Origin of the sequence: Asticcacaulis sp. (assembly GCF_047605585.1) — a bacterium.
Classification (GTDB): Bacteria; Pseudomonadota; Alphaproteobacteria; order Caulobacterales; family Caulobacteraceae; genus Asticcacaulis.
This window is the reverse complement of record NZ_JASGFK010000013.1, coordinates 1-57,671: the sequence shown is the minus strand read 5'-3', so window position 1 is coordinate 57,671 and position 57,671 is coordinate 1. Positions and strand designations below refer to the sequence as shown.

The 57,671-nt window shown below is 59.5% G+C and carries 49 protein-coding genes and 1 pseudogene (1 of these 50 running past the window's edge); 29 read left to right on the top strand and 21 right to left on the bottom strand.

What is annotated here, in order from left to right:
* Positions 1-159 carry the final stretch of an AAA family ATPase gene (locus QM647_RS18775; protein WP_414997091.1) on the top strand. 834 nt of this gene lie to the left of the window's left edge, so the window shows 159 of its 993 coding nt (coding positions 835-993); the start codon falls outside the window, past its left edge; the stop codon is at positions 157-159.
* A 144-nt stretch (positions 160-303) separates the two neighbouring features.
* Positions 304-2,088, top strand: a complete 1,785-nt coding sequence (locus QM647_RS18770; protein WP_414997090.1) for a S8 family serine peptidase — start codon at positions 304-306, stop codon at positions 2,086-2,088.
* Positions 2,089-2,210: 122 nt separating this feature from the next.
* On the opposite strand, the gene QM647_RS18765 is transcribed toward QM647_RS18770, so the two are convergent.
* A complete protein-coding gene (locus tag QM647_RS18765) occupies positions 2,211-5,441 on the bottom strand; it encodes an error-prone DNA polymerase (RefSeq protein WP_414997089.1) in 3,231 nt (1,076 codons plus the stop codon).
* On the opposite strand from QM647_RS18765, the gene QM647_RS18760 reads away from it, so the two are divergent.
* Complete coding sequence (locus QM647_RS18760) at positions 5,429-5,908, top strand: hypothetical protein (protein ID WP_414997088.1); 480 nt, start codon at positions 5,429-5,431, stop codon at positions 5,906-5,908. The genes QM647_RS18765 and QM647_RS18760 overlap by 13 nt on opposite strands.
* Here QM647_RS18760 and QM647_RS18755 read toward each other — a convergent pair.
* The 3 genes from QM647_RS18755 to QM647_RS18745 form a co-directional block, all read right to left on the bottom strand.
* Positions 5,888-6,700 carry a DUF6504 family protein gene (locus QM647_RS18755; protein WP_414997087.1) on the bottom strand — a complete coding sequence of 271 codons (813 nt, stop codon included), beginning with the start codon at positions 6,698-6,700 and terminating at the stop codon, positions 5,888-5,890. The genes QM647_RS18760 and QM647_RS18755 overlap by 21 nt on opposite strands.
* 74 nt (positions 6,701-6,774) lie before the next feature.
* Complete coding sequence (locus QM647_RS18750) at positions 6,775-7,350, bottom strand: Y-family DNA polymerase (RefSeq protein WP_414997086.1); 576 nt, start codon at positions 7,348-7,350, stop codon at positions 6,775-6,777.
* The gene (locus QM647_RS18745) at positions 7,325-7,942 is read right to left on the bottom strand and encodes an ImuA family protein (protein ID WP_414997085.1); all 618 of its coding nucleotides are present in this window, start codon (positions 7,940-7,942) and stop codon (positions 7,325-7,327) included. Before QM647_RS18745 ends, QM647_RS18750 begins: the two co-directional genes overlap by 26 nt.
* Positions 7,943-8,572: 630 nt before the next feature.
* Here QM647_RS18745 and QM647_RS18740 point away from each other — a divergent pair.
* Positions 8,573-8,848 carry a hypothetical protein gene (locus QM647_RS18740; protein WP_414997084.1) on the top strand — a complete coding sequence of 92 codons (276 nt, stop codon included), beginning with the start codon at positions 8,573-8,575 and terminating at the stop codon, positions 8,846-8,848.
* A 4-nt stretch (positions 8,849-8,852) separates the two neighbouring features.
* Here QM647_RS18740 and QM647_RS18735 read toward each other — a convergent pair whose 3' ends face one another.
* The 4 genes from QM647_RS18735 to QM647_RS18720 all read right to left on the bottom strand — a co-directional run bounded on the left by QM647_RS18735 (position 8,853) and on the right by QM647_RS18720 (position 10,755).
* Positions 8,853-9,296 carry a DUF1810 domain-containing protein gene (locus QM647_RS18735; RefSeq protein WP_414997083.1) on the bottom strand — a complete coding sequence of 148 codons (444 nt, stop codon included), beginning with the start codon at positions 9,294-9,296 and terminating at the stop codon, positions 8,853-8,855.
* A 96-nt stretch (positions 9,297-9,392) separates the two neighbouring features.
* Complete coding sequence (locus tag QM647_RS18730) at positions 9,393-9,686, bottom strand: DUF6496 domain-containing protein (RefSeq protein ID WP_414997082.1); 294 nt, start codon at positions 9,684-9,686, stop codon at positions 9,393-9,395.
* A gap of 188 nt (positions 9,687-9,874) precedes the next feature.
* Complete coding sequence (locus QM647_RS18725; protein WP_414997081.1) at positions 9,875-10,360, bottom strand: O-methyltransferase; 486 nt, start codon at positions 10,358-10,360, stop codon at positions 9,875-9,877.
* Positions 10,361-10,557: 197 nt separating this feature from the next.
* Positions 10,558-10,755 carry a hemerythrin domain-containing protein gene (locus QM647_RS18720; RefSeq protein ID WP_414997080.1) on the bottom strand — a complete coding sequence of 66 codons (198 nt, stop codon included), beginning with the start codon at positions 10,753-10,755 and terminating at the stop codon, positions 10,558-10,560.
* Between the two features lie 754 nt (positions 10,756-11,509).
* Here QM647_RS18720 and QM647_RS18715 point away from each other — a divergent pair.
* On the top strand, positions 11,510-13,774 hold the full coding sequence (locus QM647_RS18715; protein WP_414997079.1) for a TonB-dependent receptor: 2,265 nt from the start codon (positions 11,510-11,512) through the stop codon (positions 13,772-13,774).
* A gap of 112 nt (positions 13,775-13,886) precedes the next feature.
* On the opposite strand, the gene QM647_RS18710 is transcribed toward QM647_RS18715, so the two are convergent.
* The gene (locus QM647_RS18710) at positions 13,887-15,590 is read right to left on the bottom strand and encodes a hypothetical protein (protein ID WP_414997078.1); all 1,704 of its coding nucleotides are present in this window, start codon (positions 15,588-15,590) and stop codon (positions 13,887-13,889) included.
* A gap of 199 nt (positions 15,591-15,789) precedes the next feature.
* Here QM647_RS18710 and QM647_RS18705 point away from each other — a divergent pair, with 199 nt between their 5' ends.
* Positions 15,790-16,284, top strand: coding sequence for a MarR family winged helix-turn-helix transcriptional regulator (locus QM647_RS18705; RefSeq protein ID WP_414997077.1), 495 nt, complete (start codon positions 15,790-15,792; stop codon positions 16,282-16,284).
* 5 nt (positions 16,285-16,289) lie between these two features.
* Here the strand turns inward: QM647_RS18705 and QM647_RS18700 are convergent, their stop codons facing one another.
* From QM647_RS18700 to QM647_RS18690, 3 genes are all read right to left on the bottom strand, one after another.
* The gene (locus QM647_RS18700) at positions 16,290-18,011 is read right to left on the bottom strand and encodes a hypothetical protein (protein ID WP_414997076.1); all 1,722 of its coding nucleotides are present in this window, start codon (positions 18,009-18,011) and stop codon (positions 16,290-16,292) included.
* A gap of 10 nt (positions 18,012-18,021) precedes the next feature.
* Positions 18,022-19,548: a hypothetical protein gene (locus tag QM647_RS18695; RefSeq protein WP_414997075.1), complete on the bottom strand. Its 1,527-nt coding sequence runs from the start codon at positions 19,546-19,548 to the stop codon at positions 18,022-18,024.
* Positions 19,549-19,726: 178 nt separating this feature from the next.
* Complete coding sequence (locus tag QM647_RS18690) at positions 19,727-21,007, bottom strand: aminotransferase class V-fold PLP-dependent enzyme (protein WP_414997074.1); 1,281 nt, start codon at positions 21,005-21,007, stop codon at positions 19,727-19,729.
* A gap of 288 nt (positions 21,008-21,295) precedes the next feature.
* Between QM647_RS18690 and QM647_RS18685 the strand changes: the two genes are divergently transcribed.
* The 9 genes from QM647_RS18685 to QM647_RS18645 all read left to right on the top strand — a co-directional run bounded on the left by QM647_RS18685 (position 21,296) and on the right by QM647_RS18645 (position 32,440).
* Positions 21,296-22,759, top strand: a complete 1,464-nt coding sequence (locus tag QM647_RS18685) for a S10 family peptidase (protein WP_414997073.1) — start codon at positions 21,296-21,298, stop codon at positions 22,757-22,759.
* 14 nt (positions 22,760-22,773) lie between these two features.
* Positions 22,774-23,265 (top strand): Lrp/AsnC family transcriptional regulator, encoded by a 492-nt coding sequence (locus tag QM647_RS18680; protein ID WP_414997072.1) that lies wholly within the window; start codon positions 22,774-22,776, stop codon positions 23,263-23,265.
* A 141-nt stretch (positions 23,266-23,406) separates the two neighbouring features.
* Positions 23,407-24,906, top strand: a complete 1,500-nt coding sequence (locus QM647_RS18675; protein ID WP_414997071.1) for a S10 family peptidase — start codon at positions 23,407-23,409, stop codon at positions 24,904-24,906.
* On the top strand, positions 24,906-25,874 hold the full coding sequence (locus tag QM647_RS18670; protein WP_414997070.1) for an ornithine cyclodeaminase family protein: 969 nt from the start codon (positions 24,906-24,908) through the stop codon (positions 25,872-25,874). Before QM647_RS18675 ends, QM647_RS18670 begins: the two co-directional genes overlap by 1 nt.
* 50 nt (positions 25,875-25,924) lie before the next feature.
* Positions 25,925-27,952 (top strand): amidohydrolase family protein, encoded by a 2,028-nt coding sequence (locus tag QM647_RS18665; RefSeq protein WP_414997069.1) that lies wholly within the window; start codon positions 25,925-25,927, stop codon positions 27,950-27,952.
* Entirely contained in the window at positions 27,936-28,319 is a 384-nt protein-coding gene (locus tag QM647_RS18660; RefSeq protein ID WP_414997068.1) for a RidA family protein, read from the top strand. Before QM647_RS18665 ends, QM647_RS18660 begins: the two co-directional genes overlap by 17 nt.
* On the top strand, positions 28,316-29,803 hold the full coding sequence (locus QM647_RS18655; RefSeq protein ID WP_414997067.1) for a S10 family peptidase: 1,488 nt from the start codon (positions 28,316-28,318) through the stop codon (positions 29,801-29,803). The genes QM647_RS18660 and QM647_RS18655 overlap by 4 nt, the downstream gene beginning before the upstream one ends.
* Positions 29,804-29,806: 3 nt before the next feature.
* Positions 29,807-31,138 carry an APC family permease gene (locus QM647_RS18650; protein ID WP_414997066.1) on the top strand — a complete coding sequence of 444 codons (1,332 nt, stop codon included), beginning with the start codon at positions 29,807-29,809 and terminating at the stop codon, positions 31,136-31,138.
* Between the two features lie 111 nt (positions 31,139-31,249).
* A complete protein-coding gene (locus QM647_RS18645; protein WP_414997065.1) occupies positions 31,250-32,440 on the top strand; it encodes a pyridoxal phosphate-dependent aminotransferase in 1,191 nt (396 codons plus the stop codon).
* Positions 32,441-32,475: 35 nt separating this feature from the next.
* Here the strand turns inward: QM647_RS18645 and QM647_RS18640 are convergent.
* Positions 32,476-33,140, bottom strand: a pseudogene (locus QM647_RS18640) (IS5 family transposase); the annotation flags it as partial.
* A 13-nt stretch (positions 33,141-33,153) separates the two neighbouring features.
* On the opposite strand from QM647_RS18640, the gene QM647_RS18635 reads away from it, so the two are divergent.
* The 4 genes from QM647_RS18635 (at position 33,154) to QM647_RS18620 (ending at position 39,302) form a co-directional block, all read left to right on the top strand.
* Positions 33,154-33,453: a TetR/AcrR family transcriptional regulator C-terminal domain-containing protein gene (locus QM647_RS18635; RefSeq protein ID WP_414997064.1), complete on the top strand. Its 300-nt coding sequence runs from the start codon at positions 33,154-33,156 to the stop codon at positions 33,451-33,453.
* A 400-nt stretch (positions 33,454-33,853) separates the two neighbouring features.
* Positions 33,854-36,139 carry a TonB-dependent receptor gene (locus QM647_RS18630; protein ID WP_414997063.1) on the top strand — a complete coding sequence of 762 codons (2,286 nt, stop codon included), beginning with the start codon at positions 33,854-33,856 and terminating at the stop codon, positions 36,137-36,139.
* Positions 36,140-36,225: 86 nt separating this feature from the next.
* A complete protein-coding gene (locus tag QM647_RS18625; RefSeq protein WP_414997062.1) occupies positions 36,226-37,767 on the top strand; it encodes a S10 family peptidase in 1,542 nt (513 codons plus the stop codon).
* A 14-nt stretch (positions 37,768-37,781) separates the two neighbouring features.
* Positions 37,782-39,302, top strand: a complete 1,521-nt coding sequence (locus QM647_RS18620; RefSeq protein ID WP_414997061.1) for a S10 family peptidase — start codon at positions 37,782-37,784, stop codon at positions 39,300-39,302.
* 29 nt (positions 39,303-39,331) lie between these two features.
* On the opposite strand, the gene argE is transcribed toward QM647_RS18620, so the two are convergent.
* The 7 genes from argE to QM647_RS18585 form a co-directional block, all read right to left on the bottom strand.
* Positions 39,332-40,468, bottom strand: coding sequence for an acetylornithine deacetylase (gene argE / locus QM647_RS18615; RefSeq protein WP_414997060.1), 1,137 nt, complete (start codon positions 40,466-40,468; stop codon positions 39,332-39,334).
* A 12-nt stretch (positions 40,469-40,480) separates the two neighbouring features.
* Entirely contained in the window at positions 40,481-41,863 is a 1,383-nt protein-coding gene (locus QM647_RS18610; RefSeq protein WP_414997059.1) for an MFS transporter, read from the bottom strand.
* A gap of 35 nt (positions 41,864-41,898) precedes the next feature.
* Positions 41,899-43,566, bottom strand: a complete 1,668-nt coding sequence (locus QM647_RS18605; protein ID WP_414997058.1) for a thiamine pyrophosphate-binding protein — start codon at positions 43,564-43,566, stop codon at positions 41,899-41,901.
* Positions 43,567-43,635: 69 nt separating this feature from the next.
* Positions 43,636-44,769, bottom strand: a complete 1,134-nt coding sequence (hisC, locus tag QM647_RS18600) for a histidinol-phosphate transaminase (protein ID WP_414997057.1) — start codon at positions 44,767-44,769, stop codon at positions 43,636-43,638.
* Positions 44,770-44,791: 22 nt separating this feature from the next.
* Positions 44,792-46,216, bottom strand: a complete 1,425-nt coding sequence (locus QM647_RS18595; RefSeq protein ID WP_414997056.1) for an aldehyde dehydrogenase family protein — start codon at positions 46,214-46,216, stop codon at positions 44,792-44,794.
* Positions 46,213-47,397 carry a Rieske 2Fe-2S domain-containing protein gene (locus QM647_RS18590; RefSeq protein ID WP_414997055.1) on the bottom strand — a complete coding sequence of 395 codons (1,185 nt, stop codon included), beginning with the start codon at positions 47,395-47,397 and terminating at the stop codon, positions 46,213-46,215. Before QM647_RS18590 ends, QM647_RS18595 begins: the two co-directional genes overlap by 4 nt.
* Before the next feature lie 11 nt (positions 47,398-47,408).
* Positions 47,409-48,353, bottom strand: a complete 945-nt coding sequence (locus QM647_RS18585; RefSeq protein WP_414997054.1) for a PDR/VanB family oxidoreductase — start codon at positions 48,351-48,353, stop codon at positions 47,409-47,411.
* A gap of 417 nt (positions 48,354-48,770) precedes the next feature.
* Here QM647_RS18585 and hpaE point away from each other — a divergent pair, with 417 nt between their 5' ends.
* Together hpaE and QM647_RS18575 are read left to right on the top strand one after the other, a co-directional pair.
* Positions 48,771-50,270, top strand: a complete 1,500-nt coding sequence (hpaE, locus tag QM647_RS18580) for a 5-carboxymethyl-2-hydroxymuconate semialdehyde dehydrogenase (RefSeq protein ID WP_414997053.1) — start codon at positions 48,771-48,773, stop codon at positions 50,268-50,270.
* 2 nt (positions 50,271-50,272) lie between these two features.
* Positions 50,273-51,703 (top strand): NAD-dependent succinate-semialdehyde dehydrogenase, encoded by a 1,431-nt coding sequence (locus QM647_RS18575; protein WP_414997052.1) that lies wholly within the window; start codon positions 50,273-50,275, stop codon positions 51,701-51,703.
* A 13-nt stretch (positions 51,704-51,716) separates the two neighbouring features.
* Here QM647_RS18575 and hpaR read toward each other — a convergent pair whose 3' ends face one another.
* Positions 51,717-52,169, bottom strand: coding sequence for a homoprotocatechuate degradation operon regulator HpaR (hpaR, locus tag QM647_RS18570; RefSeq protein ID WP_414997051.1), 453 nt, complete (start codon positions 52,167-52,169; stop codon positions 51,717-51,719).
* 92 nt (positions 52,170-52,261) lie between these two features.
* Between hpaR and QM647_RS18565 the strand changes: the two genes are divergently transcribed.
* The 8 genes from QM647_RS18565 (at position 52,262) to QM647_RS18530 (ending at position 57,292) form a co-directional block, all read left to right on the top strand.
* On the top strand, positions 52,262-52,894 hold the full coding sequence (locus QM647_RS18565) for a fumarylacetoacetate hydrolase family protein (protein WP_414997050.1): 633 nt from the start codon (positions 52,262-52,264) through the stop codon (positions 52,892-52,894).
* Positions 52,891-53,649 carry a fumarylacetoacetate hydrolase family protein gene (locus tag QM647_RS18560; RefSeq protein WP_414997049.1) on the top strand — a complete coding sequence of 253 codons (759 nt, stop codon included), beginning with the start codon at positions 52,891-52,893 and terminating at the stop codon, positions 53,647-53,649. The genes QM647_RS18565 and QM647_RS18560 overlap by 4 nt, the downstream gene beginning before the upstream one ends.
* Positions 53,646-53,972: an aromatic ring-opening dioxygenase subunit LigA gene (locus QM647_RS18555; RefSeq protein WP_414997048.1), complete on the top strand. Its 327-nt coding sequence runs from the start codon at positions 53,646-53,648 to the stop codon at positions 53,970-53,972. Before QM647_RS18560 ends, QM647_RS18555 begins: the two co-directional genes overlap by 4 nt.
* A gap of 4 nt (positions 53,973-53,976) precedes the next feature.
* The gene (locus QM647_RS18550; protein WP_414997047.1) at positions 53,977-54,795 is read left to right on the top strand and encodes an extradiol ring-cleavage dioxygenase; all 819 of its coding nucleotides are present in this window, start codon (positions 53,977-53,979) and stop codon (positions 54,793-54,795) included.
* Entirely contained in the window at positions 54,795-55,187 is a 393-nt protein-coding gene (locus QM647_RS18545; RefSeq protein ID WP_414997046.1) for a 5-carboxymethyl-2-hydroxymuconate Delta-isomerase, read from the top strand. Before QM647_RS18550 ends, QM647_RS18545 begins: the two co-directional genes overlap by 1 nt.
* A complete protein-coding gene (gene hpaH, locus QM647_RS18540) occupies positions 55,187-55,993 on the top strand; it encodes a 2-oxo-hept-4-ene-1,7-dioate hydratase (RefSeq protein ID WP_414997045.1) in 807 nt (268 codons plus the stop codon). The genes QM647_RS18545 and hpaH overlap by 1 nt, the downstream gene beginning before the upstream one ends.
* Positions 55,990-56,751 (top strand): HpcH/HpaI aldolase family protein, encoded by a 762-nt coding sequence (locus tag QM647_RS18535; protein ID WP_414997044.1) that lies wholly within the window; start codon positions 55,990-55,992, stop codon positions 56,749-56,751. The genes hpaH and QM647_RS18535 overlap by 4 nt, the downstream gene beginning before the upstream one ends.
* Positions 56,752-56,839: 88 nt before the next feature.
* Positions 56,840-57,292, top strand: a complete 453-nt coding sequence (locus tag QM647_RS18530; protein WP_414997043.1) for a MarR family winged helix-turn-helix transcriptional regulator — start codon at positions 56,840-56,842, stop codon at positions 57,290-57,292.
* Positions 57,293-57,671: the final 379 nt, after the last annotated feature.

Below are 57,671 nucleotides of genomic sequence, written 5' to 3'. Positions count from 1 at the left end.
GCGGCCGCCCGACTCAGTCAATCTGAAATTGCAAAAGCGACTGAGGACGCGGTAAAAATTGCAATTCTTGATGAGCTTGACAGCGTAAGCGGCCACAGCGTGGTTCTACGCCTACACGAACGTCGTGACATGCAGGAGGCCTTCTCAGTCACGACCTAAGCCGTCCAGGACTCAGATGCCAGCTGCTTACAATTTACCTCACATCAATCTCGGGGACCTGAAGGTATCGCGGAGTTATAAGGCCCCAAACAAGCCATGGGGAGTGGAAGTGCGCCACGTATCCGCGAGGAACATGGAACGGCTTTGATCAGCCAATTCCAGAGTGCGTTTGCGGAAGCGCGAAGTGAGGTTCATGACGGCGTTCAGCGCACGGACGGGTCATATTTTGAAATCGAATTGCGACGAGGGAGTGATCCGGCCAATCTTGATCGGAAACGTGACGGCGTGGTTTCCGGTGCGACCAATGTCGACCGGGACGCGGACGGTAACGGTGGGGCAGTGCGAACGGTGGTCTTTATCCCGGACGATGCCGCCGACGCCTTCGAGCATATTCTTACAGATTACCGTGATGGCCCTCTCAGCGACAAGGGCAACCCGCCCAATAAGTCTTACGTAGAACCCATCGAAGCCATTCGCAGGGCAGCCTTGTTGAGCTTCTGGACCGATGACGCGAGCTATCTGCCTGCAGGTCCTCAAATAGCGATTTGGTGGGAAGTTTGGTGCCACTCAGGCCATGAGGCTACCGTTGCCCAGTCGCTCAGGCAATTTGGGTGTCGCGTGGCTGAGGAAGACTTGTGGCTGAAATTCCCCGAAGCGACTGTGGTGCTCGCGTACGCGCGCCGGGCGGATATAGAACTTCTGATCTTTAGTTCTCCAGGCGTGTCGGAGTTAAGGCGCGGCTCCGATTCACCGACCTTCTTCATATTCGAAGAGCGCGAAAATCAACATGCCTGGGCTGAGGATTTAGCGGAACGTACGGTTTGGCCAGGGCGGGATGTGCCTCGGGTTTGCATCTTAGACACCGGGGTTAACCGTGCGCACATGCTCATCGAACCTGCCCTTGCTGAGCGCGATATTATGACGGCCAACCCCAAATGGGTTGCCACGGATAATGACGCACATCCTCACGGCACCCTTATGGCAGGCCTGGCCCTTCATGGCGATTTGCTGCCGGCGCTCACCGATATGGCAGGACGGCGGCTGGGGCACAGGTTGGAATCGGTGCGGATCATGCCGGCAGATGGGTTCCCACCGAACGATCCCGCTCGGCTCGGCAGTATCACTCAAACGGCGGTCTCGCTGGCGGAAATCGAAAACCCGGACCAAGACCGCGTCTTCTGCATGGCGATTACAAACCGGGATCATTCTGGTCAACGGCCGACATCGTGGAGTGCCTGTGTCGATCGGACCAGCTCTGGTGTCCTTGATCCCGAGGGCCGGCACAGGTGCCTATTTATGATCTCAGCCGGGAATATTCCCGGCGTAATGAATACGGCCGAAAGGATGGTGGATGTACATTACCCCATTGAAGACCCAGCGCAGGCTTGGAATGCGCTCACCATCGGCGGATATACCGATAAGGCCACCATCACCGAGCCCGCGTTGACAGGCTACCGGCCTTTTTCAGCGGTCGGTGACACCAGTCCTTATTCACGCAATTCCATCGCCTGGCGGCAAAATAAATCGCCTATGAAGCCCGAGGTGGTGTTCGAGGCGGGTAACCGAGAAGCGCGGTTTAAACGGCGCATAAATGCCGAAGAGGCGGAGCCAGGTGGTGTGAGCAATGTGGCGGATGACGGATGGAAACTTGGGCCCAGAAGCATATCGGCAGGATCGCTTCACTGCGACGTCTGGACAGGTTCGGGCGCTGAACTTGCCGCTCGAAACATGATATGCGTGAAGCCCGTTTCCGGGTGGTGGAAGGAGCGCCGAACTGTGGCGGTCCACGGGCAGGAAGCACGCTACGCCCTAATTGTTACACTGAATTGTGGAGAAGAAGAGTTAGATCTTTACACCCCAATACGGACGACGATTGAACAAATGATCGACCAAAAGGTCGATATCGACATTGATCTGGAGGTTCGATAACTCCCCTCTATCAATGTGACTGCTCAGTCCTAGTACTTGGCTCGGCTGTCGATACTTAATCAGTGACGGCTTGGGCGGAATCCGTCTCGTAAGAGCTTATACTTCGGACCAAAATGGTCTAATCACTTGAAATCCCGGCTCTTGTGCTCGATCCGCGCCTGCCTGGCGACGCGCGGATCCTCCCCCGGCCCACCATTCCGGAATTCATCCCCAGGCTGATGGGGCGGCTTTAGCGGATCGTCACGCCCCCCGACGCTGGCCAGCATGTGCGACAGATCGACGGCTGATCGCGCGATTAGGTGGACCACCTCCCCTTCCCGCTGGATATAGCCAGTGATCAGCACCAGGCTGGCGCCGAAGACCCCCTGCTTGTACTGCTCGCCGACCTTTTCCCAGACGACCACATTGGCATCGCCGGTTTCGTCCTCGATAGTCATGAAGATCACGCCCTTGGCCGAACCAGGCCGTTGACGGACATTGACCATGCCGGCGACCGACACATAGCGTTTGTCTTTTGAGTTCATGGCCTCCTTGCAGGTAATCCAACCGCGGTCCTTCAGATCGCCTCGAAGGAAATGAACCGGATGAACGGTCCGGCTGAAGCCTACGCTGTTATAATCGGCCACGACCTGGGCGCCGTTCGTCATCCGCCTGAATTCGATCGGCGTCTCGCTGGCTTCTGAGACACTGCGACCTTCATCACCGATAAGGAGATCGAGCAAAGGCAGGACATCGTCGCCCAGGGACCGGATGGCATGCAGGGCGTCCGGCCGTGTCAGATTGAAGGCCTCATTGAAAACGTCGGCCCGGGCCAGCTTACGCAGGGTCGGCACGGGTGTCTTCGCTCGACGCCACAGATCGGGAATGGATTTGTAGGGCGTCTCGCCGCGCATGAGGATCAGCTCGGCGACGTCATTGCTGCGTATGCCGCTGACCAGCCGAAAGCCCAGCCGCACCGCAAACCGGCCCGGCCGATCGGTCGGCTCCAGGGTACAGTCCCATCGACTGTGGTTGACGCAGAACCAGCGCACCTCGACGCCGTGCCTCTTGGCGTCGGTGATCAACTGGGCCGGCGCGTAAAAGCCCATGGGCTGACTGTTGAGGATTGAGGCCAGGAAAACATCCGGATGATGGCATTTCATCCAGGAACTGGCTTCGGCGATGATGGCGAAGCTGAAGGCATGTGACTCCGGGAAACCGTAGGAGCCGAAGCCCTCAAGCTGTTTTACCAACCCCGCGGCAAACTCTTCGGTGTAGCCGTTCTTCAACATGCCATCGATGATGGCCTGGCTGACTTCTCCCAGGCCGCCCGTCTTCTTGAAGGTCGCCTGGGCCCGACGCACCTGATCGGCCTGGCCGGGCGAGAAGCCGGCGCAAACCGAGACCACCTTCATCGCCTGCTCCTGAAACAGCGGCACCCCCTGTGTCTTCCCCAAAATATTGGCCAGTTCTGGCGTTGGGAAGGTCACTGGCTCCAGTCCCTTCAAACGGCGCAGATAGGGATGAACCATATCGCCCTGGATCGGCCCGGGGCGCACAATAGCCACCTGGATGACGAGGTCGTAAAATGTCCGGGGCTGGGTCTGCGGTAACATCGACATCTGCGCCCGGCTCTCGATCTGGAAGGTGCCGGTGGTGTCGGCCCTGCGGATCATGGCATAGGTCTTGGGGTCTTCGGGCGGAATGCAGGACAGATCCATGGAGATGCCCTTGGTCTCCGCCAGCATATCGAAGGCCCGCTTCATGCAGGACATCATCCCCAGGGCCAGACAGTCCACTTTCATAAATTTCAGGACGTCGATGTCATCCTTATCCCACTCGATGACCTGACGGTCTTTCATGCGCGCCGGCTCGATCGGCACCATCTCGTCAAGGCGGTCATGGGTGAGGACGAATCCGCCCGGATGCTGGGAGAGTTGGCGGGGCACATCGAGCAGCAGAAGATGGATCTCGAACGCCAGCTTGATATTGCGATCATGAATATTCAGGCCCAGCTCGGTGGCCAATTCCGGTGGACAGCCTTCTGAGTGCCAGTAGCGGATATTCTTGGCCAAGACTTTGATGGTGTCTTCCGGGAAACCCAGGACTTTCAGGGCATCGCGCATGGCGCCACGGGTGCGGAAGCGGGAGACGACAGACGTCAGGGCCGAATGGTTGCGGCCATAGGTATTGAACACCCACTGCATGACGATTTCCCGGCGCTGGTGCTCGAAGTCGACGTCAATATCAGGAGGCTCTCTTCGTTCCAGACTGATAAAACGCTCGAACAGCAGGTCATTGCGGTCCGGATCGACACTGGTGATCCCCAGACAGAAACAGACGCAGGAATTGGCGGCGGAGCCCCGCCCCTGGCAGAGGATGTCCTGAGAGCGGGCAAATTGGACGATCGCATGCACCGTCAGGAAGTAAGGTGCGTATTCCAGCTGTTCGATCAGATCGAGTTCATGCTTCAGCAGGTCGATAACCTTTTGCGGCACGCCTTCCGGATACCGCCATTTGGCGCCGGCCCAACTGTAGCGCTTCAGGGCCTCGATGGCGGACATACCCGGCAAGCGCTTCTCTTCCGGATACTGATATTCCAGCTCGGACAGCGAGAATCGGCACTTGTCAGCAATCTCCTGCGTCCGGCGCATGGCTTCGCGATAGTCTGGGAACAGCCGGTGCATTTCCTCCGGCGATTTGAGGAAGCGATCGGCATAGAGCGTCCGCAAGTCGCCCATGGTGTGAATGGTGCAACGATGGCGAATGCAGGTGATGACGTCGTGCAGGAAAGCCCGCTCGTGGGTGGCATAGAGCACATCGTTGGTCACGACCGTCGGCACACGATACTTGACGGCCATATTGGACAAAGCATGCAGGCGCATATGGTCGTTCTGCCGGTGGCGCAGGGACAGGGCGACATAGGCATGCTCACCGAACAGCGCCTTGACCTTGCGCAGGCGGACTGCGCACAAAGCATCGGCTTCATTGGGAATGAAGATGGCCAGCAGACCTTCATGGAAATCCTCAACATCGCTCCAGTCGATATCGCACTTGCCCTTCCCGGCCCGTGTCTTGCCCAGTGACAATAACCGACAGAGGTTGGCGTATCCGCCGCGGTGCTGGGGGTAGACCAAGAGCGACATGCCATCGCGCAGATCGAGGCGGCAGCCGATGATCAGACGAACGCCGGTCTCTTGTGCCGCAACATGGGCGCGCACCACGCCCGCCAAGGTATTGCGATCAGCAATCGCCAGGGCCTCCATGCCCAGATCTTTCGCGCGGCGGAACAAATCATCCGGCGACGAGACGGCCTGGAGAAAGGAGAAGTAGGAGGCGCATTGCAACTCGACATAATCAAATGGCCGGGACACAACCGCCCCCGCTTAAACGCTTCAAGTTGTTCTGGCAGCTTATGTGCGCTCTGGTCGTCAAAACCCTTAAAAACAAGGACCTTAACCATGGCTTCCTCATCGCCAATTTACCGCAGGGCCGTTTTATTCGCATCCGCGAAAGGAGCCCCCAGATGGTCGCGAACGATGTGATTGATTTCCTCATGGAGGAGCTGGTACGACCAGCCACCTGTCCCCTAAAGATCCGCAAGGCGGTCAAACAATTGGTAGGTATCCATGCCAGAACGAGTATCGGCAGGCGCATGCTGACCGAGCGGCTGATTGACGCCCTCTTTGATTTGTATGAGCGGGGAATGTCGGACGCCATCGAACTCGGCATGGCGCTCAAGGCCAAACTCAACCGGTATATCCATTCCCGTTTCATGCCGCTTCGCCATCCCGGCATTGTTCTGCCGTTGCGCGGACGCTCATTCAAATTTTCCGTGTAAGTACCATTTCAAAGACCCGGTATCGGCGTGCTGGCCGTCACCGGTGCGGAAAACCCAAAAGCGTTCGCCGCTATCGGCTTCCAGGATGAAGTAATCCCGGACCTTGCCCTTCTCCCGCTCGGTCACCCACCACTCCCCATGGATGCGCTCCGGCCCATCGGCACAGGCGATGCCATAACGCTGGCCGCGCCAGGTAAAGGCCTTGGGCGGATAATCCGGCATAACCGTCATGGCCATGATCTCTTCTGGCTTTCGGTACAGACGTGGCGGCCGCCTATGGTTGACATTGCGACGCGAGCCTATGGCGGTTGAGGTCGGCGGCACTCGTCTGACCGCCCGTTCCGGGATATCGGTGGCGACCGAAATCGCCCGATAAAGGGTCTCCTCGCCATAGCGATTGCCCATGATGTCCCATAGCTCCTCGACATCGGGCCGCGCCGGCGTCTCGAATGACGCCAGGGACTGCTTCATCGCCAGGGGCTCGGTCAGCGCGGCGACGATCGTCATCTTGTCGATGCCGAAGCCCGGATCGACGGTCTCGATCTTGTCGACTAGCAACCGTGATAGCCTTCGGGTCTCTCGCACTGGCTTGGCCATGGCTACGAAGATGGTCTCGACGCGGTTGTCGTTGCGGGTAAAATGCAGATCGAGCCGCCGCGCGCCCAGACCAGCTTCCTCTAGCCGCAGGCACATGCGGTCGGTTAGACGCCGGGTATATTTCTCGATCGTCTCCGGCGCTCCAATCGGTTCCGCGAACACGCGTTCGATCCGGATCAGTTCAGGTGCGTTCACAGGTTCGATCGGCTCCGCCACCCGGCCGAAGGCCTGATCGATACGCCGGAACAGCCCGGTGCCAAAACTGCGGGTCAGCGGCGGCCGCGGCTTGGGGCCAGTTCGCCTATGGTGTCCGGTCCCAGGAGATGGAGATCGGGCAGCATCTCCGGCGGTAATCGCAGAGCCTCAATCGGCAACCGGCGCAAGGCCTCGCCGGTCTTGCCGGGCTCAATGTGAACCGTCTCTCGACCACTAAAGCGCGACAAGGCATGGGCCGCCCCCCAGGTATCGGCCAAAGCCGCAACACTCGTAATCCCCAGATCCGCCAGCCGCCGGCGGACATCCGCGATCAGGGCCGCCTCTCCTCCAAAGAGATGGGCGGCGCCCTGGATATCGAGTATGAGCCCGTCAGGGGGATCGACCGCAACGATGGGGGAATAGAGCCGTAAGGCCCAGATCGCCAGCTTTTCCAGGGCCAGGGCGTCAGCCTCGGGATCGGCATCGAGTATGACCAATTCGGAGAATAGCGCCTCTGCCTTGGCCACCGGCATACCGATATGAACGCCCATTTTGAGGGCCAGGTCATCGGCTGCCGTCACCACGCGCCTACGGCCATCAGACCCTTTCAGAACCAGAGGAACGTCACGAGACGGCGCGGCCGAACCCATGGCCCGCCGCCTCCGGTCCGTCGGCCAAAAGGGCAGGTATATCGATAAGACCCTTGGCATTACTCGCCTCTACTTCAAAATCCGCTGTCCGTCCGCCCCGGCAGCGCATCAATTCCAGTTGCCATCTCGCCCGTCCCACGCCGCGCACCGGTAGTCGCTCCGAAGGCAGTTCGGTCACCCGCCAGCGCGTGAATGCCGCTGTCTGCATTCCGAAATCACGGGCATCGACCGGCTTTCGCCATCGGCGCAAGGCAATAGCCATGGTCCCGGTCGCCTCGGCGGCCAGTTGCAGCCGCTGGGACGCCACCTGCTTGAAGCTGGACAGCTCGCCGACCACGGCCGTCGGGCCGCCGTGCTTCAGGGCATCCTCAAAGCCTTTGAGGAGATCGGCCTCGTCCCTTGCCTGGAAATAGACCACCTGATCTTCGCCAAGGCCCGCTCGCGCCAGGGCCGGCTCGAACAAATCACGCTGGCAGAAACACCACAGCACCTTGCCCCCCGTACGTGCGGCGATGCTCGCGGCAAACGCAACCGCCGCCGCCCCATCTACTGCGCCAGCGGCCCCGCCAGCGACTTCATGGAGAGCGCCCAAGGCGAGCCCTCCCCCTGGTAACAGGCCATCGATTGCGGGGACATGGAATGGCAGAACCGTTCGGCTTCGGGCCTGAACGCGTTCAATGCCTTCGATTTGCTGGCGGAGGTCTGCAAGGCTGGCCGTTCTGGCGGAAGACATGATATTCCAGGTCCTTTCTGCGTTTTTTAGAAAATATGTTCCCTTTTTGTTCTTCTGAACTTTAAGAGTCAATATGCGGATCGAGGCTGATGGCCAGGATTCGTCACTGGTTACCGAAGGCCGCTCGCGATTCCGCAATGACGACAGTCACTTAAACGGTGAACCGGAGACCTCAAAAAATTTGCAACGGGATCTCACTGCTTAGGAAAGTGGGCAGCAACATTGACATAGCCCACTCACATATTTCGTTGCGATTGCCATCGGCTCCAACCTGCCTCGCGCCTTCCCACCCATTCTGAACCACTAGGCGCGCGCACCTATGCCCCGATTGGCGGCTGACATATCAGGATAGCGCCTCCATACTATTGTCCAAAAATCAAAATCAAACCCCATAACGTTCAATATCCGCAATCAATATTGCCTTGCTGCTCATATTGATTGTATTCCCGCTTAAAAGCGCAGACAGTTTCGCCTGATCGGAGAGGCGAGATGGCGCAATTCATTTCCCATACACTTGAACTACTGGCGAGCGGAGACCTCTCAACGCATGATGCCTGTTATAGCCTGTCGGTATATCTCGTTTCGGTGCACCCGGCTGAGGGTTTTGCCGCTCCACCTGAGGCCGATATTCAGCACGTCGTAAATAGTCTCGTACACGCCGTGGCGGACGGCACCCTTGATGCAGACGCCGCCGGCAGGCGACTGATCAATCTGAAGGGCCGGCTGACCGCTGGCATCCCCAGCGGCGAACCCCTTTTCGGCTGATGATTTAAGACGGGGATGCTTTCAGCATGTCGAGTGTTCGTGAATCCGGTCCTTCCGCCAATTCATCCAGCGCTTGATGGAAAATACGGAACGGTTTCAAACTGGCGACCGCAAACAGCGTCATTGAAGAGCGGAATTTCAGGTCATCGGGGGTGCCGAACAGATTGGCTAGGGACGCCGACCGCGACGTCAATACGAGTTTCGTGCATTCGCTCAGCCGGAATGACAACACCGGATGTTCCAGGTACGCGGACGCTTCCGGGAAACCGGATATACCATAAAAAATAGCCGTCTCGCTTCGTCCTAGGCCGCGAAGTTGGGGAAAAACGAACCACATCCAGTGCGTTCGCTTTTTGCCGGATCGAAGCTCATCGAGTGTCGCCGCATAGGTTGGCGCCTGAGCCGTTACAAATCGTTCCAGATCGTAGGGATCGTCGGTCCGTCTCATCGTCTCTGCACCGCCAACGACGCGCCGCCTTCGCAGCCTCTTAAATGAGGAAAGCCGGCACGCGAATGGCGCCGGCATTTCTCCACCTATAGCCAATCAATGGTGTGTATGACTGGAGGACTTATGTGACCGCGTTCCCTTTTTCGGGATATGCGCCTCGTGCATGGCAATGGCAACGGCCTGCTTGTGGCTGGTCACCTTCTTGCCGCTTCCGCTCTTCAGATCGCCAGTCTTGGCTTCGTGCATCACCTTATGCACCTTCTCTTTTTGCGCTTTCGTTTCCTTGGGCATTTCTATCTCCATGACACCCCAGCCGACCGAATAGACCATCTTCAGTATAAGTCCGCGATTTCGAACGCCTGCGTGGATGTGATCAATCCGTAAGGACATATCTTTTTCAGTGCTCCCAAGATCCTGACGATTTGTGATTGGAACGTGTAGTGAAGCTCATTCTGTAGCCTGCTAAGCCTTAGGTGCCGTCAGGCTGCAACAGGGGTCAGACGAGAAAGCCCTGACAGGACGCGTCACTCACGCATCGGGTCAGGGCTTTTCCATGCGGCATAATTCGATGTCGGCGTTTAAGCGAGCCGCATTGACAACTCGATGTCGTCTGCGAACGGAACGGACACATAAGCCCCGGTCGAGCGGACACGCTCAACATAGTCGAGGCAATAGTCGGTATTGTCGGCGACAATCAGCGCCCTCGGTTTCAACCGGCTTTCCAGTAGGTCCAGGACATCGACATAGAGCGATTTGGCGCCATCCAGCAGAACGAGGCCGATCGTCTCAGGCAGATCGCGGCTCAGGGTTTGGAGCGCGTCGCCTTCTCGAATCTCAATCAGGTCCGTCAGGCCGCCGGCAACAATGTGCTCTCGGGCGCGCTTCACCTTTGAAGGTTCGAACTCACTGGTAATCAGACGGCCACCGCCATTATCCCTCAGCGCCGCCGCCAAGTGGAGCGTCGAAATGCCGAAGGAGGTGCCAACTCTACGATCGACGTCGCCCGGCTCGAACGTGCCAGCATGTAGAGCAACGTTCCTGCCTCCCGAGAGACGGGCAACCATAGGTCCTTCAGGCTTCCATACAGACCGAGATATTCGGTGTTGCTGCGCATGAGACGTTCCCGCTCCTCCCAGGAGATTTCTTTCAGGGCCGGACTCGTCGCGGCCGCGGCTAGCTCGTCGGTGAGCGGCGTTTCGGTCAATTTGCCAAGATATTCGCGGATTTCGTCGTGCTCCTCGTTGGCGTGCTCGACCTTTTCTTAGACCGCTTTGCTTCGGGTCGCATCATCGATGGCCTTGTAGAAGGTCTTCTCCTCAGTGTCGGCATGAAGAGAGAGTTCCATCTTGATCGTCTCGAACAGGGTCTGACGCTCGCTCAGGTCTTTGGTGACGATGACCTGTTCCATGAGGTCGGCAACCTTGTCGTGATCTTTTTTCAAATACTTGTAGATGTCCATAATAGGGGCCTCGTGCTTTCAGCAGTTGATACTTTCAGCAGCTTATCCAAGACCGCGTAAAATTGATATTTTCGCTATCCCGCACAACCACACTGACTCGATAAGTCACAGTATGTTATTGCTTTTTATTCGCAACACCGACTATGATTAACGACTGTTCCGCCCCAGGTCGCGGGACAGTTGCTGCTCATCGTGGCGGGAAGGTCCTTTGACCTGATCCCGGCTGTTTGGATACCGCGCCTGCGCCGGGTATTCCACCTCCCGTTGCCGCGATGTTTTTCATGATCAACCTGCCATTTATGGTTTTGCGGTCGCCCGAAATGGTTGGAGCTTCATGTCAGAAGTGTGACATCTAACCCCGAAGAAATATCTATTCGGGACGACGCGATGATAATCCGATTTGTCGAGCCACCGCATCAAGCGTCGGGTGCGTCAAAGAGTTACCTGCTTTTGACGCCTGCCCTCTCGATACAAGGTCAGATAACACTTTCGCACTTCGCAAAGCTAAGTTGTTAAAGCCATCGGACCAGTTTGCAACGCAACACGCCCGCGAATAAATTTCACACCAAAGTCGTAAATCTAACATAATTCATTCTGAGGACCCGCCCATTGCCCTAGCATTCGCAAAGACATTTCCACACGGTGCCGTACCTTAATCAAGTGTGAACATATCACGACAGTGACGGATCGGTCGAAGCACTATTCCGTCGAGGCACATGCAAGAGGTCGACAAACCGGCCAAGGGGATAATGCGATGAAGCGAGATATCAAAATTCGCCGGGGTGTATCCGCCCTGGCCTTCGTATCGGTAATAGGCGCCGCCGGCCTTGCAGGTGCCGTTCATGCCCAATCCGAAACACCCGCCGATTCCACCGAGGTTATTGTTACGGCGCAAAAGAAGAGCGAAAAGCTCCTGTCCGTACCGGTCCCCGTCACAGCGGTAAAATCAGATACTTTGGTTCAACAGAACCTGCTGAGCGTCAAGGACTACTTCAGCAAGATTCCCGGAATGCAATATGGGGCAAACGACCTGTCCTCTATCTCGCTGCGCGGCATCACGACCGGTGGCGGCACGAACCCGACGATCGCCGTGCTGATCGACGACGTCCCTTTCGGCTCCTCTAGCTATCTCGGCCAGGCGCCTTTGCCAGACCTCGACCCCAGCTCGCTCGATCGCTTGGAAGTGCTTCGCGGTCCGCAAGGCACGCTCTATGGCGCCTCTAGTCTCGGCGGCATTCTAAAGTTCGTTACCAAGGACCCGACAACCAACTTCTTCTCCGGACGTCTTGAGGCCGGCTATGTGACCGTCAAGGACGGCCGCTCGGGCTCCCAGTTGCGAGGGGCGCTCAATGTGCCTCTCATCGAAGGCAAACTGGCTCTCAGCGTAAACGGCTTCCTTCGTGATGACCCTGCCTGGATCGACAACATCAATACCGCGGCCGCTGGCGAAGACGTCAACAAGTCGCACAAGTCTGGCGGCCGTATTGCCCTGACCTATAAGCCGATCGACCGCTTCTCCATGACCCTGGCCGCCTTGGATCAAGATACGAGCACGCTCAACAGCTCGTCAATCCGCGTTTGTGAAACCTGCCAGTCTGATCCGAGCGCCCCAACGACCTTCGATTCCGTCTATGGCGACACCACCATCAATCTGTCGGCGCAAAGCGCTACGACCCGCTTCCAGCTCTATTCCGCTCGCGAGACACTCGATCTCGGCTGGGGCGAACTCACCTCCATCAGCGCCTGGGGGCACAGCCAAGGCAAGGCGTATCAAGACGTCAGCAGCGTTTTCTACTTCCTGCCTCTGATCTATGGCACGTCGGGCGGTTCTGTTATCATTGACAATGAAAATGCCACCAAGAAGTTCTCGCAGGAACTGCGTCTGTCCGGCAGCGCTGGCAAGTTTGACTGGCTGGTCGGTGGCTTCTACACCAAGGAGGACACCGTCCTTCACCAAGTTCTGAACGTCTATGACGGCGACGGTGCTTTCTTTATTGAAGCCTATAACGGTGCCACGCCCTCGGAGTTCCAGGAAAGCGCCATTTTCGGGAACCTGACCTATCATGCGACCGACAAGTTCACCATTCAGGCCGGCGTCCGGACCAGTCGCAACAAGCAGAACTATTATGGCGACACCTATGTCGAAGACACCGCATCGATGGTTTTTGGTCCAAGCTCGGTGTCCGATAAACTGTACTCAGATGAAAGCGCCACGACCTGGCAGATCACCCCAAGTTACAAGTTCTCGAATAATCTGATGGGTTATGCCCGTTTCGCGACCGGCTATCGTCCGGGCGGCCCAAACACCGTCCTGCCCGGTATCCCGGCGACCTTCGAGTCCGATACCGTCATGAATTCGGAAATCGGCCTGAAAGGCTATGTCCTTGACCGCAAGATGACCATTGACCTGTCGCTCTTCCAGATCGATTGGGACAATATTCAGTTGCCCGATACCGATACGGTCACGCAGTTCCAGTTCTTCACCAACGGTGGCTCCGCACGTAGCCGTGGTTTTGAGGGCGCCGTCCACTGGGTGCCTATCGAAAATCTCAGCCTCGACGCCAACCTGACTCTGACGGACGCCGTGCTTACCGAGGACCTGACCGCGACCTCCGGTGTCACGGCCCTGGAAGGTAAGGACGGCGATCGCCTCCCCTTCACTTCGAAGGTTACCAGCAACCTGTCCGCTCAGAAGGTCTTCGTATTTGCCAACGGCATTAAGGCCTTCGTTGGTGGTACCGTGACCTATGTCGGCGACCGTATGTCGGAATTCCACTCCTACGATCCTGACGATGCCTCAACCTCACCGCGTCCGCGCTTCAAGCTACCAGGCTATACGACGGTCGACCTACGAGGTGGCGTCAGCCTCGACAAGGGCATTCAGATCAACGCCTATGTTAAGAACCTCACCAATGACCACGGCGTAATCTATGCCACCAATCGTAACGGGACATCGTCCCCGACGGCGAACTTCCTGCAGCCAACCACGATCGGAGTTTCAGTGGCGAAATCGTTCTAACATCTAATGCGATCAACCTTTCGGGGCATCTACATTTGTGTAGATGCCCCTTCTCTACCTCGGCCCTGAAATGAAAAAGGCCCGCATGAGCGGGCCTTTTTCATTTCGTATATCATAGTTTGCAATCGGCTGGCGCAACGCTGGCTTTTCGAATCCATTTGAATGTCTCCACCGCCTGCGCCTGCCGTGGAATATAATCTATCGCGACCGTCGCTTCCCCCCGCTTCACCTTGACTGTCAGATGATGATCTTCGGCATGTTGAGCGTAATAAGTGTCACTTGTCTCGACAATCGTGTCACCTTCCCTTAACCCTGCAATCTCCGCGGCCGATCCCGGCGTCAGGTGGCTGATGACCTTGGTGGTCAGCGAGGTTGTATCAAAACCCAGATCATAGGGGTGGACGTAGGCCAGCGCCTGATCGAAGCAGGTGCCCAAGGCACCTGGTAGCGCCCGATCCAGCTTGCCAGTCGTCATCTCCTGGAAATCGGCCCTCGCCGTTTCGTCACCGATAATCGCCCCGACGTGCGCCAGCCATTCCGGCACACCAATAGTTTTCTCAGCCCGTTGGGAATTCAAGATCCAGAGGACCGTGTCGTCCAGACTCTGCTTTCCATTGGTTGCCGTGCGTATGCGCACGTCGGTGTTGATCAGGTACAAAAGACCGCGGCCATACGGAATGGTCTGCGCCCGCGTATCATTCCAGAAAGCTTCCGCCGCATCAGCATTGTTGAGGGTATGGAGCGGATTGCCGAAATAGTCTGCCATGCGTTTGCTCATTTGCTCGGCAAACTGATCCGCAGTCAATTGCCCCGCACGCCAAGATAGCAGCAGAGAATAGAACTCGGCCGTGCCTTCCGAATACCAGGCGGTATCGCCATGGTCACCGTCCATGGCCGGCCAGTTATGCGTCATCTCATGGGCGATCAGGAGTTGCTGCTGCAGCGGCTCCAGGGCGTCCAGACTGCTGTATCCGAACATGAAGGATTTCGGCAAAGCCGTTCCGCCCGTGCCATGGAAAGGGTTCTCGCGCACAAAAATGCGATAATCCAAACCAGGATCCTGGAAGAAGGCCGTCTCGTAGTCGTAGAGTGTTCCGATCTTCTGAGCCAGCACGTTTAAATCGAATGGCGGGTTCGTGGTCCAGTACATGGTGAACTTGCCCGAAGGCGGCGAGTAACTCTTCACCTTCCCCGCATAATAGAAGGTAAAGTTGACGGGCTCGACTGGCGCGACCAACTTGACCTCTCCCTCGCCAAAACTGTGCACGCCTTTCGATCCGGGCGGCATCTGACTCAGATCCCACTTAATATCGATCGCATAGGGCGTCTTCGTATCGGGCAAGGCCAAGAAGGTCATACCAGCGCCGTTTACCCCGTCCGGCTGCCCCCTCAGATCGAAGAGCGGACCATTGCGCGAACCGGAGTTCACTTCGTGCACCTTGGCCCGATAGCTTAAGGTCACGTCTCCCTTCGTGTCTCGGGTTGGGCGAAAATCGCGATAAGTGCCGATCGAGGTCGGTGCCTGGTCGAATTGGGTTACAGCCAGAGCGCCGCTGTCGTCCACCGCATGCAGGCTCTGGCTGTCCAGCGGCACACCCGGGCGGGAAACGATCGTGAGTGGAATGTGGACGAGCGTTTCGCCGGCCTTAACATTCGGAGTGCCGATATGGATCTTGACCTCGACATAGTCGACCGACCCCTCGATGCCGTGCGGCCTGAGCGTAATATCGAGGGGCGGCGGCGCTGATTGCGCGACTGCGCTGCCCGCCGCCATCATCAAGACGGCGCCTGCCAACGCCATTGCCCGCTTCTTCATATCCGCCACTCCTTGTGTCTCAAAACAGACTATTCAGTCTTTGTGGAAAATTCTTTCCGAAATGGTGCGCATGCCACAGATTTTATGCTTTGAAGCGCTTCGATCTAAACCCAAGCGGCAAATCTATGCCTTCAAAATGAGATACAGTTGTTACGTCTCTGACGCATGCATCTGATAGTGTCTGACCACAGGACCACTCATGACCCGCAATACTCCCGAGTTCGCTCAATCCCTGACCATCCAATTGAACCGCGCCGCCCATGTCGTCACTGCGCGGATCGCAACCGTTTTGAAGGAGCGCTACCGCTTGCGGTTAACGGAATGGGGGATCTTGAGCCAACTGAGTGAACATGGTGCCCTGTCCCAAACCGACCTCGTGCGTCTTACCGGCTACGACAAGGTCAGTATCTCTCGCGCCGCTATCGGTATTGTCAAACGCCGACTGGCGAAACGCTGGATCTGTGGTGAAGATGGTCGCGTCCATTTCCTCGTCCTTACCTCTGAAGGTGAAGCCATGGCTGTTGAAACCGGACAGACCGTTGCCGACATCGAAGCAGGCCTCCTCTCCACCATCGCATTGGACAGGGCAGCAGACTTCCGGGCGATCCTGACCGAAGTGAAAGACCTCGCCAAACCCTCCACCGAGGAGCACATGCTGCAGCCTCGCACTATTCTCCTGCGCGTAGTCGCCTGACCGCATTACGGCCGCATTGCCAATATTGCCTGACAGTCGGCGTTTGCTGGGGCCAGGCGCCATAGGTATCCCTTCGTCAACGGGCCTTCCGGTTTGAAGTGAATGTCCAGGATCTGACCGCCCCGATCGATATGCAGATTGATCGGTTGCTCCGGATGCGATTGGGCCGGGTCGAGGATCACCGGGGCAATCACCTTGTCACCCTCTCGCACCCCGGCCTTGGCCGCAGGCGACTGTGGATTCAGATCGGTAATAACACGCGGCGACTGCGTAAGGCTTTTTTGCGCGAACCCCAGCTCGAACACCGGCATCTGTTCTTCATAGCGCTCAAAACAAGGGCCAAACGCGTCCGATGCCGGCAATTGCCACGCACCGTCTAACATGGCCTGATATTCAGTGAGGGCCTCGGGTCCCAACTCGTTTGTGATCAGATCAAGCCAATCCTTCAGTTCCACTGATTGGCCATCCAGCTTGCGCTTCAAGAACGCTTTCACCAGATCGTCCAACGACCGCTTGCCGCCCGACTTGGCGCGTATCTCTCCGTTGAGGACCGCGAAATAGAGCGCGCCGCGATCATAGGGTTGCACGCGTCCACGCGCGTCCGTCCAGAAATCGGCGATGGCGGTCTTCATCGGCACGGTACTGCTCAGGTTCGAGTAATAGCGCCTTGTCGTGTCATTGAGGTCGAGAATGAACTCTTCCGGCGTAAACAACCCCGTGTCGAACGGCGCCTGGCGCTGATAGTAGACCGCTATGCCTTCGCTGAACCAGGCCGTGTCGTCACTCTTCAAACCATCGTCGGCATTCATCAGGCCATTGAGATAGACGTGGACACTCTCGTGAGCGATCAGACTGTCGACCTCCCACATCGGCGTATCCGGAGACATGGTGGCGATAAGGCCCTCGGGCCCGGCAGTCCCGCTCATATTGTGATAATTGTTCGATCGTAGCAGCAAGGTAAAAGGCGGCTCAGATGGAAAACCAAAAAAGGCTGCCATGCGGCCATAGGCTTTTTCTGACCATTCCAGCAACGGCTTTTGCGGGATGTTGTTGATCGCAAGCGAGGCTGAGCGGAACGCGCCGGCCGTGGACAGGTCGGCGGGCACCGTCACCAGAGACCCGGCCATGAAATAGGTCTGACGCAAGCGGAATAAAGGGGCCGTTTGTTTTGACGGATCGCGATCGTACGAATCGATGGCCCGTGCGCCAGGCGCCATTTGGCTGAGGTCCCAGAGCAGATGAACGACATAGGGCTTCTCAGTGTCCGGCAGTAGGAGAAAGGTGGCGCCGTTGCCACTGACGCTCTGTCCTTCGGCGCGCAGTTCCCAGTTGGGCCCGGACGCCTTTTCATCCGACACCGCCACATCATAGACGACAGTCAGATCGCCCGATATAGGCCGGTCCGTTGTATAGAGGGTAGAAGTCCCGAGCTGCCCCTCCCCTTCGGTAGCTTTGAGAACAATCGGTCCATTTGCGTCCCTGCCTTCAACGCGGGTTATCCGGTCGGAGATGCGCAGGAGGGTAGCGATCTTGTGCGGGATTGATACGGTCAGGGTGGCGCCGTCCGTGCCGCCGAAGTGTTCGGAAACCTTGAGCCCTGTGACCGCGCCTCCCGACACTTGGGGCGTGAGTATGATGTCAAGGCCGATCGGTTCACCAGCATGGACGGCACTGGCCGTCGTGACAAGGGCGGTGAAGGTGGCCAGGAAGTAAGGTAAGCTGCGCACGATACGATCCTTAATTGTGACAGGCAGTGTCTGGGATCGCCTTGCGACGAATCCATTGATAGCCGGTGACCGATCCGATGTCGGTCTTGAAGCTGGTCGCCTTACGTTCGAAACACGGCCCCCACGCTCCAGAGGCCGGATCGATCGTCTGACTGCCGTCGACATTGATCGCCCTGAACTCGGAGACAGCCTGTGGCCCCAACTCATCCCGCAACCTGTCTTCCCACCAGGCCTGGTCGACCTTGCGCCCCTTCTCGCGTTCGACAAACATAGGCGCCAGGAAACTGTCGAGTGTATGCTTGCCGTGGGGGTGCTTGCGTATCTTTACATCCAGATCGGCGAAATAGAGTTGACCACGCATATAGGGCGTATGACGGATTTGCTCGCTGCCAAAGCCAACCTCGGCGATCTTGTCGGCCGACCAGTTCCTGGCCGGGCTGGTGTAATAGTCCTTGGCCTGCTGGTTGAGGAGGTTGCCGTAGTCCGTGACACTCATCAGGCCGCCGCGCATCGGCAGGACCGTCGTGTAGTACACGTTAAGCCCTTCATTGAACCAGTTGCTGTTAATGCCCCCTTCCATCTGGCCGACCCACTGGTGGCCCATCTCGTGAAAAAGCGTGACCCGCGTGTCGAGGACATCGCGCGGTTTGCCGGCGGCCATCGAAAACATGAAGGAGTTACCAAGCGCCGTACCGCCGCCATAAGGCGGCGTATCAAGAGCGCGCAAAAAAACGCGGTAGTCCGGCGCCGGGTCTAGATATTTGTAGGATTGGCTCAATAAAGCATACCCCCGCGCCGCCCAATCCATCTCCGCCTTTGCATCAAAAGGGGGCGTGCCTAGCCAGTAGGCCTTGAAGTGACTGTTGTCCTTCAGTTCGAGATGCTGGGCCGGACCAGCCATCAGCCAGCCTTCCGTCACCGCGTCCGGTGCGCCTGCCACATTGAAGGCGCCTTCGCCAAAGGTCGTCACACCAATCGATCCGGCAGGCAAGGCGCTCAGGTCCCATTCCACTCGGGTTTTGGTGGTGCCGGCATTTTCGGGCAGGAGCAGAAAGCCACCGCCAGAACCACTAACCCCACCGCCGGAGGGACGAATGCCAAAGGCCGGCCCGTTGGGGCTGCCTACCGGCTGCACTAGTGCCTTGTAGGTAACTGTCACCGGCCACTTTACGGCGCGACGTGCGCGCCAATGACGATAATAGGGCATGCCACCTGGTGCTGCCTTATCCTCATCAATGATCAGGTCGACCCCGCCGTCGACGTCAGAAACCTTTAGGTCCGTTATGCGATCCGCAACGCCAGTGACGGCGGCGTAGACGACCGGCGCGCTGAAGCTGAGCCGCTCACCCGCTTCCAACTTCGCCCCGTCGATTGTTTCAGACACGGCAATTGCGGCCACCTCACCGTTTTCGGCCAACGGCTTCCATGTCATGGACAGGCGGGGCTCGGTCAAGGTCTGAGCAATTAATGCCCCCGCGCCAAAATTGATAATACTGAAGGCCGCGACTCCAAAGGTCCAGACGCGTTTCCTGTTCATCAATGGTTCTTTGCCTCTACTGATCTATCAAACACGAGCGCAGACGCCGCCCGGAGTGACAACGGCCTCTGCGCTCGCCTATGCGCGGGTCGAAAGATTCAGCGCCCGTCGACAATACTGCCCTTCACGTGCAGATTCTTTTCGAAAGGCAGCGGCAAACGCCCGTCCAGTGCATAATTTATGCGGATTTGCCGAGCACGGCCAAGGCATGCTCTATGTCGGCGTAGTCGTTGAATACCGATACCGAAAAGCGGAAACGATTGGCCGACAGGCTGATCTTGACCTTGCCGGCCGTCAGCTTGTCATCCAGCCCCCGGGCATTGGGATAAATGCAGGCCACCATGGGCGAGCGACTATCAGCGGGCGTCATGACCTTGTATCCCAGTTTCGGCAATTCGGTCTTGAGCTGGGTCGTCAAGGTCTGCGCATGTGCCTGGATGCGCGACGGTCCGTTGGCGAGTAGATAACCCAGCGAATAGTCCAGTTGCGCCAGTAAAGATTCCGAGCTCGTGCCCACGGCAAACAAACCTTTGGCCGAGTTCTCGAAGCCGTACTCCGCCGGTTGGTTGCCCGGTGCATCCAGAGGATAGAGATGGGGCGTGAACGCATTTAGCGCGTAATAGCCAACAAACGGGCGCTTGATCAGATGCTGGACACCCTTGCGAGCATAAACGAAACCAAGACCGAAATCACCCATCAACCACTTGTAGCTGGCGCAGGCGGCGAAATCGACCCCACTTGCCTTTACGTCAACTGGAATACAACCCGCAGCATGCACAATATCGGCATAGACCAGAGCGCCCTGAGCATGGGCCAGGTCGCACACAGCCTTGAGATCATGTTCGAAGCCATTGATGGTCGATACCAGCGAAAGCGCCACCAATTTGGTGCCAGGCGTAATGACCTTTTTCATATCGTCCAGGTCGATCCGGCCATCGCGGTCCTTGACCCAGATCACCTCGCAGCCCTGTTTCTGCAATTCCTCGTATAGCGGGATTGATCCGAAGAAATGCAGACTGTCGGTCACGATCCGTGCTTTTGACTCGCCCAAGCCCAACCCTTTGACGATCATGTTCTCGCCCATGGTGGTCGACTGAACGAAAGTCACCTCATCGATATCGGCATTGATCAGCTTCGCAAACTTCTGCAAGACACGGGCATCATCCACCTGTACCTCTTCATAACCTGGGATTAAGCCGCGATGCGAGGAATAGGCGTCCAAAGCATTCTGCGCGCCCGTGCTGAAGGGATGATAGGTACCGCTATTTAGATAGGTAACGGCCATGGGGGCAAACCCCGCCTTGTCGGGAAAGGAAACCGCCGCCGACGGACCTGCATAGGGATCACCAGTCAACTTGGGCGCGTCTGCGGACGCGTTCTGTGCCGCCAGTGCACTACTGCCGCCGCTCACCGACAAGGCGCCCGCCGTTTGCAGCCAGGATCTGCGTGTGATGGTCATCTCGGTCTCCTCAAGCCCCTACTCTGTGCCAGAATAGCGGGACTTTCGGAATAATCTTGCCTTTCGCGCCCTATTTGACCGGTTTTTCGCAAGGCCCATGCGAGGAAGCCGCTTACCCAGCATTATTTATGCGCAGGAGCGGTGGATTTTGAAGAATAAATATTTCAGATTTTCGGAGTTCAGCGCATATTTTATGCAAATTGAGCTAAATCTCAGCCGCAATAACGAGGAACTCGCCGACAGGAGTGATAAGCTGGCATTTGTGGAATTGTTCTCTAAGGCTGGATCATGCGACTGAAACCCTACCGCGCCTTTCTGCTATCAACCGCTGTGAGCCTCGCCCTTCTCACTGGGCACGCGTCTGCACACACCGGGCCGGTTCAGTCGCCCGTCGCTACCCATCACACTCTGAAACTCGGTGCCAAGTCCCTGCCCTATAGGGCCATCTTTAGCGAGACCGTGCTCAGGGACGAAAAGGGAGAGCCAGTCGCGACATTGTCTGCCACGGCCTATGTGCGCGAAGACATTAAGGATATAGCCACACGCCCTGTCACGTTCTTCTTCAATGGCGGCCCAGGCGCTTCTTCCTCGCCGCTACACCTGTCGGCCTTTGGCCCCCGCATTCGCACCGAGGGCAAGGACGTCCGGATCGTCGATAATCCGAACACCCTGCTCGACGCCACTGATCTGGTCTTTATCGATCCTGTCGGCACAGGCCTGAGCCGGACCTTCAAGCCGGATGAGCTCAACCAGTTCCTAGGCGTCAACCACGATGCCGCCGCCGTGCTTCACGTCATCACGGACTGGCTCCAGACGAATGGACGAGAAGGCGCACCCGTTTTTATTGTCGGCGAAAGCTATGGCGGGGCCCGTCTTGCCACGATCGCCGGGCAGATCGTCGACAATCAGACTCCGATAAACCTAAAAGGCCTGATGCTGATTTCGCCAGCGCTCGATTTCTCGACCAGTGGAGATCTCACTCAAGTGCTACAACTGCCTACCCTTGCGGCCGGCGCCTGGTATCATCAAAAAGTCGATCGCCAGGGCCTGACCTTACCTGCTTTCATGGCCGCCGCTCAATCCTTCGCCACACAAAGCTATGCCCCCGCCCTAATCCAGGGCCCGAATCTCGCCCCCCCCGACTTGGCTAAGGTTGCGGCGGGCTTGTCGCGCTTCACCGGCATCCCGGCCAAGGCCCTGGAAGCCGCCAAGCTGCGTATCGACAGTGAAGATTTTCTTGCCAACCTCAATGCCGACAAGAACCTGAATACCGGACGGCTGGACATGCGCGTCACGGCGGTCAAGGCGCCGCCCCTCAATACCGATAGACCGGCGGCGGCAAACGATCCTTCACTTGGCCTTGGAAAGAGCAATGTCATTACATCTCCAGTCATCACGGCCTATCTGCGAGACGAACTAAAGGTACCGGTGTCGACCGACTACGTCGCTCTCTCTCTAGATCTGAACTTCAAATGGAACTGGTCCGACGTGCGTCCGGACCAAAAATTTGCCCTGAACACAACCCCAGACCTGTCCCGCCTGATGAAGGCCCGCAGCGATGTCCGGCTGCTCGTCGTGGGCGGGGACTTTGATCTGGCCACGCCGGTTTGGGCGGCACGTTACGCGATCGAACATGGCGATATCCCGCTTGACCGCGTTCGTTTCGAGGCTTGGCCGACCGGACATTCCGTGTTCAATCCGAGTGACGACCTTGCCACGAAGGTCGCCGAAATACGCGCCTTCCTTCATTAAGTCCGGAGTCCCCCATGATCCCTCCCTCGGAACCCTTATCAGCCGTCGACATTCGCATCCTGGAACAGATTCAGCTCGACAGCTCCCTGTCGACAAATGATCTGGCTGACAAGGTCGGCGTGTCCCAATCCCCGTGCTGGCGGCGCCTGCAAAGATTAAAGGAAGAGGGCTACATCAAAGGCGAAGTCGCAATCCTCGACCGGCACAAGTTCGAAGGTACGTTACTTATATTCGCCTACCTCAAGATGACTACCCTCACCGAGGACAAGCGGGCGCAGTTCCTGCGCCGGATCGAGACAACGCCCGAGATCCTGGAGTGCCACACCTTGTTTGGCGAAAAAGACATTATGCTTAAGGTCATCGCCCCAAGCATGGACTGGTATCAGCGCTTCATATTCAATGTCATCCTCAAACTGCCGGGCGTCGTCGATATCCAATCCACCATTACCCTGGCTGAACTGAAGTCAACGACTGCCATTCCCTTACGCGCAGTGAAGACCGCTTGACAAAGTTTATTCCTCTGATGCCGTTTGCCGGCGGAAGCTATGCCGTAAGGCCTTAACCAAGGCCGCAAATCAGCAATTTTTTGCATTGAATTCGTCGTAGCGTCACTTCCGGTCACAAGACACACTTCCAGGAAGTTCCCCATGTTCACCCCTCTTCGTCGTCTGGCTTTGTCTACGAGCGCACTCGTCTGTTTGCTGGTCGTGACGCCGGCGCTGGCGCAGAACACACCAGCCTCCCCTGCGTTCACACCAGCCGACTTCGGCGCGCCGGTCGTATCGCAACACAAAGGCACTTTCGGGGGACATGCGATCGATTACACGGCCACAGTTGCCTCCTACTTAGTCAAAGACAAGACGGGGCGCGACGCCCTATCGGTTGTCACCTTCGCCTATGTCGCGAAGGTCAAGGATGCCTCGCAGCGGCCCGTGCTATTCGTATTCAACGGCGGCCCGATCACTGCCGCGCTTTACCTCCAGATGGGTGCACTGGCCCCAATGCGGGTAGCAGCAAGTCGCGACCTGTCCGCCGACCCGAAAACCTTCCCGCTGGTCGACAATCCCGACAGTCCTCTCGATGCTGCCGATATCGTCTTTATCGATCCAGCTGGCACGGGCTACAGCCGTCCCCTGACCGGCACGGATCTCAAGGCTTGGTTCTCGGTTAAGGCCGACGGTGACGAATTCGCGCAAGCTATCACCAACTGGATGATTACCAATCACCGCGAAACCTCGCCAGTCTACGTCTTTGGTGAATCCTACGGCACTATACGTGCGCCTCAAGTTATAAAAGACCTGGCCGAGGCCGAACATCCCCTGACATTGGGCGGCGTCGTTCTGTTGGGCCAGGCGGCCAATATCGCCGACTACGTCCAGCATCCGACCAATATCATCAGCTATGTGGTGTCCCTACCGACACTCGCTGCCACGGCCTGGTATCACCAGGCGACAGACCGCAAAGGACTGACGTTAGAGGCCTTCGTTAACGAGGCCCGGACATTTGCCGATAACGAATATCTGCCGGCGCTCTATAAGGGCGATTTGATTACGCCCGAGGAAAAAGCAGCGGTCGCTCAAAAACTAGCCGCTTACACCGGCGTGCCCACGCAGTACTATCTCGACAATCGGCTGCGTCTCACCAAGGAAGGCTATCGTCGCCTTTTGTTCAAGGACAAGGGCCTGATCTTGGGGATGGCCGATACCCGCTACGTTGGACCGGCAACCGCCGGTGATCCGTCGCGTATTGTGAGTGACGCCTACGAGTCAGGCTTTGCCACATACCGTCGCGATTTCCTTAAGCTAACGGACAAAGTTGCGTATCTGACCGCTGATCCTGTCTGCGACGCCATCGGCCAGGGCTGGAGCTATGGCGGCGCGGACTCACCCTTCGTGGATTATCCCTATTACGCCATGATCTCAGACGCGTTGAAGAAGCAGCCCAACATGAAAATCCTTGTCGGGAACGGCTATTTCGACACCCAAACCACGGTCGGCGCCGCAGAGCTGCTCCTGAAACAGTCGGGCTGGCCGCGCGCCAATACGCGCCTGAAGCTCTACGAGGGCGGTCACATGGCCTATTCCAATCCCGATGCTTTGAAACAGCTCGGTGCGGATCTCCGCGCCTTCATGTCCGAGGGTCACTGATGGCCTGCGTGCACTACGGCCCCGCAGATGTGGTCAAATGGCTGGACTATCCCGGCTGTATAGACGCCGTCCGAGCCGCCATGGCGGCCTTCTCAGCATCGGAAGTGCCTCAGCCCCTGCGTACCATCATTCCTCTCGCCCCGCTGAAGGTTCTGGCCTTGATGCCGGGCTTTCTTTTGCCTGATGGGGAACTGGGACCGTTTGGCGGCAAAATCATAAGTGTGGCGCGCAATCCGGAAAACCCCGGCCGCTCGAAGCACCATGGCCTGGTTATTGTCTTCGATCCTGAGACCGGTGAACTGGTGTGTACGGCCGATGCCGGTGAGGTGACGGAAATTCGCACCGCCGCGGCCTCCGCCGTCGCTACCGATGCTCTGGCGCGTACCGATGCCCGTTTCATGACCGTCTTCGGCGCCGGTGCACAAGCCCGATCGCATATCGAAGCGATCCGCCATGTCCGCGACCTTAAGCACATAAATGTCTGGGCGCGCGACTTTGAAAAAGCATGCCTGTTTGCCGAAGAGATGGCGGGGATGAGTGGTCTTGCCATTTCTCCAGTGGCGTCGGCCGAGGTCGCCTGTCGGGGCGCCGATATTATCTGCACAACCACAGGATCTTCTGAACCGATCCTTTTTCGGGACTGGGTGGAGCCCGGGACGCACCTGAACATCGTGGGTTCGTCCGGCCCTGGACCCGTAGAAGTCGACAACGCCCTGGTTGTGGCCTCGCGCTATATCGCCGATAGCCGCCGTTCGGTGCTGGCCGCCGGCGCCGAGTTCCTTGTGGCGAAAGAAGCGGGTCTCATCGGCGATGAGCATATCGTGGCCGAGATCGGCGAGGTGCTCAACGGCACTGCCGACGGACGCCGCGACGACCAGGAAATCACCGTGTACAAGTCCCTTGGCCATGTCGTGCAGGACCTCTATTCTGCCGCCTATATCCACCAAAAAGCACAGGCTGCCCAATGATGCGCTCTCGCCTTCGCTCTGTTCTCCTCGCGACTGTTTTCGGCTGCCTGATGACTGGCTCCGCCCTTGCCGATGCCAGCTTTGTCGAGATCCAGAACAAACAGCCGATCGGTCACCTGGACGTCACGCAGTCCGGTCAGGTCATAAGCATCGACTACTTTGTCGACGACAATGGCCGCGGTCCCAAGCACAAGCAGACCCTGACCCTGGCGCCGGATGGCCTGCCACTGAGCGGCCAGATCAGTGGCACCTCCTTGATGGGCGGCAAGGTCGATGAACAGTTCGCCTTCGACAAGGATCATTTCACCTGGACCAGCCAGGCCGATCATGGCGACCTGAAGATGAAAGCCCCCGGGCTTTACATCGTCAACGATTCCAATCCCTACAATCTTGCTCTTTATGCGCGCTGGCTGCTGAAACAACCGGGCCAGGAAGCCGATGTCCTACCCGGCGGCCACCTGCGCCTGACGACGCTCGACACCTACACATTTGGCGACGTCAAGGCGACCGCCTACCAGTTGGACGGTCTCAATCTGCAGCCCGGCTATCTCCTGCTGGATCAGACGGGTGAACTCTTCGCCTCAATCAGCGGCGAGATGCTTGTGCGTAAAGGCTACGAAGGCCAGGTCGAAGCCCTTGCCAAGGTATCGACCGATCTGTCGGCGGCGCGCCAAAAAGCGCTTCAGACGAAGCTGGGGCACCGGTTTGCAGGTGCGGTTCGCATTAAGAATGTCCACGTATTCGATCCGCGCAGTGGGAGCTTGGGCCCCATATCGAGCGTCTATGTGGTGCGCGATCGCATCGCCACCATCGTGCCTGAGGCGGAGGCCGAGATAGACGCGCCGCTTGACGAGACCATTATCGACGGTCAGGGGGGCACCCTCGTACCAGGCCTGCATGACATGCACTCGCACACGACCGATTCATCCGGTCTGTTCCTGTTGGCTGCGGGCGTGACGGCCGTGCGGGACATGGGCAACTTCAATGACTTTCTAGACGGCCAAATGGATTTGCTCGACAAGGGGGAAATCGCTGGACCACGAATTATCGCCAACGGCTTCGTCGAAGGCAAGTCGCCCTATTCGGCCAATTACGGCGTCGTGGTCGGGTCTCAAGAGGAAGCGAACAAGACGGTAAGATGGTATGCCGACAACGGCTATTTCCAGCTCAAGATCTATAATAGCTTCAATCCTGATTGGGTCAAACCGTCAGCGGCCGAAGCCCATCGCCTCGGTATGAATGTGGTTGGCCACATCCCGGCCTTCTACACACCTGATCGCGCCATCGCGGATGGCTACAACGAGATCACCCACATCAATCAACTCGCTCTGGGCTGGCTCTTGAAGGATGGTGAGGATACGCGCACGCCTCTTCGGCTAACGGCCCTGCAACGCGCCGCCACGCTCGATCTCAACAGCGCCCCCGTCCAGCACACGGTCGAGCTGATGAAGGCCCATCAGACCTCGCTCGACTCAACCGCCGTGATCGTCGAACGCCTGATGCTGAGCCGCGCCGGTACTGTGCTCCCCGCCGATCAATATTACCTCGATCATATGCCGATCGCCTACCGACGTTATCGCATGCGCACCTATGTGCCGCTGAAATCGCCAGAGGAAGACGCCAGCTACTTCAAAGCATTCGACCAGCTGGTCTCGGTGCTGGGTATGCTGCATGCCAACCATATTCAGCTGCTTCCGGGTACGGACGATACGCTTGGCTTTTCCGTGCGGCGTGAACTGGAGCTCTACGTCAAGGCCGGCATGAGCCCGGCCGAGGCGCTGAAGGTCGGCACACTCGATATGGAGACCTATCTCCATCGCGATCAGGAACTGGGTACCATCGAGCGGGGAAAGTTGGCCGATTTCTTCCTCGTTGCAGGCGATCCGACAAAGGACATAACCGCCCTGCATGAAACCCGTATGGTGTTGAAAGGCGGCTTTGTCTATTTTCCTAACGAAATTTACGATGCTCTAGGGATCAAGCCTTTCACGACGCCACCCATCGTTACGCCCCCGGCGCAACCTCGTACCGCTTCCGGTTCCGCACCTTCCGGGGATTCCTATGACGCCTTTGACTGAGGTCCGCCACCTGCCGTACACGTTTGATGCGCCCTATCCTGATGCGGTTAAGGTGGGAGACCGCCTCTATATGTCCGGTCAAATCGGCAATGATGGGGACGCCGGTTTGTCGATCGAAGCGCAGACCCACCGCGCCATAAGCAAGATCATTGCCGCTCTATCCCCATATGGCCTTGGCCTCGGCGACATCGTTCAGTGCCGGGTGCTCTTGGCCGATTTGGCTGACCTGGAACGCTTCGATCGTATTTATCTGCAATATTTTAATGGCCCTCGCCTGCCCAGTCGAACAACCTTTCACGTGGCCGCCCTCCTGTCGGAGGCTCTGGTCGAAATCGAATGTACTGCCTTTGCCGGGAGCCCGCAATGACGGTCAGAACAGCTCTGATTCTGGTTTTACCCGCTGTCCTCAGTTTAGCCGTGTCTCAGAGTGAGGCTGAAGCGCAAACGACCTCACTCCTACATGTCGAACGCACACACACCGGTTCGGCCAATGGAACGCGTCTGACCTATCGCAGCATTGTAGACGAGATGCCTCTGCAAAACGCTGCTGGTGAGACGATCGCGACGATTGTCTCGACCAGCTATCTCCGCACCGATGTGGCCAAGGATAAGGTGAGACCGGTCCTATTCGTCTTTAACGGTGGACCAGGCTCTGCATCTGTATGGCTGCAGATGGGGCTCATCGCCCCAAAACGTGTTGCCTTCTCCGACGACACAAAGCCGGAGACGGTGCCTCCCTTTGCGTTGGTGGACAATCCGGATACCCCGCTCGACGTGGCCGATATCGTCCTGATAGATCCACCCGGCACGGGGTATTCGACAGTCACAACCGGACACGAGGCTGAAGTCTACGGCGTCGACGAAGACGCAACCGCCGTCGCGCAATTCATCAACACCTGGTGCGCCCGCAACGGCCGTCTAAATGCACCCAAATACCTTCTCGGCGAATCTTACGGCACCTTGCGCGCGGCGCGCCTGGCTCGCAAACTGGCCGGCGGACCGATGGAAACCGGCCATATGACCGGCCTGACCTTGAATGGTATCCTGCTGTACGGCCAATCGATGAACTTTGCAGAGACCACAGACGTCACCTATCTGGCAGCCCTGCCAACCCTCGCCGCCACAGCCTGGTATCACGGTCTGGTCGATAAGTCCGCCACGACGCTCGACAAGCAGATTGCCGACGCAAAGGCTTTTGCAAAGGGCGATTATCTGCAAACCCTGTTCCTTGGCGATACGGCTACGAAGGACCAAAAAGATCGAGTCGCTGCGCGCATAGCCGCCCTGACGGGGCTCAGCTCGGCCTATGTCCAAAGTCACGAACTACGCGTATCGCCTTCGGATTACGCCAAGGAGGCCCTTGCCTCGAAAGGCCTGCAGATCGGCCTGTATGACGGCCGCTTCACTCTGCCGCTGGCGGCGACGGGCAGCGATCCGGTCGCCGACGATCCGGCCATGGGCCAATATGTTCCGGGTTTCCTCGCCGCCGCAGCGGATTACAGGCGCGACGATCTGGGCTTGGAGACCGACCGCGAATACCATGCGATCGAATTTAGAAGCATAAATGCACGCTGGAACTATGGCGCGGGCCCTGGCGTGCCGCCGAATATCAATTTTGCGACTGACCTGGCGGTTGCCATGCGCCGCAACCCGGCCCTGCGAGTATTCGTTGGTGAAGGCGCCTATGACCTCGTGACGACCGCCGGCATGGCCGACTACACAGTTTCTCACTCTGGCCTCGATGCAGCCCGGGTCACCGTGCGTCTCTATCCATCGGGTCATATGCCCTATATGGGCGCTGAGAGCCGCAAAGCGACCGCCGCCGATATCCGCCGTTTCATCTCGGAATAAACCATGACTGAACCAAGGCCATCCGGCCGTAAACTGAAGCAGACCGTGGGCTTGATCGGGGTCGTGATGTTCGGGGCCGGCTCTGCGATCGGCGTGTCCATATTCTCGGTATTGCAGCCCGCCGCCAAGGTGGCCGGATCGGGCCTTCTGATCGCCATGGCGATCGCAACCATCCCCATGATCCTGTTCGCTGCCAGTTACGCTTTCATGGGGTCGGCCCTACCGACCTCCGGCGCCTCATATGAATGGCCGCGTCGCTTTATTCATCCGTTTGTGGGCTTTCTGATCGCCTGGCTGCGCATCATCGCCAATGTGGGCGCGATCATCGTTTTGTCATCGGTGTTGGTCAGCTATCTCAGCATGGCCTTTGCCTTGCCTCATAAACTCACTATGGCAGTAGCGATTTCGATCGCCTTCGCCATGAACTATTTCGGCGTGTCCATTGCCTCGGGGGTCCAGACCCTTCTGATGGGACTTCTGCTCTTCGTACTCGTGGTCTTCGCCGGCACGGGCCTGCCGCTGACCAGTCTCGACCTGATCCAACCCGTGATCGGACACGGGTGGGTGTCTATCCTGGCCTGCGTCACCCTGATGATTTCTCTATTCCTGGGGATCGAGTCCGCCGTTGAAATCGGCGAAGAGGTCAAGAATCCGCAGAAAACCCTGCCGCAAGGCATCGTACTGGCCGTTCTCCTGACTCTGCTCGTCTATGGCATTGTTGCCATCACCGCCCTCGGCCTAATCGGGCCTGACAAGCTAGCGCAAACCCGAACACCTCTGCTCGATTCTGCCCGCGTCCCGCTTGGTCCATGGGCGTCGCCGCTCATCATCAGCGCGGCTGCCATGTCCATCATGAAATCCCTGAACGGGATTGCGCTTGGCTTTTCCCGATCACTGTATGCCATGGGCCGGGAAGGTGCCTTGCCCCGCTTCTTGACGGCAGTGCATCCAAAATTCGGCACGCCCTACATCGCCGTCGCTATTTGCTGGGCCGCAGGTCTGGCTGGCATCTTCCTGCCCGACGACCTGGTCTTTCTGCTCCTGGCCGTCAACATTCCGACGATGCTGAAATACATGGCCTGTTCGATCTCGGCCACAAACCTAGTCCGCTACCATCCCGACCTCTATGCGAACGCGGCCCTCAAATGGTCCAAAGGCACTATCCTCTTTTTGGGATACGTCGGTGCCCTTTGTGCAGTTGGCATCATTATCGCCGGGAGCGAGGCAGACATCCGTCCCTATGGCCTGCTTGGCGTATGGGGATTGATTGGCGTGATTTACTGGCTGATCCGTCATTGGACAAAAAAGACCGGGAACGACCGCTTATCGAACTAATTTATGCGAAGATTGCCTTCTCTAGCCGCCACTTCACATAAGAATTGCGCGCAGCGTCAGTTAAATTTGCCTGGTTCCGAGGCCACTTCGAGGCCCGACAAGGATTTCTGAATGACTACCCCTTTGCAGCCCCTGCCGCTGCCCGCCAGTACGTCCGTTCGCCGTTCCACGGCCTCGTTGTCATACGCCCAATGGGTACGCCACGCCATTTCGCAAAGCAGTAACGCCTTCGTACTGTTCGACAGTTCGGTCGACGAACCCAAAACGCTCCTGCAGGAAACAATCATAAAGGTCTTCGGAAACACCGTTAGCGATCGCTATACATCTGCTTTCGTGAATGGTAACCCGTTTGCGCTAAAGGCGCTTTCACGGCGCTACCAAATTCCGGAAGAATATATTTTAACGACATCCGCAGCCACTACAGCCATTTCCCTGGTCTATCGCGCCTACCTCAAACCCGGAGACCATATTCTCGTGGAAACCCCGCGGTTCGATCTCCTGGAGACGACGGCTGAAGGTATGGATGTTGACGTCGAGGACTTTCAGCGAACGGCTCCAAACTATAAAATAGATATCGAGGGTTTACGCCGGCAAATTCGCTCCAATACCCGCCTAATCGTTCTGTCAGACCTGCACAATCCCTCAGGCGCCCTGTTGTCTGAGGGCGAATTGCAAGCACTCACTGGCATTGCCAGCGAGTTCGGACTTAAGATCGTCGTGGACGAAGTGTATGGCGACTATGCCGAACGGGCCCGCCCCCGATCCGCCGCAGAGGCCTCACCCGACGTCATCGCCATCAATAGTCTCACCAAGATCTATGGCTTGAGCACGCTTCGCTTCGGCTGGGTATTTGCGTCGCCCGAGACCCTGGCTCCTATCCGCGATACGGCGGCGCGATACGATTTCACCAGCTCTAACCTGACCCACGCGATTGCGAGCCTGGTTCTCGAAGACGACCAACGCTTCGACGCCTATCGCCAAGACGTTATGAACCGCACCCGTCCAATCATGGAAAGGGCATTCACGAACCTGGCCAATCAAGGCCTGATTGAAGGCTCAATGCCTAGCTACGGATGCATCTGCTTCCCTAAGCTTGTCGGCATTGCAGACACCAACGCCTTTTCCGACTGGCTGGCCGTCAATCACAATGTCAGGGTTGCCCCGGGCGAATATTTTGGCGCCCCTGGATTTGTTCGGATCGGTTTCGCCAAGGAACCGTTTGGCATGACAGCAGCCCTGGAACGCTTCACAATAGGTCTTCACCAATATCAGACAGCGCCAACACGAGCTATACCTGCTTAATAATAGTGATAAGGCCCTACAACTAGGCTCAGGACTCATAGCCAGGAGAGCAATGTAGCGGCAATGGCTATGACGGACAGAAAGACGTTCGGAGATCGGTCATACCGCGTGGCGACGCCAGTCCTTCAGTCGTCCAATCTCAATTTGATTGCGTCGTTTATATCGGCCCGTGCCGTATTTGACGGGCTCGGTTCGGGATTTCCGTCCTGGAATGCAGAGTGGAGTGCCTTTGGCCTGCAAAGCGTCCCTGAACCAATCCGCGTCATAACCCCGGTTGTCCAGAAGCCACTTCGTTCTGGGCAGACTGTCCAACTAAGCGGCAGCGCCAGTGTAATTACTGACCTGGCCCGCCGTCATGTACAGGCTGATCGGGCGCCCATTCGCGTCCGTGACGGCATGAAGTTTGGTGTTTCATGCCGCCTTTCGTACGCCCAATCAGTCGTCCGCCCCCCTTTACCCGCAGGCTCGAAGCGGTCCGGTGTGCCTTCAGATAGATCGCGTCGATCATCACCGTGCGACGTTCGGCCTGGACGCCAGACTGACCCGCCATTATCGTGACAAGGATACCGGTCGCGCTCCAGCGCTTGCAGCGATTGTAGAGGGTCTTGTGTGGACCATAGACCGCAGGCGCCCCACACCAGCGCACCCTTTTGCGATTGACGAAAATGGTCCCGCTCAACACCCGGCGGTCATCCACGCGGATCCCAGCCATCATGCGCCTGCTGATCGCCGAGGCGCGCGCTTTCCCAGACCTCGCCATCATCTGGCACGACAAGGTTGTCTCAAAGATACTGGGAGTTCTCACTGGGGCAATCGAGCGCGCGCAAGAGCGCGGAGAGATGAAGGCTGGGGATCCTAGACTTTATGCCTTTTCCATTCTCGGGCCGATGCTGGCGGGTGTCCTATTCCAACAGATATTTGCGGAGACCGACGTGCTCCCTCCCGACCTTGGTCAGCTTGCAGAACAACATGGCCAAGCTATCTTGAATGGCTTGCTTGTATCGAAGGGATAGCTCCCCTCTGTCTGCCACATTAGCCGCATTGGTGACCGTTGACGAAACCGGTCTACATCTACAGGCCTTTAGACGGAATGTCCGCTTTTTGGCCCAAACTCGGACGGCCAGGGTCGGCAGGTATCTTCACCCGTCGGATTCGGATAACGGACTTTGCTTACAACGGATATTTCCGAGCACAGGAGCAGAGCACAGACCGCTGAGAACCGCTGTAAGTCCTCCTTTTCAGGTTGTGACCCGAACCGCTCCCTTGCAGGCAGGAAAACACTCTTCCACTGTGTCACAAATACGTCTTGTCAAAACCAGATAACATGTTAAGCATTTGCATAACACGTTAAATAAAACGTGGCCAGGTCGTGATTTAACGGTCCTGCGGCATACGTATCCAAGGGGTAAGACGATGAACAAGTTGAAGAAGCGCCTGCGGGCGTCGACGATTGCCGGTTTCACATTCGCATCCATGTTTGCCGCATCGGCGACCCTGGCCGCGCAGGCACAAAATCCAGCTGATCAACCACAACCGGCCGCACCGGCGAAAGCCCAAGACGAGGTTGTGATCACCGTAACCGCGTACAAACAAGGCGCCCTCGCCGTCCAGAAAGTGCCGGGCAGTATCGCAGTATTGGGCCAGGATCGCCTTGAGGCCATGGGGGTTGCCAATTTTGCCGATTTCGCCCGCTCGGTCGCCGGCTTGACCTTTGCCGACTACGGCCCTGGCGACAAGCGCTACATTATCCGCGGCATCAATTCCGCCGGTGAAGCTCAGGTAGCCACCTACTACGACAACGTGCCGATGAGCGGCATGGGGGGCGCAGCCACCAGCTTCGGCGGGCAGCAGGCCGACCTCGACCTCTATGATGTCCAGCAGATCGAAGTCCTGCGCGGCCCGCAAGGCACGCTTTACGGTTCCAACTCGCAATCCGGCGTGATCCGTTTCGTGACCAACAAGCCGAAGCTCGATCGCTATGCCGCCAGCCTCCTACTCGACGGTTCGCAAACCACCGATGGCGGCGGCAACTATGCCATCAAGGGCATGGTCAACGTACCCCTGGTCGAAGACAAGCTGGCTCTGCGTGTCGTCGCCTATCATGATGATTTCTCGGGCTTTATCGACAATACCCTGCGCAATAAGGACAATTACAACTACTACCGCGACTCTGGCGTCCGCATTGGCCTGAAGGGCCAATTGGGCGACCGGACCAGCATGCTGCTGCAATATTTCTATCACTCGATGGATTCCGGCGGCCAGCCGCAGGAACGTAATGTCTCGATCACCGACGCGGACACCGGCCTCTACTATCCCGCCGCTGGCGATCGCAAGAACGACCTCTACTCCTGGGAACCGCGTACCGACACCACCAAGATCCTGGCGCTCACCCTGGAACATCAATTTGACAAGGCCGACCTGACCGTCGCCACTTCCTACACTGATCGCAATGCGGTCGTGACCGAAGATGACCACGCATCCTTCAACTTCTTCCACTTCCTGCAAGGTGTCGGCGCCTTCCCGGACACGCTTGATATTCCGGACGCCGGTGTTTCGGTGGCCCCACAAAGCACCAAGCTTTTCAACACGGAAGCGCGGATCAGCACGCACTTCGACGGACCGCTGAACGGAGTCTTCGGGGTCTACTATTCCGATCGCGAGATCGACTTCGCCACCTACCTTTATGCCTCCGTGGCGGCGACGGGCCTGCCTGACTACAACGGCACCATCTATTCGAACCGCTACTTCGTCGACAAGACGAAGGATTCCGCCCTCTTCGGCGAGGCTACCTGGAAGATCACGCCCAAGCTGTCCTTTACCGGCGGTGTGCGGGTCTTCAAGACCGACCGCGACATCTATTCCCATACGGTCGTGCCCTTCTTCGGCCTCAGCGATCCGAGCGAGTCGACCACCAAGGCTGATGCCGATGGCACCATCTACAAGGCCAACCTCTCCTATAACCTGACGCCGAATGTGCTGGTCTTCACGCAATACGCCGAAGGTTATCGCGGCGGCGGCACCAATGCCTCTTCGTCGTCGGACGTGCCGTCCGGCTACGGCCCGGACCGCACCCGCAACTATGAAGCCGGCATCAAGAGCCGTCTATTCAATGGCAAGCTGCTCGCTAACCTGACGGCCTACTCCATCGATCTGATCGATCTGCAAATCGAGCAGCGTTACGGTGTTGGCGGCGTCTTCTCCGGCGTCGGCAACCTGTCCGGTACCGCTGCCCGCTCGCAAGGCGCGGAATTCGATATCACCGCCCGGCCGCTCCAGGGCATGACCCTGGTGGTCGCCGCCGGTTACAGCGATGCCAAGCTGACCAAGGACCTGCCGACCCTCGGCGACCTGGCCCTGGAAGGCACGCCGCTGCTGAATGTGCCCAAGAGCAGCTACAGCGTGTCGCTTGACCAGCGCTTCACCCTGGGCGGCCGTTCGGTAACCGTGGGCGGCGACGTGCAGCATGTCGGAGAGGTCGAATATACCAGCTATGACGAATACAACGTCCCGACCGCAGCCTATACCCTGGTCAATCTGCGCGCCACGCTCAATCTCGATCGTTATTCGCTGACCCTCTACGCCGACAATGCCTTTGACGAGAACGCCCAGGTGAACATTGAAAATACCGTCAATGACCCATACAACGTCCTGACCAATCGCCCGCGTACCATTGGCCTGCGTCTGAACGCCCACTGGTAAGCCACGGCCTGACCGCCCCGACCGGCGCTCTTGTCCTCCCCGAAAGAGCGCCGGTCTTTTTCTGTTTCAGCTTAAGGGATATCGATATGACCGGATGTCTTCGCCACGCGGCCCTGGCCGTTCTCCTTTGCGGTACGGCCCTTTCCACGTCTTGCCCGGCCGCCACGCCGGAACCGGTGACCGCTCCCCTACCCGATACTGTCGATTCCGCCGTCACCACCAGCCATGACGTGACCGTCAATGGCAAGGTCATCCATTACAAGGCGACGGCCGGTTCGCTGGTCCTGCGCAATGCCAATGGCATGCCGACCGCCACCATGTTCTATGTCGCCTATGTCGCCGACCAGCCGGCCGGTGCGCCGAAGCGGCCGGTGACCTTCCTGTTCAATGGCGGCCCCGGTTCAGCCAGCCTGTGGCTGCACATGAGCGGCCTGGGCCCGCGCTCGGTCGTCACCGCCAGCCCTAACCCGACCGGCCCGGCGCCCTACCGCTTCAGCCCGTCCGAAAATACCCTGCTGGATACCAGCGACCTGGTCTTCCTCGATGCCGTCGGCACCGGCTATTCGCAGATTCTGCCCGATGGCAACAGCGTCGATTTCTGGGGCGTGGATCAGGACGCCAATGCCTTTACGCAAGGTGTCACCACCTGGCTCAGCCAGAACCAGCGCTGGACCTCGCCCAAGTTCCTGTTCGGGGAATCCTACGGCACCACCCGTGCGGCGGCGCTGGTCTATCGCCTGCAGAATGTCGGCGTCCAGGTCAATGGCGTGGTCCTGCTCTCCACCATCCTCGACTTCGCCCCCAACCTGGCGGGACAGGATCAGGGCTTCGTCAATCTTATGCCGACCTATGCCGCGACGGCCTGGTATCATAACCGCGCCAGACGCGAGCCCGCCGATTTCAACGCCTTCCTCGACGCCGCCCGCGACTTCGCGCGTGGCCCTTATGCCGCGGCGCTTTCCAGGGGCGACGCCCTGCCGGAGGCTGAGGAAAACGCCGTGGCCGAGCGCCTGTCGCAGTTCACCGGCCTGTCGGTCGATTACCTGAAGCGCTGCAAGCTGCGCATCGACATGGAAGCCTTCCGCCGCGAACTGCTGAAGGACCAGACCACCATCACCGGCCGCTTCGACGCCCGTTTCACCGCCCGCGATTCCTACCTGGCCGCCAGCGGTTCCTTCGATCCGGCCACCGACGATCCGGCAACTGCCGGCGTCAGCAGCGCCTATCTCTCGACCTTCCACGACTACCTGTCGGGTGAACTGAACTATCACCCGGACCGTACCTACAAGGCGCTGAACAATATGGTGGTCGAGCCTGCCTGGGACTGGCACCACAAGGCGCCTGGCTTCGATGAGCCCCTGACCACAGTCAATACCGCCATCGACCTCTCGGCGGCCATGCGCGGCAATCCGCAGCTCAAGGTGCTGTCGATGAACGGGCTCTACGACCTCTCCACGCCCTTTTTCGCCACCGAAAACGCGTTGCAGCACATGCTCCTGACGCCGGAACTGCGCGGCAATGTCAGCCTGACCTATTACAGTTCCGGCCACATGACCTATGGCGACCAGACGGCGCTGAAACAGATGAAGGCCGACCTCGTCAAATTCTACAACACCGCCACGCACTGAACCGGATCGCACACATGAAACCGACCTTCGTAACCGCCGCGGCGCTGCTGGCGCTGCTGACTGCTGCCCCGGCCTTCTCCGCCGAAACCCCGCCGGAAAAGCCTGCCACAAGCGCGGAGCCGGTTTGGCCGGCCGATTCCACGACGCGCCACCAGATCACGGTCGATGGCCGCGTCATCGCCTATCAGGCGACAGCGGGTATTCTCGCCCTGACCGACAAGACCGGCGCCGACAGCGGCAAGATGTTCTATGTCGCCTATATCGCCGACCGCCCGAAGGGTTCTGCACCGCGCCCCATCACCTTTGTCTATAACGGTGGTCCCGGCTCATCGAGTATCTGGCTGCATATGGGCTCCTTTGGCCCGCGCTACGTCAGGACTCGCTTCCCCGAGCCGACACCGCCGGCGAGCTATACGCTGGCCGATAACCCCAACACCCTGCTCGACAAGACTGATCTGGTCTTCCTCGACGCCATGAATACCGGCTATTCGAAACCCGCCAATGCCGATACGCTCAAGGGCTTTATGGGTATCGACCAGGATGCGGACGGTTTCGCGCGCGCGATCCGCCGCTATATCGAAGTGAATGACCGGTGGTCGTCGCCGAAATTCCTGATGGGCGAATCCTACGGCACCACGCGCTCGGCCCTGCTGGCCTATCGCCTGCAGGCCGATAATATCGACCTGAACGGCATCACCCTGATTTCCTCCATCCTTAATTTCGGCGACCTGGCGCCGGGGCTTGATCGCGGTACGGTGAACCTGCTGCCGACCTTCGCGGCCATCGCGCACTATCATCATCGCGCCAGCGAAGGCGCCGATCTCGACAGCTTCCTGGCCGAGGTCAAGGCCTATGCCGATGGCCCCTATTCCGCTGCCCTTGCCAAGGGACACAACATTTCCGACGCCGAAAAGACAGCTGTAGCCGAGCAGGTGTCGCGCTATACCGGCCTCTCGGTCGCCTATCTGAAGCAGGTTAATCTCCGTATCGAAGCCGGCCGTTTCCGCAGTGAACTGCTGCGCGACCAGGGCCAGATTGTCGGTGAACTGGATGGTCGCGCGCTTGGTGCGGTCACCGATGGGGCGGCCGATCGCGCCGAATTCGATCCGGCCGAAAGCGCCAGTCCCTCCTATGTCGCTTCCTTCCATGACTACCTGACCGGTGAGCTGAAGTACCGCGCCGACATGCCCTACAATGCGATCGACGACCATATGTTCGAAGTCTGGGACTGGAGCCACCAACCGCCGGCAGGCGACAAGCAGATCAGTATGGCTGATGTGGCGCTCGACCTGGCGGCAGCGATGCGGCGCAATCCGAACCTGAAGGTCCTGTCGCTCAATGGTACCTACGACCTGATCACGCCGCTCCATGCCACGGAATACGACCTGGCCCATATGAACCTGCCGGCGTCACTGGTCGGGAACGTTCAGATCCTGTCCTACCCGTCGGGGCACATGATCTACCAGGACCCCGGTTCGCAGGCGAAGATGAAAGCCGATATCGCCCGCTTCTATGATCAGGCCCTTATAAAATAACAAAAGCCCCATGGATCACTGCGGGGCTTTCAAATTTCCAGCAATCTTTGCAGGAAGCTGCGGCATCTCTCCAGCTGATCGAGGCTGACATATTCATCGGGGCGATGGGCGTGTTCGATATGGCCTGGCCCGCAGATCACGGTGGGAATTCGCGCCTGCTGGAACAACCCAGCCTCGGTGCCGAAAGCCATGAAACCACAGCGGCAGCCCTTTCCGGCGAGCTGCATACGTTTTACCAAAGGCGCATCTTCCGCGATCTCGAAGGCCGGCACATGGCCGACTTGCTCGACCGTGACCGAGGCCTCCGGCGCTATATCCCGCATGGCAGGCAGGATATCCTGATCAATGAAGGCCTGAAAATCGGCCAGCAGCACATCCGTGCGCGTCCACGGCAGGTTGCGGATATCGAGCATGAACTCGCACCGGTCGGCGACGATATTGCCCGCTGTGCCGCCCTGTATGCGATTGACCTGAAGGGTCGAATTTGGAATGTCGAAGCCGAAATGGCGGCGTTCCTCGCCACGCAGGGTTTCACCGATGCGGATCAGCCACGCGATCATCAGCGCGGCCTGTTCGATGGCATTGACGCCCCGCGGCGCCAGTGAGGAATGCGCAGCCCGGCCCGTCACGACAACGCGGTACATATTGGCGCCCTTGTGGCCGACGACCAAGTCCATGCCGGTCGGCTCACCGATCAGGCAACCGCGCGGCGATATGCCCCGTTGCGCCAGATCCGCTATCAGCCGGGGTACGCCCTTGCAGCCAATTTCCTCGTCATAGGAAAAGGCCAGGTGAATGGGCTCACCTGTGCGGCCCACCAGATCCGGCACCAGCGACAGGGCCACGGCAATGAAGCCCTTCATGTCGCAGGCGCCGCGGCCATAGAGCCGCCCGTCACCGATCGTGGCGGTGAAGGGATCACTCGACCAGTCCTGTCCCGCAACCGGCACCACATCGGTATGGCCGGAGAGGACCAGACCGCCCTCGCCTTCGCCGATGGTGGCGAACAGATTGGCCTTGCGTCCGGCATCATCGTGGGTCAGGTGGGCGATCACGCCAAATCCGGCCAGATACTCCCTGATCCAGTGGATCAGGGCGAGATTGCTGTCGATGCTGACCGTGGGAAACCCGATCAGTCTTTCCAGTATTTCCAGATGACGGGTCATGGTGTTGGTCCCTTAAGTGCTTGCGTCCTCGGTAGCGGTCAGGCGGGCATAGCGGTCGCGGTATTGCCGCAGGCCCAGCCAGATCAGGCCGAAGGTCAAGGGCCCGACGATCAGCGCCGTTACCGCCAATGCATGCGCCAAAGCATAGGTGCCGGTGAAGACGTAGTCGCTGAGATAGGCCGGCAGGATGGGACCCATGCTGGTGCCGATCAGGCCGGTTGTGAACAGGAAGACCGCCCCAAGCTGCCCACGCAGGTGATTGGGCGCCACCATCTGGATGGCCGAAGGGATCAGCACCGGCACAAAACCAATGAAGAACTTGAACGGGAACAGCAGCGCCGCCATGATCTCCGCGCTGGGCGCCAAAGGCAGGCAGATGGCCGGCAGGCAGATGCCCGCCGCTGACCAAGCCGTCAGGCGCAAGCAGGCGTCGGTCTGGCCCTTGTTGAAGGCCCGGCTGGAATACCAGCCCGCGAAGATCAGGCCCAGCGGCCCGGCGATCAGCGAGGACAGGCCGTTGATGCTGCCCGCGTCGACGACATTCCAGTGCCATAGCCGGATAAACAGGGTCGGATACCAGGAATCGGCCTCCGACAGGATGGAATAGAAGGCTGGGCCGACAAACAGGGCAATGGTCATCAGCGGATTGCGGAACAGGAAGCCGAACACCTCGGCAAACGGGAACCCTTTGCCCGATGACACCGGCTTGACTGGCCCGGAGCGCGGCGGCTCTTTCAGGGTGGAAACCCACAGGGCCATGATCAGGCCGGGTATGCCAATGGTCAGAAAGACCACATGCCAGGACCGCAGCGTGCCTATGACCGGCAGGTTAAAATCAGGAAACTGCTGGACATACTGCACCAGTTCGCCGCCGGCGATCATGGCGATACCGACACCGATAAAGATACCGAAGGTGTAGAGACTCATGGCGCGCGGCAGGCGCTTGCGGTCAAAGGTATCCGACAGCATCGAATAGGCTGAGGGCGACAGGGTCGCCTCCCCCACGCCGACACCGATCCGCGCCAGGAACAGCATGGGAAAGGTCCGCGCCAGGCCGCACAGCGCCGTCATCACGCTCCACGCCGTGATGCCTATGGCGATCAGGTTCTTACGATTATATCGATCCGCCATCCAGCCGATCGGCAACCCGGCCAGCGTATAGAAGATGCCAAACGCGCCGCCGGTCAGCAGCGAGAACTGGAAGTCCGACAGGTGCAGGTCCGCCTTGATCGGCTCGACCATCAGATAGAGGATGCGCCGGTCGAGGAAGGACAGCACATAGGCCAGCATCAGCACGCCCGAGACGTACCAGGGATAGAACCGTCCGGAACTCCGCGCGGCGGCGTCGCTGGAAGGCAGAGCCGGCGAAGCGCCGGTATCGGAATCTGCGGACACGATTTAGGCTCTTTCTGTCAAGTGGCGATGGAGATTCAGGCGGCGCTGGCGGCGGGCTCACCCAGAGGATTGGGCGGCGGCGGGCTGGCAGGCGGCACGAAGGGATGGATCAGCGCCCAGGGACTCGGCATTTCGCCAACGCGCACTTCGATCAGGGACGGCCCACCGGCCTGTTTTGCGGCTTCGAGTGCGGCGGCCAGACCAGCCGGACTATCGACGCGTTCCGAGCGCACGCCGAAGGCCTGGGCCAGCAGCTGGAAGTCCGGATTGTGCAGGTCGACGGCGAACTCCCGCCCGAAGGTGCGCTTCTGGATGCGCTGGACATTGCCGAAGCGGTCATCGGCGAACACCACGGTCGTCAGGTTGAGCTGGTATTTCGCCGCCGTGGCCAGGTCCTGAAGGCCCCAGCCGAAACCGCCGTCGCCGGTGATGGAGACGGTGCGCTTGTCCGGTGCACCCGCCGCCACACCCAAGGCGGTCGGGAAGCCATAACCGAGCGTGCCCTGGTAGCCCGGCGTCACAAATGTGCGCGGGGCATTGACCTTGTAGGCGATGCTGGAGAAATAGCCGACCTGGGTCAGTTCGCTGACCAGTGCTTCGTCGTCGCCCAGATGGGCGCGCAGCACGTCGGCATAATTGGCCTGTGGGGTAATGGCCGAAAACTGCCCCTCTTCCCACGCCCTGACCTTGGCGACATCGTCCGCGCGTGACGGCCGATCGGCCGGCGCGATGGCGGCGTTCAGCGCCTCAAGACCCAAGCGGATATCGCCGTGCAGCTTTACCCCGGCCTGACGCGGCGCACCGAGGTCGTTTTCCTCGATATTGAGATAGATGAACTGGCAGTACGGCGAGGCAAAGGTCGGGCGCGACAAAGCATCGAGGAAGCGCGTGCCCGCCACCAGCACCACATCGGCGTGCGGCAGGACGCAACGGCCACCCAGCGTCGTCAGGGCCAGAGGATGACCCGCCGGCACCGTGCCGCGCGCGCCTTCGGTCATGACGACAGGCGCCTGGATCTTTTCCGCCAGGGCCTGAAGCGCCGTGCCAGCATTGCCCGCGCCCGCGCCGCCGCCGGCGCATATTACCGGAAACTTCGCCTTCGCCAGAAGGGCTGCGGCCTGCGCAATTGCCGACAACTCGACCCGTGTCGCCTCATAGGTGGCGGCGTCGAAATACTGAACGGCCTCGATCGTGGCCTGAAGCACATCGGGCGGCACTTCCAGCCCCACCGGCCTCGGCCGGCCGGAACGCAACTGGACAAAGGCTTCATGGACCAGCGCCGGAATTTCCGCCGCCGACATGGCGATGCCATGCCACTTGGTCAGGGATTTCAAGATACCCGACTGATCGGCGATTTCATGCAACTGGCCATAGCCCTTGCCGATGGTCTGCGACGGGATTTGGCCGGAAATGAACAGGACGCGCGAGTTACAGGCCCAGGCCGTCGAAAGACCGGCGAGCGCGTTCAGCATGCCCGGTCCCGGCACCATCATGCATACGCCTTCCTTGCCGGTCGTGCGGGCATAACCGTCCGCCATGTAGGAGGTCGCCTGCTCATGGCGCGGCACGATGAACTGGATGTCGTCGGCCGCATCGCACAGGGCATCGACCGCCCAATCGAGTTGCACGCCCGGAATCCCGAACACGACTTCCACGCCTTCACGCCGCAACTGCTCTACCAGAGCCTGGCCACCGGTGGTCATTTCTTTACGCTCCTCTTTGCCGCAAGCCTTGATCGGGCGCGGCCCTTAAATCCAAAAAACAGACGCGGTTCAGGCCGCGCGTGAGCCTTGCGGCAGCAGGTCAAACAGATGCTTCAGGAAGACATCGTTCTGTTCCGGCAGGCCGATCGAAACCCGCAGCCAGGTCTTCAGGCCGTAATTAGCCACCGGGCGGGTGATGACCCCGCGCTTCATCAAAGCCTGCGCTGTCGCCGGGCCGTCGCCAACATGGAACAGGATGAAATTGGCCTGCGACGGCACATAGTCGAAGCCCTTGTCCTCGAACGCCGCGCAGATGCGCTGACGTTCCGAGGCGTTGAGATCGTGATAGGCCTGGGTGAAGGCCGGATCGTTTATCGAGGCGAGCGCCGCCGCCTGCCCCACCGCCGACACGCTGAACGGCATTTGCAGGGTCTTCAGCGTAGTGATGATCGACGGATTGGCGATACCATAGCCGACGCGCAGACCCGCCAGGCCGTGGATTTTGGAGAAGGTGCGCATGACCAAGAGGTTCTGGCGCGTGGCCATCAGGCGCTTCAGGTCCGGGCGCTGCTCTACCGGCAGGAATTCACGGTAGGCTTCGTCGAGCACCACCAGCACATGCTCCGGCACGGCCTTCAGGAAGGCTTCAAGGGCATCGGGCGCTACTACGTTGCCGATCGGATTGTTTGGCGTGGCGATGAATAGCGCGCCCGTCTCATCGGTGACGGCGGAGACCAGGGCATCGAGATCGTAGTCCCATCCCTTGGCCGGCACGGTGACGGTGGAAGAGCCTTGCGCCTTGGCGCAGCTTTCATAGGCGGCGAAGGAATATTGCGGCACGATGGCGTGGCGGCCCTTATCCAGCCAGCCACGCGCCACCTGCAGGATCAGGTCGCTGGAGCCAGCGCCCGGCAGGACTTCAGCGAAGCTCACGCCATTCTCTTCGGCCAGCGCATGGCGCAGCTCGAAGCAATCGAAATCGGGATAGTAGTGGGTTTCCGTGGCCGAGGCGCGGATGGCCTCCATGGCCTTCGGCGAACAACCCATCGGGTTTTCGTTGGAAGCCAGCTTGATGATATTGGCCGGATCGAGGCCGAATTCGCGTGCCACCGCCGCGATCGGACGGCCCGGCGGATAGGGCGGAATGGCCGCGACATGGCCAAGGGCGGTATTCAGCAAAACGGGGGCGGCGGTATCGGGCATGGTCTGTGCGGTTCCCATAGGATCAGGCTTGTGGACGGGTGATCGCCTTGGGCGAACAATATTCTTCTAGGCCGTAGCGGCCGTTTTCGCGGCCGAGGCCGGATTGCTTGACGCCGCCAAAGGGCGCCGCGAGATCGAGGCCGGCGCCGTTCAGGATCACCTGGCCGGTGTGCATCCGACGCGCCACGGCCTCGGCGCGATCGAGATCGCCCGACCAGACGCCGCCTGACAGGCCATAGGCGCTGTCATTGGCGATGCGGATGGCCTCGGCTTCGTCCGCATAGGTCAGGATCGACAGGACTGGCCCGAAGGTCTCTTCGCGGGCAATGGTCATGCGGCTGTCGACGCCGGAAAAGATGGTCGGCGAGACATAGGCGCCCGTAAAATTGGTCGGCTGTTCGGCGCCGCCGGTCAGGAGCTGCGCCCCTTCGGAAAGCGCGCCATTGATGGCCTGACGGATACCCGCCTGCTGGGTCTGGTTGGCGACCGGCCCCAGGCGCGTGGCCGGATCGGCTGGATCACCCAGGGTCCAGCCCTTCGCCGCCTCGATGGCGATGGCCTCGATCTCGGCGCGCTTGCGGACGGGCACGATCAGCCGCGACAGGGCCGCACACACCTGGCCGGAATTAATGAAACTCTGGCCGAGGGCCGCCGGAATGGCCTTTTCAAGATCGGCGTCATCGAGGATGATATTGGCCGACTTGCCGCCCAGTTCGAGCGCCACCTTTTTCAGGCCCCGGCCGGCGATTTCGGCGACCGCACGGCCGCCACGGGTCGAGCCGGTGAAGGACACCATGTCGATATCGGGATGGGAGACCAGCGCCTCGCCGGCCTCGCGCCCGCCGATGATCAGGTTGAACACACCGGCCGGTGCGCCGGCGTCATGGAAGATTTCGGCCAGCAGCGCGGCATCAAGCGGTGTCACCTCGCTGGGCTTCAGCACAATCGTGCAGCCCGCGACGAGCGCCGGAGCAATCTTGGCCAGGATCTGGTGCAGCGGGAAGTTCCAAGGCGTGATGGCCGCCACAACGCCCACCGGATCATTCTGGACCAGCGAGCGGCCGATGGTCTTGTCGTCAAGCGCCTTGGCGACTTCGAGGGTGGCATGGATATCGCCAAGCGGCAGACCGATCTGCGCTGCCCGCGAAAAGCCGATGGGGCAGCCCATTTCCGCGGTGATCAGGCCCGCCAGTTCATCGCCGTGCCCCTTGATGCCATCGCTCACACGTTGCAGGAGGGCAATGCGCTCGGCCAGTGGCGTTTGAGACCAGTCATCGAAGGCCTTGCGCGCTGCCGATACGGCACTGGCGGCATCCTGGGCCGAGCCGGCCGTGGCGTGGGCGATGATCTCCAGAGTGGCGGGATTGACGACGGCTATGGTGTCGGTCGCGGTCGAGGCGGTCCATTGACCGCCGATATAAAGACTTTGTCCGGTGGGGATGGTCATACCGTGGCCTCCGTCAGTTCTACGACGCTGCCTGCGTCCAGGTGTACCAATGCGTTTTCAGGATCAAAGCTGACGCCCATCGGATCCTTGCCGGCCTTGATGGCGTCGAGCTGACGGCGATAGACCCGGCGCAGCATGGCGATGCCCTGGTCGGTTGAGGTCAGGTTTTCCTCGGAATGGAAGGTGATCGCCCCCTGGCTGACCTGGGCTTCGTAATCGCCCGGAAAGGCCTGGTGCTCGGCCTCAGTCAGCTCGTGCCACAGCTTGCCGTTATAGTGCGAACGGATCTTGGCCAGCGCGCCGACCTCAGTTACGCGGCCCGCCGTATAGATGCGGAAGGTGGTGTCATCGATCGGCAGAACCCAGCCGAGCAGCGAACACGGCCCATCGACCTCAGCGCGCGGACTGGCCACAGCGCGCACCGCCGGCAGGACGGCCTCGGTGACGCGACGATGCGTGCCACCCTCGACATCACGCAGCTGGACAGAGCGCACGCCGCGCTCGGTATATTCGAACGTCACGCGCGGCATCAGTGCCATCTTGGCGATGAACTGATTGCCGCTGAAGGAGCCGTGCAGGATGGGCACGTGGAACGGGTCCATCACGTTTTCATAGTGTTGCAACCAGTTGCACGGCACGATCTGCGGTCCGCCGCTGCCGATGGAGCTGTCATCCGCCTCGATGAATTCACCCGGCGTCAGGTTTTCCAGCACATCGTAGCGCGGCAGGACCGGCTGCTTTTCCAGCGGCCCCATATAGGCGAAGATCAAGCCGTAAAGCTCCTGGACCGGATAATGCGGCTGGCGCACCTTGCCGCAAGTCACGGCCCCCGTATCAGGCTCGCATGGCTGCTCGACGCAGGTACCATCCACGGCGAACATCCAGCCATGGTAACAGCAACGGATGCCCTTTTCTTCGACACGACCATAGTAGAGTGAGGCACCCCGATGGGCGCAGCGCGGATGCAGAAGCCCCGGCCGACCCGTGCCGTCACGGAACAGGATCAGTTCCTCGCCCAATACCTTGATCAGACGCGGCGTCGCCGTGGCATCCGAAACGAGTCCGACCGGATGCCAGTAACGGCGCAGCAGCTCCCCCATCGGGGTGCCCGCCCCTACCCGCGTCAACTCCTCGAAAAAGGTCGGCTCGGGCCGTCCGTAAGCGGTGGGTTCATTCGTCATGTCATCACTCCTCACAGATCAAGCGTCAGACGCGGGCTTTTGGCGCGCGAGCAACAGATCATCATGGTATCGCCGGCGGCCTTTTCGGCCTCGCTCAGGATCAGGTCGCGGTGGTCGGGCTCGCCGGCCAGGACGCGCGTTTCGCAGGTGCCGCAGACACCATTGCGACAGGACGACGGCGCGGAAACACCAGCCGCCAGCACGGCCTCCAGAATGGTGTGGTCCGGCCGGACCTCGACCACCCTGCCGGAACGCGCCAGCTCGATCACCAGCCCACCGTCATCGGCCAGAGGCGCGACGGCGCCGAAATGCTCGACATGGACATGGTCCGGTGCGCGATCCTTCGTCGCTTCCAGAAATGCCGCAATCATCGGCTCCGGCCCGCAACAATAGAGATGCGCTTCCGAAGGCACAGCGGCCACGGCGGCGGCGATATCCAGCAGACCCTGCATTTCGTCATCGAGATGGAGGCGCAGATCGCCATCCAGTGCCCGCAGGTCAGATGCGAACGCCGCCGCCTTACGCGACCGAGCCGCATAGTAAAGCGTCCACGGCACGCCTTGCCCCGCCAGATGGCCGGCCATGGCGCGGATCGGGGTGATGCCGATACCGCCGGCGAAAAGCACGGCGTCTGCCAGGGGTTCGGCCATCGGGAAGGTATTGCGTGGCGCACTGATGGTCAGCACTTGCCCCGGCCGCGCCTGATCGTGCAGCCAGCGTGAACCGCCCCGGCTGGCACGATCGAGACCCACACCAATGATATAGTGACGGCCGTTCGATGCATTGGTCACGGAATATTGCCGCATCAAGCCGTTCGGCAGATGGACATCGATATGCGCACCCGGCGCGAACTCAGGCAGAGACGCACCATCCAGCGCTTCCAGTTCGAAGGACAGCACGCCCTCCGCCTCATAACGGATCGCCCGAATCAGGACCTGAATTTCGGCATCAGCCATCACTGCGCCGCCTCGCACAGGCAAGGGAGGGCGTGGTTCACAGTGTATGATGCGTGCCGCATGACAGGCCCTTCCCTTTTACGCAGGCCGCTCACACACCCGCACCAGATTATTATTTGCCGCAGACCCACTGTCCTGCCGTTGAGGCAAAATAAACTTAACATGTTATCTTTTTTACCGCAAGGGCGCCTCATCGATAATTCGACCGCTTTCGGAGGATAATTGACACTCGCCAATCCAATCACAGAAACAAATTATATGGTATACGAAAATTCAAATTTGTGCGCACTCTCCTTATAGATTCAGAGCGCATCAGCCTTCCGGACTGATTTTAATAAGTTTTTCGGCCAATCACATAATCGCGCTTGAATTACTTAACATGTTCAGTATTATGGTGTCACAGTTGGAGACACACGAATGCCCCACCCTCGCCGCGCCACCGCCCTTGCCGCCTTAGAGCGCATGCAGTCACCCCTGGGCCACTTCATCGCCGGCAAATCAGAAGCCGGTGCGGGCCCCACCTTCCCAGTCACCGAACCAGCCACCGGTAACGTCCTGGGCCATGCGAGCGATGCCACCGAGTTCGAGCTGAATGCCGCGGTTGCCGCTGCGAAGGCCGCCTTTCCGGCCTGGGCCGCCACGTCGGGTGACAAGCGCAAGGCCATCCTGCACCGCATTGCTGATCTGATCGAGGCCCGCGCCGAAGAGATCGCCGCCGTTGAATGCCTCGATGCGGGCCAGTGCTGGCGCTTCATGTCGAAGGCGGCGATTCGCGGCGCCGAGAACTTCCGTTTCTTCGCCGATCGCGCGCCGGGCGCCGCCGATGGCCAGGCCCTGCCGACCAGCGAGCACCTCAACTACACCACCCGCGTGCCGATCGGACCCGTCGCTGTCATCACACCGTGGAACACCCCCTTCATGCTGTCGACCTGGAAGATCGCCCCCGCGCTTGCCGCCGGCTGCACCGTGGTCCACAAGCCGGCCGAATGGTCGCCCTATTCGGCGCGCCTGCTGGCCGAGATCGCCAGCGAAGCCGGCCTCCCCGCCGGTGTCTTCAATGCCGTCAACGGCCTCGGTGAGACAACGGGAAAGCGTCTCACCGAGCACAAAGACATCAAGGCCATCGCCTTTGTCGGTGAATCGAAGACGGGCTCGGCCATCATGAAACAGGGCGCCGATACGTTGAAGCGCGTCCATTTCGAACTGGGCGGCAAGAACCCGGTCATCGTCTTCGATGATGCCGACCTGGAACGTGCCCTCGATGCCGTCGTCTTCATGATCTACTCGCTGAATGGTCAGCGCTGCACCTCGTCGTCGCGTGTGCTGATCCAGGCCTCGATCTATGATCAGTTCATTGAAAAACTGGCGGCGCGCGTGCGTAACCTCAAGGTCGGCGACCCGTTCGATCCAGTCACCGAGGTCGGTCCGCTGATCCATCCGCGCCACCAGGCCAAGGTCCTGAGCTACATGGATATCGCCCGTGCTGATGGCGCCACCATCGCCGCCGGTGGCGAAGCCATCGCAGGCGGCGGCTATTTCGTCCAGCCCACGCTTTTCGCTGGCGCCGACCAATCCATGCGCATCGCCCGCGAGGAAATCTTCGGCCCGGTCCTGACCGCCATGGCCTTTACCGACGAGGCCGACGCCATCGCCAAGGCCAATGATGTTGAATACGGCCTGGCCGGTTACGTCTGGACCAATGATGTCGGCCGCGCCCTGCGCGTGTCCGACGCCCTGGAAGCCGGCATGATCTGGGTCAACAGCGAGAATGTCCGCCACCTGCCGACGCCCTTCGGCGGCGTCAAGGCCAGCGGCATCGGCCGCGACGGTGGCGACTGGAGCTTCGATTTCTATATGGAAACGAAGAATGTCGCCCTGGCGCGCGGTCACCACAAGATGCAGCGCCTAGGCGCCTGAGGATGACGTCGCCGGCCTTCAAGCGGGAACAATGCCTGATCAATGGCGCGTGGCAGTCCGGTGACCCTTGGATCGCGGTCACCAATCCCGCCACCGGCGCAACCATCGGTCGCGTGCCCGCACTCGCCGCCGAGGCTGCCCGTCAGGCCATTGATGCCGCCGAAGCCGCCCTGCCCCTGTGGCGAGCAAAAACCGCCGGTGAGCGCGCCCGTATCCTGAAGCGGATGCACGCCCTGATGATCGAGCATCAGGAGGCCCTGGCGGTCTTGCTCACCGAGGAACAGGGCAAGCCCCTGACGGAAGCGCGTGGCGAGATCGCCTATGCAGCGTCCTTTCTGGAATGGTTCGCCGAGGAGGCCCGGCGCGTATACGGCGACGTCATTCCGGGGCATGCGCCTGACAAACGCAATATCGTGCTGAAACAACCGATCGGCGTCGTGGCTGCTATCACGCCGTGGAATTTCCCCTCGGCCATGATCACGCGCAAGATCGGCCCGGCCCTGGCTGCCGGCTGTACCGTCGTGGTCAAGCCGGCGGAACAAACGCCTTTCTCGGCCCTCGCACTTGGGGTGATCGCTGAAATGGCCGGCCTGCCGGCGGGTGTGCTCAACATAATCACCGGCGATCCGATAACGATCGGCGGCGAGCTGACGGCCAGCGCGAAAGTGCGCAAGATCAGCTTCACCGGCTCGACCACCACAGGCATCAAGCTGATGGCGCAGTCGGCGCCGACCATCAAAAAACTGTCGCTGGAACTGGGCGGCAATGCGCCCTTCATCGTTTTCGATGACGCCGATCTCGATGCGGCCGTCGAAGGCGCCATGCTCAGCAAGTTCCGCAATGCCGGCCAGACCTGCGTCTGCGCCAACCGCATCTATGTGCAGGCCAAAGTCCATGATGCCTTTGTCGATAAGCTGACCCAGGCGGTCCGGGGGCTAAAGATTGGCGACGGCCGCAATCCGGACAACCAGATCGGCCCGCTGATCGATGACGCCGCCGTGGCCAAAGTCGAATCGCATGTTGCGGATGCCGTCACGAAAGGCGGACAGGTGCGAACCGGTGGCCAGCGCCTGGAGGGCCTGTTCTACCAGCCAACCCTGATCACCGGCGTGACGCCCGATATGCGCGTCACCCAAGAAGAGACCTTCGGCCCATTGGCGGCGATTACGCGCTTCGAAACCGACGACGAGGCGATCCAACTGGCCAATGCTACGGAATTCGGCCTCGCTGCCTATGTCTATGTTCGCGATATTTCCCGCGTCTGGAAAATCGTTGAAACCGTCGAAAGCGGCATGGTCGGCGTCAATACCGGCCTGATCTCCACCGAGGTCGCGCCCTTCGGCGGCGTCAAGGCGTCGGGCCTCGGTCGCGAAGGCTCATACTACGGCATCGAGGACTATCTGGAGGTGAAATATGTCTGTTTCGGCCTCTGACAGCGCGCTGATATCACTCAGCCGGCGGACTGATAGCAGCCGTAAAGGCCTTCAGTTCGTTGATCAGGTTTTGCAGCCGTTCTTCGCCAAACTGGTCGCTATAGGTTTCCAGCTGGCGCAGGGTGCGGTGCGCCGTTTCCTCGATCAGGGCGCCACCCGTCTTCGTCAGGGAAACGATCGAACCGCGGCCATCGTTCGGATTGCTCTCGCGCACGACAAAACCGCGATCGACCAGATCCTTGATGATGCGCGACAGGCTGGGGCCAAACAGCAGGGCCGAATCCGCCAGGGTCTTAAGGTCCGTGGGGCCGGACCCATCCAGCACACGCAGGACGCGCCATTGTTGTTCGGTGACGCCCGCTTCGTTCAGCATCGGGCGGATCGGCGCCATGACAGCTTCACGGGCGGCGAGCAGGGTTCCGGCAAGCGACTGGCGATAAGGAAGCAGTTTTTCCTGTCGCGTCATGAATTGCCACCGTGGAATTTGCACTTCAAAGGGTCACCTTCTTCAATTAACGTGTTAAGTATATGGCACACAGCGAAGAGAAAATACAACATATGATCGCAGGAAACATCTACGGTATCGTGCTGAATGACAGCCTGCAACGGCCAACTTTGACCGAGGCCTTCATGCAGCCGCCTTACAAGGCGCCGCCCGAAGCGCCTGTTCTCTATATCAAATCCAGAAACTGCCTGATGCCGGGACCTGTCTGGCTCGAGGACGACCTGACCACCGTGGAGGTGGCCGCCACGCTTGGCCTGCTGATCGGCACCGACGCCACGCGCGTCTCGCGCGAAAACGCGCTTTCTCATGTTGGTGGCATATGCCTGGCGCTCGATATCAGCGAACCCAATGCCAGCTACTATCGCCCGAGCGTGCGCCAGCGTTGCCGCGACGGCTTCCTACCCCTCGGACGGCCCCTGCCTCTGGACGACGTCTTTCTGAGCGCAGATATCGAAACCCTTATCAATGGGCAGCCAGTCCATACCTGGTCCCTGAAACGGCTCGTGCGCGACGCCGCCACCCTGATCGCGGATATGACCAGCTATATGACCCTGAGCGCCGGCGACCTGCTGCTGATCGGCCTGGCGGGGGACGCGCCGCAGGCCAGACGTGGCGATACGGTCACCGTCACGGCGCGTGGCCTCCCCCCCCTCACCGTCCAGATCCAGCGGGAGGCCAAGGCATGAAACGCGCACGTATCTACCACAAGGGTGCTACCGTCTGGGCCGAGGTCATCGACGGCGACCAGACCCTGAAACTGGTCAGTGGCGAAACCCTGCCCGCATCAGATGCGCACTGGCTGCCACCCACCACGCCCGGCGCCGCCATCTTTGCGCTTGGCCTGAACTATGCCGACCACCGGAAGGAACTGGGTTTCCAGACCAAGGAACCACCGCTGGTTTTCCTCAAGGGACACAACACCCTGACCGGCCACCAGGGCGCGACGCCGCGTCCGGCCGATGGCAACCAGATGCACCCGGAATGCGAACTGGTCGCCATTATCGGCAAGCCGGCCCGCAAGGTCAGCGTCGCGGACGCGCTCGACTATGTCAGCGGCTATACGGTCACCTGCGACTACGCCATCCGCGAATATCTCGAAAACTACTACCGCCCCAATCTGCGCGTGAAGAACCGCGACGCCACCACGCCGCTGGGTCCATGGATCGTCGACGCCGCCGATCTGCCCGATCCGCAGAGCCTCAGCTTGCGCACCACGGTCAATGGCGTGATCGTACAGGAAGGCTCGACCCGCGACATGGTGCTCGATGTCGCTGGCCTGATTGCCTACCTGTCGGAAACCCAGACCCTGCTGCCCGGCGACATGATCATGACCGGCACCCCCCAGGGTGTCCATTTCTGCAATCCCGGTGACGAGGTGGTTTGCGAAATCGAAGGCATTGGCCGGCTGGTCAATCACCTGATGGCGGAGCCGGTGGCATGAGCCTCTACCAGTTGTCGAAGTTCCTCTATCAACTGAACCGCGATGAGGCCCTGAAGGATCGCTTCCGGGCAGAGCCGCAGGTCGCAATTGTGCCCTATGGCCTGAGCGAAGAGGAACGTCGCGCTGTGCTCGAACCCAATATCGGCCTGCTCTATGTGCTGGGCGTCAACGGCCAGATCCTGATGCACTTCGCCGCCTTCTGCGGCATCGAGTGGTCGGACTATCTCCAGCGGATGCGTGATGGCATCCGGCAGCATGGACCGGTGCGGGCGGGCGTCTATGCCATGCTCTCCGGCCTCGATGACAAAGTCGCAGGAGCGTAAACTCATGTCCTTGGTTTTCAGCGGCGTTTGCAGCCATGCCCCCGGAATTACCGGCCGTCCCGAACGCGCCGATCCCGCCGCGCGCGAGGCCTTCTTCGCCGCCTTCCACGATATGCGCGACCGGCTCCATGCTGCTCGGCCCGATGCGGTGATCGTAGTGGCGGCCGAGCATTTCGCCAACTTCTTCATGAACAATATGCCGGCCTTCGCGCTCGGCATGGCGGAAACCTATGACGGCCCGATCGAAGACCCTGAGTGGTTGCGCATTCCGCATCGGGTAGTTCGCGGTAATCCGGACCTGTCGCGCCGCCTGATCACTGAAGTTCAGCAAACGGTCGATGCCGCCTATGCCGAAGAATGGCGCTTCGATCATGGCATCATGGTGCCCCTGCATTTCCTCGATCCGCATAACGAACTGACCATCATTCCCGGCAATATCAACTGCCAGGGACCGCCGCTCTCGCCTCTGCACCGCGCCTGGGCGTTCGGTGAAGCGCTGCGCCGCGCCGCTGAGGCGGTGCCCGAACGCATCGCAATCGTCTGCACTGGCGGCATCTCGCACTGGCCCGCGACACCGGACAGCGGCATGATCAACGAGGCCTGGGACCGTGATTTCCTTGATCGCTGGTCGCGCCAAGACAAGGCCGCCATGCTGGTCTACACCGATACTGACACCTACCGCGATGCCGGCCAAGGCGGGTTCGAAATCCGCACCTTCATCGCCGCCGCCGCCGCCGCGCGCGGTCCCGGCACGGTTCATTTTTATCAGCCGATACCGATCTTTGCCGTCGGCTGCACCATCGCTACCCTGGAGATTGCCTGATGGCCCACGCCATAGTCGAATGGACGTCGAACCTCGAAGGCGAAGCCGATATCCACGGTTTGCTCGAACTGATCGCCGCTGCCATGCGCGACTCAGGCGGCGTCTTTCCGTGGGGCGGCATCCGCGTCCGCGCCATCAAGCTCGACGACTATGTGATCGCTGACGGCAAGGCCGACGATGCTTTCGTCAATATCACCGTCAAGATGGGCGCCGGCCGTAGCGCCGAATTCAAGCGCCTGTTCTTTTCCGGCCTGTTCGAAGAGGTGAAGGCCCATTTCGCCGACCTCTATGCCCGCCGCTATCTGGCTCTGTCGATGTATGTCGAGGAAGCCGACGAGGCCGGCAGCTTCAAGCACAACAACCTCCATTCGCGTTTCAAAAAGGATAACTGATGGCACTGTCAAACACCATCATCGCTGACATGGCCGCCCGTCTCGAGGCCGCCGAAAAGAGCGGCGCTCAGATCGGCCATTTCTCGCGCGAACAGCCCGACATGACGATCGACGACGGCTATCTGATCCAGCGCGCCTGGGTGGCCAACAAGATCGCCGCCGGCCGCAAGCTGATCGGCCACAAGATCGGCCTGACCAGCCGCGCCATGCAGCGGTCGTCCAATATCAGTGAGCCCGATTACGGCGCTTTGCTGGACGACATGCTGTTTGCCAACAATGCCGACATTCCGATCAGTCGCTTCATCGAGGCCCGCATTGAGGTCGAACTGGCTTTTATCCTGAAGGATCGCCTGTCCGGTCCAAACTGCACCATTTTCGATGTGCTCAACGCTACCGACTATATCGTGCCGGCCATCGAGATCATCGATGCCCGCATCCGCCGCGTCGATCCGGAAACCGGCGTAACGCGCAAGGTGTTCGATACCATCGCCGATAACGCCGCCAATGCCGGCCTGGTCATGGGCGGCAATCCGATCCGCCCCGATGCCGTCGACCTGCGCTGGATCTCCGCCCTGATCCACAAGAATGGCGTCATTGAAGAATCCGGTGTGGCCGCTGCCGTGCTGGGCCATCCGGCCATGGGCGTGGCGTGGCTGGCCAACAAGCTGGCGCCGTGGGGGGAGACCCTGGAGCCCGGTGAAATTATCCTGGGCGGCAGCTTCACCGCCCCGGTCTTCGCCTCGGCCGGCGATAGCTTCCATGTCGATTACGGCCCCCTCGGCAGCATCTCGGTGAGGTTTGTATGAACCCGTTAAAAGTCGCCTTGGCGGAAGATCGCCTGCAAATCGGTCTGTGGCAGGCCCTGGCCAATCCCTATACCGCCGAAATCTGCGCCGGTACGGGTTATGACTGGCTTTTGTTCGATGGCGAACATGCCCCCAATACGGCCCAGACCCTGCTGGCCCAGCTCCAGGCCGTGGCCCCCTATCCGGTCGAGGCCGTGGCGCGTCCACCAATCGGCGATCCGGTCATCATCAAGCAGTATCTCGATATCGGCTTCCGCTCCCTGCTGATCCCGATGGTCGAAAGCGGCGAACAGGCGCGTCATCTGGTGAATGCCACCCGCTTTCCACCGCATGGCATCCGTGGCGTTGCCAGCTCAACCAGCCGCGCTTCCGGCTTCGGCGCCAATGCCACCTATCTGCAAACGGCGCATGAACACATCTGCCTGATCCTGCAAATCGAAAGCCAGGCCGGTCTCGACGCCATAGAAGACATCGCTGCCGTTGAAGGCGTCGATGCCCTGTTCGTTGGCCCCGGTGATCTGGCAGCTGCCCTGGGTCACCCCGGCAATATCGCGCACCCCGATGTCCAAGCCGCTATCGCTGATGCCCTGTCGCGCATCAAAAAGGCCGGCAAGCCTTCCGGCATTTTCGCCACCTCTCCGGAGAACGCCACGGAAATGGCAGGTGCCGGCGCCCGTTTCATATCGGTGGGCACGGATATCGGTCTTTTGTCGAATGGCGCAAAGCAACTACGCAAGCGCGTTAGCGGGCCGGATTAATTCATCAATCCGACACATCCTTAACTTGTTAAGTTTGCCGCCCGGCATTATAAAGCAAGTGCCCATTTGTCCGACTTTTGGTACGCCTATGCCCACCTCTTCCTTCTGCATCGATGACTCTATCGTCCAACGCCTGTCCATGGCGTCACTTGCCATGCGCAACTGCCGCAGTCAGCTCTACAAGGACCGCTACAATCTTAACATCGCGGGCTGGCAGATCCTGGTACGGGTCTATGAGCATGGCCCGGCGGTTCAGCGCCAACTCTGTACACTGAACAAAATCGACAAGGTGACGGTATCGCGGGCCGTCTTCCAGCTGGTGAAGCGCAACCTGCTCACGCGGGTGAATTCCAATCAGGATAAGCGCTCACAATATCTTTTCCTGACGCCTTACGGCGAAGAACTTTGCCGGCGCCTGGTCTTCGACGCCCGTGAACTGGAACAGCAGGTATTTTCCGATATGAGCCACACCGATAACCATCTGCTAGGCCGTTTGCTCGATCAGACACAAATGACGGCGTCACGACTGACCACTATCTAAGAGTATGTCAGCGTAGCCTTGGTTTTTCTGAATATGCCGACTAAATCCTCCGCTTCTGGCCCGTCAACGCATTCGACAATCTGCGCCCAGAGCCGACATAGGTGCGCAGATTCTACCGAACGCCCAAACCGGACAATGATGATGGCCGGCCCCGCCTCGCTAATTCCGTATAGAATTTTTGGGCAAGGCCGCACAGCCGACCTGAACCGAGAGTTGAAATAGCTGACTCAAACGGGCGAAGTGTCGGGCGGCGAGGTGAAAAGCTAGGCGCCACCTGACGCCTGCACATGAGTCTCTTGTAAAATCGCCTGCAATCGTCTCCCCCTGCTATCGGAATTGACCGGCTTCTCGTATTCGCGGAACGTCTTTTCGGCCAGCA

Coding starts and splice junctions, on each gene's coding strand:
- QM647_RS18660 (WP_414997068.1), top strand. CDS start 27,936: ATGACGCCTTTGACTGAGGTCCGCCACCTGCCGTACACGTTTGATGCG.
- QM647_RS18715 (WP_414997079.1), top strand. CDS start 11,510: ATGAAGCGAGATATCAAAATTCGCCGGGGTGTATCCGCCCTGGCCTTC.
- hpaH (WP_414997045.1), top strand. CDS start 55,187: ATGGCACTGTCAAACACCATCATCGCTGACATGGCCGCCCGTCTCGAG.
- QM647_RS18630 (WP_414997063.1), top strand. CDS start 33,854: ATGAACAAGTTGAAGAAGCGCCTGCGGGCGTCGACGATTGCCGGTTTC.
- QM647_RS18645 (WP_414997065.1), top strand. CDS start 31,250: ATGACTACCCCTTTGCAGCCCCTGCCGCTGCCCGCCAGTACGTCCGTT.
- QM647_RS18585 (WP_414997054.1), bottom strand. CDS start 48,353: ATGGCTGATGCCGAAATTCAGGTCCTGATTCGGGCGATCCGTTATGAG.
- QM647_RS18545 (WP_414997046.1), top strand. CDS start 54,795: ATGGCCCACGCCATAGTCGAATGGACGTCGAACCTCGAAGGCGAAGCC.
- QM647_RS18590 (WP_414997055.1), bottom strand. CDS start 47,397: ATGACGAATGAACCCACCGCTTACGGACGGCCCGAGCCGACCTTTTTC.
- QM647_RS18620 (WP_414997061.1), top strand. CDS start 37,782: ATGAAACCGACCTTCGTAACCGCCGCGGCGCTGCTGGCGCTGCTGACT.
- QM647_RS18555 (WP_414997048.1), top strand. CDS start 53,646: ATGAGCCTCTACCAGTTGTCGAAGTTCCTCTATCAACTGAACCGCGAT.
- QM647_RS18625 (WP_414997062.1), top strand. CDS start 36,226: ATGACCGGATGTCTTCGCCACGCGGCCCTGGCCGTTCTCCTTTGCGGT.
- QM647_RS18725 (WP_414997081.1), bottom strand. CDS start 10,360: ATGGTTGCCCGTCTCTCGGGAGGCAGGAACGTTGCTCTACATGCTGGC.
- hpaE (WP_414997053.1), top strand. CDS start 48,771: ATGCCCCACCCTCGCCGCGCCACCGCCCTTGCCGCCTTAGAGCGCATG.
- QM647_RS18705 (WP_414997077.1), top strand. CDS start 15,790: ATGACCCGCAATACTCCCGAGTTCGCTCAATCCCTGACCATCCAATTG.
- QM647_RS18760 (WP_414997088.1), top strand. CDS start 5,429: ATGGCCGGGACACAACCGCCCCCGCTTAAACGCTTCAAGTTGTTCTGG.
- QM647_RS18735 (WP_414997083.1), bottom strand. CDS start 9,296: ATGAGACGGACCGACGATCCCTACGATCTGGAACGATTTGTAACGGCT.
- QM647_RS18695 (WP_414997075.1), bottom strand. CDS start 19,548: ATGAACAGGAAACGCGTCTGGACCTTTGGAGTCGCGGCCTTCAGTATT.
- QM647_RS18670 (WP_414997070.1), top strand. CDS start 24,906: ATGGCCTGCGTGCACTACGGCCCCGCAGATGTGGTCAAATGGCTGGAC.
- QM647_RS18750 (WP_414997086.1), bottom strand. CDS start 7,350: ATGGGTTCGGCCGCGCCGTCTCGTGACGTTCCTCTGGTTCTGAAAGGG.
- QM647_RS18730 (WP_414997082.1), bottom strand. CDS start 9,686: ATGTCCTTACGGATTGATCACATCCACGCAGGCGTTCGAAATCGCGGA.
- QM647_RS18665 (WP_414997069.1), top strand. CDS start 25,925: ATGACTGGCTCCGCCCTTGCCGATGCCAGCTTTGTCGAGATCCAGAAC.
- hpaR (WP_414997051.1), bottom strand. CDS start 52,169: ATGACGCGACAGGAAAAACTGCTTCCTTATCGCCAGTCGCTTGCCGGA.
- QM647_RS18680 (WP_414997072.1), top strand. CDS start 22,774: ATGATCCCTCCCTCGGAACCCTTATCAGCCGTCGACATTCGCATCCTG.
- QM647_RS18675 (WP_414997071.1), top strand. CDS start 23,407: ATGTTCACCCCTCTTCGTCGTCTGGCTTTGTCTACGAGCGCACTCGTC.
- QM647_RS18635 (WP_414997064.1), top strand. CDS start 33,154: ATGCGCCTGCTGATCGCCGAGGCGCGCGCTTTCCCAGACCTCGCCATC.
- QM647_RS18565 (WP_414997050.1), top strand. CDS start 52,262: ATGATCGCAGGAAACATCTACGGTATCGTGCTGAATGACAGCCTGCAA.
- hisC (WP_414997057.1), bottom strand. CDS start 44,769: ATGCCCGATACCGCCGCCCCCGTTTTGCTGAATACCGCCCTTGGCCAT.
- QM647_RS18535 (WP_414997044.1), top strand. CDS start 55,990: ATGAACCCGTTAAAAGTCGCCTTGGCGGAAGATCGCCTGCAAATCGGT.
- QM647_RS18560 (WP_414997049.1), top strand. CDS start 52,891: ATGAAACGCGCACGTATCTACCACAAGGGTGCTACCGTCTGGGCCGAG.
- QM647_RS18605 (WP_414997058.1), bottom strand. CDS start 43,566: ATGACCACCGGTGGCCAGGCTCTGGTAGAGCAGTTGCGGCGTGAAGGC.
- QM647_RS18685 (WP_414997073.1), top strand. CDS start 21,296: ATGCGACTGAAACCCTACCGCGCCTTTCTGCTATCAACCGCTGTGAGC.
- QM647_RS18550 (WP_414997047.1), top strand. CDS start 53,977: ATGTCCTTGGTTTTCAGCGGCGTTTGCAGCCATGCCCCCGGAATTACC.
- QM647_RS18575 (WP_414997052.1), top strand. CDS start 50,273: ATGACGTCGCCGGCCTTCAAGCGGGAACAATGCCTGATCAATGGCGCG.
- QM647_RS18655 (WP_414997067.1), top strand. CDS start 28,316: ATGACGGTCAGAACAGCTCTGATTCTGGTTTTACCCGCTGTCCTCAGT.
- QM647_RS18530 (WP_414997043.1), top strand. CDS start 56,840: ATGCCCACCTCTTCCTTCTGCATCGATGACTCTATCGTCCAACGCCTG.
- argE (WP_414997060.1), bottom strand. CDS start 40,468: ATGACCCGTCATCTGGAAATACTGGAAAGACTGATCGGGTTTCCCACG.
- QM647_RS18650 (WP_414997066.1), top strand. CDS start 29,807: ATGACTGAACCAAGGCCATCCGGCCGTAAACTGAAGCAGACCGTGGGC.
- QM647_RS18720 (WP_414997080.1), bottom strand. CDS start 10,755: ATGGACATCTACAAGTATTTGAAAAAAGATCACGACAAGGTTGCCGAC.
- QM647_RS18740 (WP_414997084.1), top strand. CDS start 8,573: ATGGCGCAATTCATTTCCCATACACTTGAACTACTGGCGAGCGGAGAC.
- QM647_RS18710 (WP_414997078.1), bottom strand. CDS start 15,590: ATGAAGAAGCGGGCAATGGCGTTGGCAGGCGCCGTCTTGATGATGGCG.
- QM647_RS18595 (WP_414997056.1), bottom strand. CDS start 46,216: ATGACCATCCCCACCGGACAAAGTCTTTATATCGGCGGTCAATGGACC.
- QM647_RS18690 (WP_414997074.1), bottom strand. CDS start 21,007: ATGACCATCACACGCAGATCCTGGCTGCAAACGGCGGGCGCCTTGTCG.